The sequence below is a fragment of the Niallia sp. Sow4_A1 genome, assembly GCF_052116745.1.
In the GTDB taxonomy this organism is placed as follows: domain Bacteria; phylum Bacillota; class Bacilli; order Bacillales; family Cytobacillaceae; genus Niallia; species Niallia hominis.
In genome coordinates this window covers 1-57,671 of record NZ_JBQKKM010000035.1, presented here as the reverse complement: position 1 = coordinate 57,671, position 57,671 = coordinate 1, and the positions used below count along the sequence as shown (strand labels likewise).

Annotated in this window: 55 protein-coding genes, 3 pseudogenes and 2 riboswitches; of the genes and pseudogenes, 45 read left to right on the top strand and 13 right to left on the bottom strand. The window is 34.6% G+C overall.

The window, feature by feature from the left end; genetic code table 11:
• Positions 1–269: 269 nt before the first annotated feature.
• The 6 genes from ACTQ5K_RS17810 to ACTQ5K_RS17785 all read left to right on the top strand — a co-directional run bounded on the left by ACTQ5K_RS17810 (position 270) and on the right by ACTQ5K_RS17785 (position 6,418).
• On the top strand, positions 270–800 hold the full coding sequence (locus ACTQ5K_RS17810) for an HD domain-containing protein (protein ID WP_031536522.1): 531 nt from the start codon (positions 270–272) through the stop codon (positions 798–800).
• A gap of 94 nt (positions 801–894) precedes the next feature.
• Positions 895–3,078, top strand: a complete 2,184-nt coding sequence (locus ACTQ5K_RS17805; RefSeq protein WP_349204917.1) for an AAA domain-containing protein — start codon at positions 895–897, stop codon at positions 3,076–3,078.
• 440 nt (positions 3,079–3,518) lie between these two features.
• Positions 3,519–4,181: a peptidylprolyl isomerase gene (locus ACTQ5K_RS17800; protein WP_396953898.1), complete on the top strand. Its 663-nt coding sequence runs from the start codon at positions 3,519–3,521 to the stop codon at positions 4,179–4,181.
• An 83-nt stretch (positions 4,182–4,264) separates the two neighbouring features.
• The gene (locus ACTQ5K_RS17795) at positions 4,265–4,702 is read left to right on the top strand and encodes a peptidylprolyl isomerase (protein WP_031536519.1); all 438 of its coding nucleotides are present in this window, start codon (positions 4,265–4,267) and stop codon (positions 4,700–4,702) included.
• A gap of 96 nt (positions 4,703–4,798) precedes the next feature.
• On the top strand, positions 4,799–5,542 hold the full coding sequence (locus tag ACTQ5K_RS17790) for an SDR family NAD(P)-dependent oxidoreductase (RefSeq protein WP_349204918.1): 744 nt from the start codon (positions 4,799–4,801) through the stop codon (positions 5,540–5,542).
• 102 nt (positions 5,543–5,644) lie between these two features.
• Positions 5,645–6,418 (top strand): TerC family protein, encoded by a 774-nt coding sequence (locus ACTQ5K_RS17785; protein WP_235252701.1) that lies wholly within the window; start codon positions 5,645–5,647, stop codon positions 6,416–6,418.
• A 53-nt stretch (positions 6,419–6,471) separates the two neighbouring features.
• Here the strand turns inward: ACTQ5K_RS17785 and ACTQ5K_RS17780 are convergent, their stop codons facing one another.
• Positions 6,472–6,990 carry a ribonuclease H-like YkuK family protein gene (locus ACTQ5K_RS17780; RefSeq protein WP_031536516.1) on the bottom strand — a complete coding sequence of 173 codons (519 nt, stop codon included), beginning with the start codon at positions 6,988–6,990 and terminating at the stop codon, positions 6,472–6,474.
• Between the two features lie 316 nt (positions 6,991–7,306).
• On the opposite strand from ACTQ5K_RS17780, the gene ACTQ5K_RS17775 reads away from it, so the two are divergent.
• From ACTQ5K_RS17775 to lepB, 3 genes are all read left to right on the top strand, one after another.
• The gene (locus ACTQ5K_RS17775; protein WP_235252700.1) at positions 7,307–8,209 is read left to right on the top strand and encodes a DUF4349 domain-containing protein; all 903 of its coding nucleotides are present in this window, start codon (positions 7,307–7,309) and stop codon (positions 8,207–8,209) included.
• 136 nt (positions 8,210–8,345) lie between these two features.
• Positions 8,346–8,903 carry a GNAT family N-acetyltransferase gene (locus tag ACTQ5K_RS17770; RefSeq protein ID WP_031536514.1) on the top strand — a complete coding sequence of 186 codons (558 nt, stop codon included), beginning with the start codon at positions 8,346–8,348 and terminating at the stop codon, positions 8,901–8,903.
• Position 8,904: 1 nt separating this feature from the next.
• Complete coding sequence (lepB, locus tag ACTQ5K_RS17765) at positions 8,905–9,429, top strand: signal peptidase I (RefSeq protein WP_031536513.1); 525 nt, start codon at positions 8,905–8,907, stop codon at positions 9,427–9,429.
• Positions 9,430–9,483: 54 nt separating this feature from the next.
• Here lepB and ACTQ5K_RS17760 read toward each other — a convergent pair whose 3' ends face one another.
• A complete protein-coding gene (locus tag ACTQ5K_RS17760; protein ID WP_349204919.1) occupies positions 9,484–9,741 on the bottom strand; it encodes a DUF2533 family protein in 258 nt (85 codons plus the stop codon).
• A 587-nt stretch (positions 9,742–10,328) separates the two neighbouring features.
• On the opposite strand from ACTQ5K_RS17760, the gene ACTQ5K_RS17755 reads away from it, so the two are divergent.
• From ACTQ5K_RS17755 to chrA, 3 genes are all read left to right on the top strand, one after another.
• Positions 10,329–11,282 carry a tyrosine-type recombinase/integrase gene (locus ACTQ5K_RS17755; RefSeq protein WP_031536511.1) on the top strand — a complete coding sequence of 318 codons (954 nt, stop codon included), beginning with the start codon at positions 10,329–10,331 and terminating at the stop codon, positions 11,280–11,282.
• Between the two features lie 189 nt (positions 11,283–11,471).
• Complete coding sequence (locus ACTQ5K_RS17750; RefSeq protein ID WP_441994157.1) at positions 11,472–11,912, top strand: CoxG family protein; 441 nt, start codon at positions 11,472–11,474, stop codon at positions 11,910–11,912.
• 162 nt (positions 11,913–12,074) lie between these two features.
• Entirely contained in the window at positions 12,075–13,277 is a 1,203-nt protein-coding gene (gene chrA, locus ACTQ5K_RS17745; protein ID WP_031536509.1) for a chromate efflux transporter, read from the top strand.
• Positions 13,278–13,333: 56 nt separating this feature from the next.
• On the opposite strand, the gene ribH is transcribed toward chrA, so the two are convergent.
• From ribH to ribE, 3 genes and pseudogenes are all read right to left on the bottom strand, one after another.
• Positions 13,334–13,807 carry a 6,7-dimethyl-8-ribityllumazine synthase gene (gene ribH / locus ACTQ5K_RS17740; protein ID WP_441994156.1) on the bottom strand — a complete coding sequence of 158 codons (474 nt, stop codon included), beginning with the start codon at positions 13,805–13,807 and terminating at the stop codon, positions 13,334–13,336.
• A 30-nt stretch (positions 13,808–13,837) separates the two neighbouring features.
• Positions 13,838–14,428, bottom strand: a pseudogene (ribB, locus tag ACTQ5K_RS17735) (3,4-dihydroxy-2-butanone-4-phosphate synthase); the annotation flags it as partial.
• 32 nt (positions 14,429–14,460) lie between these two features.
• The gene (gene ribE / locus ACTQ5K_RS17730) at positions 14,461–15,114 is read right to left on the bottom strand and encodes a riboflavin synthase (protein WP_031536506.1); all 654 of its coding nucleotides are present in this window, start codon (positions 15,112–15,114) and stop codon (positions 14,461–14,463) included.
• A 419-nt stretch (positions 15,115–15,533) separates the two neighbouring features.
• A riboswitch (FMN riboswitch) is annotated at positions 15,534–15,732 on the bottom strand.
• Positions 15,733–15,912: 180 nt separating this feature from the next.
• On the opposite strand from ribE, the gene ACTQ5K_RS17725 reads away from it, so the two are divergent.
• The 13 genes from ACTQ5K_RS17725 to ACTQ5K_RS17665 all read left to right on the top strand — a co-directional run bounded on the left by ACTQ5K_RS17725 (position 15,913) and on the right by ACTQ5K_RS17665 (position 28,028).
• Positions 15,913–16,677, top strand: a complete 765-nt coding sequence (locus ACTQ5K_RS17725; protein ID WP_441994155.1) for an MBL fold metallo-hydrolase — start codon at positions 15,913–15,915, stop codon at positions 16,675–16,677.
• A gap of 163 nt (positions 16,678–16,840) precedes the next feature.
• Positions 16,841–17,281 (top strand): cell wall hydrolase, encoded by a 441-nt coding sequence (locus ACTQ5K_RS17720; protein ID WP_441994154.1) that lies wholly within the window; start codon positions 16,841–16,843, stop codon positions 17,279–17,281.
• Between the two features lie 208 nt (positions 17,282–17,489).
• Complete coding sequence (locus tag ACTQ5K_RS17715; protein WP_441994153.1) at positions 17,490–17,891, top strand: collagen-like protein; 402 nt, start codon at positions 17,490–17,492, stop codon at positions 17,889–17,891.
• Positions 17,892–18,127: 236 nt separating this feature from the next.
• Positions 18,128–18,982: a protein-glutamine gamma-glutamyltransferase gene (locus ACTQ5K_RS17710; RefSeq protein ID WP_441994152.1), complete on the top strand. Its 855-nt coding sequence runs from the start codon at positions 18,128–18,130 to the stop codon at positions 18,980–18,982.
• 131 nt (positions 18,983–19,113) lie between these two features.
• Positions 19,114–19,326: a YjcZ family sporulation protein gene (locus tag ACTQ5K_RS17705; protein WP_031539391.1), complete on the top strand. Its 213-nt coding sequence runs from the start codon at positions 19,114–19,116 to the stop codon at positions 19,324–19,326.
• A gap of 323 nt (positions 19,327–19,649) precedes the next feature.
• Positions 19,650–20,651, top strand: coding sequence for a MerR family transcriptional regulator (locus ACTQ5K_RS17700; RefSeq protein WP_441994151.1), 1,002 nt, complete (start codon positions 19,650–19,652; stop codon positions 20,649–20,651).
• Positions 20,652–20,884: 233 nt separating this feature from the next.
• The gene (locus ACTQ5K_RS17695; RefSeq protein WP_031539388.1) at positions 20,885–21,640 is read left to right on the top strand and encodes an exodeoxyribonuclease III; all 756 of its coding nucleotides are present in this window, start codon (positions 20,885–20,887) and stop codon (positions 21,638–21,640) included.
• Positions 21,641–21,820: 180 nt separating this feature from the next.
• On the top strand, positions 21,821–22,795 hold the full coding sequence (locus ACTQ5K_RS17690; RefSeq protein WP_235252417.1) for a ring-cleaving dioxygenase: 975 nt from the start codon (positions 21,821–21,823) through the stop codon (positions 22,793–22,795).
• Between the two features lie 73 nt (positions 22,796–22,868).
• Positions 22,869–23,669: a Cof-type HAD-IIB family hydrolase gene (locus tag ACTQ5K_RS17685; protein ID WP_031539386.1), complete on the top strand. Its 801-nt coding sequence runs from the start codon at positions 22,869–22,871 to the stop codon at positions 23,667–23,669.
• 98 nt (positions 23,670–23,767) lie between these two features.
• Positions 23,768–24,826, top strand: a complete 1,059-nt coding sequence (locus ACTQ5K_RS17680; protein WP_031539385.1) for an undecaprenyldiphospho-muramoylpentapeptide beta-N-acetylglucosaminyltransferase — start codon at positions 23,768–23,770, stop codon at positions 24,824–24,826.
• A gap of 148 nt (positions 24,827–24,974) precedes the next feature.
• Positions 24,975–26,309: a DEAD/DEAH box helicase gene (locus tag ACTQ5K_RS17675; RefSeq protein ID WP_031539384.1), complete on the top strand. Its 1,335-nt coding sequence runs from the start codon at positions 24,975–24,977 to the stop codon at positions 26,307–26,309.
• A 47-nt stretch (positions 26,310–26,356) separates the two neighbouring features.
• Positions 26,357–26,944 (top strand): hypothetical protein, encoded by a 588-nt coding sequence (locus ACTQ5K_RS17670; protein ID WP_031539383.1) that lies wholly within the window; start codon positions 26,357–26,359, stop codon positions 26,942–26,944.
• A 49-nt stretch (positions 26,945–26,993) separates the two neighbouring features.
• The gene (locus tag ACTQ5K_RS17665) at positions 26,994–28,028 is read left to right on the top strand and encodes an STAS domain-containing protein (protein WP_251628277.1); all 1,035 of its coding nucleotides are present in this window, start codon (positions 26,994–26,996) and stop codon (positions 28,026–28,028) included.
• A 307-nt stretch (positions 28,029–28,335) separates the two neighbouring features.
• On the opposite strand, the gene ACTQ5K_RS17660 is transcribed toward ACTQ5K_RS17665, so the two are convergent.
• From ACTQ5K_RS17660 to ACTQ5K_RS17645, 4 genes and pseudogenes are all read right to left on the bottom strand, one after another.
• Positions 28,336–28,977: an ABC-2 transporter permease gene (locus ACTQ5K_RS17660; RefSeq protein ID WP_031539382.1), complete on the bottom strand. Its 642-nt coding sequence runs from the start codon at positions 28,975–28,977 to the stop codon at positions 28,336–28,338.
• Positions 28,958–29,839 (bottom strand): ABC transporter ATP-binding protein, encoded by an 882-nt coding sequence (locus tag ACTQ5K_RS17655; RefSeq protein WP_031539381.1) that lies wholly within the window; start codon positions 29,837–29,839, stop codon positions 28,958–28,960. Before ACTQ5K_RS17655 ends, ACTQ5K_RS17660 begins: the two co-directional genes overlap by 20 nt.
• Positions 29,836–30,192: a GntR family transcriptional regulator gene (locus ACTQ5K_RS17650; RefSeq protein WP_031539380.1), complete on the bottom strand. Its 357-nt coding sequence runs from the start codon at positions 30,190–30,192 to the stop codon at positions 29,836–29,838. The genes ACTQ5K_RS17655 and ACTQ5K_RS17650 overlap by 4 nt, the downstream gene beginning before the upstream one ends.
• Positions 30,162–30,524, bottom strand: a pseudogene (locus ACTQ5K_RS17645) (transposase); the annotation flags it as partial. The pseudogene ACTQ5K_RS17645 and the gene ACTQ5K_RS17650, both read right to left, overlap by 31 nt.
• Before the next feature lie 748 nt (positions 30,525–31,272).
• Here ACTQ5K_RS17645 and ACTQ5K_RS17640 point away from each other — a divergent pair.
• From ACTQ5K_RS17640 to ACTQ5K_RS17615, 6 genes and pseudogenes are all read left to right on the top strand, one after another.
• A complete protein-coding gene (locus ACTQ5K_RS17640; protein WP_235252420.1) occupies positions 31,273–32,082 on the top strand; it encodes an Fpg/Nei family DNA glycosylase in 810 nt (269 codons plus the stop codon).
• Positions 32,083–32,199: 117 nt separating this feature from the next.
• Complete coding sequence (gene dacB / locus ACTQ5K_RS17635) at positions 32,200–33,690, top strand: D-alanyl-D-alanine carboxypeptidase/D-alanyl-D-alanine endopeptidase (protein WP_031539377.1); 1,491 nt, start codon at positions 32,200–32,202, stop codon at positions 33,688–33,690.
• 326 nt (positions 33,691–34,016) lie between these two features.
• A complete protein-coding gene (locus tag ACTQ5K_RS17630; RefSeq protein WP_235252422.1) occupies positions 34,017–34,202 on the top strand; it encodes a hypothetical protein in 186 nt (61 codons plus the stop codon).
• A 22-nt stretch (positions 34,203–34,224) separates the two neighbouring features.
• Entirely contained in the window at positions 34,225–34,362 is a 138-nt protein-coding gene (locus ACTQ5K_RS17625; protein ID WP_311297637.1) for a TraX family protein, read from the top strand.
• A gap of 359 nt (positions 34,363–34,721) precedes the next feature.
• Positions 34,722–34,985 carry a hypothetical protein gene (locus ACTQ5K_RS17620; protein ID WP_441994150.1) on the top strand — a complete coding sequence of 88 codons (264 nt, stop codon included), beginning with the start codon at positions 34,722–34,724 and terminating at the stop codon, positions 34,983–34,985.
• Between the two features lie 425 nt (positions 34,986–35,410).
• Positions 35,411–35,602: pseudogene (locus tag ACTQ5K_RS17615) on the top strand (diguanylate cyclase domain-containing protein); the annotation flags it as partial.
• 55 nt (positions 35,603–35,657) lie between these two features.
• Here the strand turns inward: ACTQ5K_RS17615 and ACTQ5K_RS17610 are convergent.
• Positions 35,658–36,602, bottom strand: a complete 945-nt coding sequence (locus tag ACTQ5K_RS17610; protein ID WP_031539934.1) for a nucleoside hydrolase — start codon at positions 36,600–36,602, stop codon at positions 35,658–35,660.
• Between the two features lie 283 nt (positions 36,603–36,885).
• On the bottom strand, positions 36,886–37,512 hold the full coding sequence (locus tag ACTQ5K_RS17605) for a ribonuclease H1 domain-containing protein (protein WP_031539932.1): 627 nt from the start codon (positions 37,510–37,512) through the stop codon (positions 36,886–36,888).
• Positions 37,513–37,671: 159 nt separating this feature from the next.
• On the opposite strand from ACTQ5K_RS17605, the gene ACTQ5K_RS17600 reads away from it, so the two are divergent.
• The 9 genes from ACTQ5K_RS17600 to ACTQ5K_RS17560 all read left to right on the top strand — a co-directional run bounded on the left by ACTQ5K_RS17600 (position 37,672) and on the right by ACTQ5K_RS17560 (position 51,808).
• Positions 37,672–39,432: a sensor histidine kinase gene (locus tag ACTQ5K_RS17600; RefSeq protein WP_031539931.1), complete on the top strand. Its 1,761-nt coding sequence runs from the start codon at positions 37,672–37,674 to the stop codon at positions 39,430–39,432.
• Positions 39,425–40,171, top strand: a complete 747-nt coding sequence (locus ACTQ5K_RS17595; RefSeq protein ID WP_031539929.1) for a LytR/AlgR family response regulator transcription factor — start codon at positions 39,425–39,427, stop codon at positions 40,169–40,171. The genes ACTQ5K_RS17600 and ACTQ5K_RS17595 overlap by 8 nt, the downstream gene beginning before the upstream one ends.
• Before the next feature lie 157 nt (positions 40,172–40,328).
• Positions 40,329–42,125 carry a carbon starvation protein CstA gene (cstA, locus tag ACTQ5K_RS17590; RefSeq protein WP_441994149.1) on the top strand — a complete coding sequence of 599 codons (1,797 nt, stop codon included), beginning with the start codon at positions 40,329–40,331 and terminating at the stop codon, positions 42,123–42,125.
• 303 nt (positions 42,126–42,428) lie between these two features.
• Positions 42,429–44,633, top strand: a complete 2,205-nt coding sequence (locus ACTQ5K_RS17585; protein WP_035416735.1) for a sensor domain-containing protein — start codon at positions 42,429–42,431, stop codon at positions 44,631–44,633.
• 120 nt (positions 44,634–44,753) lie between these two features.
• The gene (gene glsA / locus ACTQ5K_RS17580) at positions 44,754–45,683 is read left to right on the top strand and encodes a glutaminase A (protein ID WP_031539925.1); all 930 of its coding nucleotides are present in this window, start codon (positions 44,754–44,756) and stop codon (positions 45,681–45,683) included.
• Positions 45,684–45,815: 132 nt separating this feature from the next.
• Positions 45,816–46,634: an adenosylmethionine decarboxylase gene (gene speD, locus ACTQ5K_RS17575; protein WP_031539923.1), complete on the top strand. Its 819-nt coding sequence runs from the start codon at positions 45,816–45,818 to the stop codon at positions 46,632–46,634.
• Positions 46,635–46,822: 188 nt separating this feature from the next.
• Positions 46,823–47,992: a M20 family metallopeptidase gene (locus ACTQ5K_RS17570; protein ID WP_251628269.1), complete on the top strand. Its 1,170-nt coding sequence runs from the start codon at positions 46,823–46,825 to the stop codon at positions 47,990–47,992.
• 173 nt (positions 47,993–48,165) lie between these two features.
• Positions 48,166–50,139, top strand: coding sequence for a methyl-accepting chemotaxis protein (locus tag ACTQ5K_RS17565; protein WP_441994148.1), 1,974 nt, complete (start codon positions 48,166–48,168; stop codon positions 50,137–50,139).
• A gap of 220 nt (positions 50,140–50,359) precedes the next feature.
• Complete coding sequence (locus ACTQ5K_RS17560) at positions 50,360–51,808, top strand: alpha-amylase (protein ID WP_031537719.1); 1,449 nt, start codon at positions 50,360–50,362, stop codon at positions 51,806–51,808.
• A 107-nt stretch (positions 51,809–51,915) separates the two neighbouring features.
• Here ACTQ5K_RS17560 and ACTQ5K_RS17555 read toward each other — a convergent pair whose 3' ends face one another.
• Positions 51,916–52,557 carry a LysE family transporter gene (locus ACTQ5K_RS17555; protein WP_031537720.1) on the bottom strand — a complete coding sequence of 214 codons (642 nt, stop codon included), beginning with the start codon at positions 52,555–52,557 and terminating at the stop codon, positions 51,916–51,918.
• Positions 52,558–52,693: 136 nt separating this feature from the next.
• Between ACTQ5K_RS17555 and ACTQ5K_RS17550 the strand changes: the two genes are divergently transcribed.
• From ACTQ5K_RS17550 to ACTQ5K_RS17540, 3 genes are all read left to right on the top strand, one after another.
• Entirely contained in the window at positions 52,694–53,128 is a 435-nt protein-coding gene (locus tag ACTQ5K_RS17550; RefSeq protein ID WP_031537722.1) for a DUF1801 domain-containing protein, read from the top strand.
• Positions 53,129–53,288: 160 nt separating this feature from the next.
• Positions 53,289–54,032, top strand: a complete 744-nt coding sequence (gene map, locus ACTQ5K_RS17545; RefSeq protein WP_031537723.1) for a type I methionyl aminopeptidase — start codon at positions 53,289–53,291, stop codon at positions 54,030–54,032.
• A 274-nt stretch (positions 54,033–54,306) separates the two neighbouring features.
• Positions 54,307–54,486: riboswitch (Lysine riboswitch) on the top strand.
• 152 nt (positions 54,487–54,638) lie between these two features.
• Entirely contained in the window at positions 54,639–56,048 is a 1,410-nt protein-coding gene (locus tag ACTQ5K_RS17540; protein ID WP_441994147.1) for an amino acid permease, read from the top strand.
• A 102-nt stretch (positions 56,049–56,150) separates the two neighbouring features.
• Here ACTQ5K_RS17540 and ACTQ5K_RS17535 read toward each other — a convergent pair whose 3' ends face one another.
• Positions 56,151–56,654: a hypothetical protein gene (locus ACTQ5K_RS17535; protein ID WP_031537725.1), complete on the bottom strand. Its 504-nt coding sequence runs from the start codon at positions 56,652–56,654 to the stop codon at positions 56,151–56,153.
• Between the two features lie 102 nt (positions 56,655–56,756).
• On the opposite strand from ACTQ5K_RS17535, the gene ACTQ5K_RS17530 reads away from it, so the two are divergent.
• Positions 56,757–57,011: a hypothetical protein gene (locus ACTQ5K_RS17530; RefSeq protein WP_251628259.1), complete on the top strand. Its 255-nt coding sequence runs from the start codon at positions 56,757–56,759 to the stop codon at positions 57,009–57,011.
• A 121-nt stretch (positions 57,012–57,132) separates the two neighbouring features.
• Positions 57,133–57,546 (top strand): GNAT family N-acetyltransferase, encoded by a 414-nt coding sequence (locus ACTQ5K_RS17525; protein ID WP_031537730.1) that lies wholly within the window; start codon positions 57,133–57,135, stop codon positions 57,544–57,546.
• Positions 57,547–57,671: the final 125 nt, after the last annotated feature.

The window sequence follows — 57,671 nt, the reverse complement described above, 5'->3', positions numbered from 1 at the left end:
TATTTTTAATAGTGAAAATAAATTAATGCAACACTAGTGATATAATATAATAGGAAAAATACTTTTTTAAAGGTGCGAGGAAAGAATGAAACATTAACCCATTTTGGGTGTTTTTTTATAAATGCTAAACAATGGACGCTAGATGGAAAAGTAATAGCTTAAGCCCATGTGTCATCGTAGTGAAAAAGGTGAATAGGTTTAATTAATAGCAACAGACCTGCAAAAACATATTAAGTTATGGGTTCAAATAAAGAAAGGAAGTGTCGGAGATGAGAGATGTTAAACTTATCGATATTTATAACCACCATATTGCTCAAAAATATATTACACGTTCAGGTTTAGCTCATGCTCTGGCAGTTGCTTATCATGCTTTTGAAATGGCAAAAGAATCAAATGTCGATGTCGATAATGCAGCTAAAGCCGGATTTTTACATGACATGGGTCATTACACTTGGTATAAAGATGGGAAATGGGATTATAAATTATATAGACAAAATGACATTCATCCAATTAAAGGAGCAGAAAGAGCGCATAAATTATTAATTCGTTTAGGAGAAAATCCTGTAAAAGCGAAAGAAATCGCATTAGCTGTCCTTTTTCATACCGATAGTTTTATTCCAGGAGGCTCCGTCATACTCTCTCCTTTACAAAAAATCGTAAAATTGGCAGATGAAAAGGATGAAGAGCCTGGAGGACATCATCACTATCGCACGATAACAAAGGAAAGAGCATTGAAAAGCTTAGAACGATTAGATACAAAAATAGATGCATATATAGAAAAACAGAAGGATAACTGCTAAAAAGAAGGATAGAAATGGAGTACTCCATTTCTATCCTTCTTTTTTTATAAGTGTTATAATTATACAATCGATTTTTTATAAAGGAATTAGTGGAATGACAAATATTATTAAGACGATTAAAGAATGGCAGCAAGCACTTCAAATAGAAATAAATCATTTAAAAAAATTCGGCCAATCTAAAGTGGCTTTATATAATGGAATACGATTAAATACAGAGAATGATTTTACTTATTATTTTGAAAGTATCGGCAATTTAAAAGTTCCTATTGGCTCAAATGTAATCCTTCACTGGGGATCTCTTGCAGTAAAAGGGCGAGTATTATCGGCAGATGGAAAGAGCCTTCTTGTCATTTTGGAAAAGATGATTGGCGAGTATATAGCTGAAGCCTATTTGTCCCATGATCCTTGGGAGCTTCTAGAACAGCTACAAATTCGCTTTGATTCGATTAAAAAGAATAAACGAAAGCTTAGCAGAATTGTAAAATTGATGCGTCCAAATGATGCAACAAAGCATCCTACAGAAGAGCTGAAAAATCATGTCCATGAGCTTTCATTAAGGTGTAAATATAATCCTGTCTCCTTTGTATGGGGACCACCGGGAACTGGGAAAACCTATACGCTAGCAAGAGTAGCATTACAACGTTATTGGAAAGGAAAAAGAATTCTTGTTCTAGCGCAAAGTAATCAAGCAGTGGATGTACTACTAACAGAAATAACCACAACCATTAAAGAAAAAGACCGTTTTAAACTGGGAGATATCCTACGATACGGGGGAAATAGCAGTAATGGCAATCTGGAACAAGAGCAAATTACTTCTAGCTCTTTGCTAGATAAAAAAGATATGGATCTAGCAAAACAAAGGCAACAGTTTATCGAAGAAAAGCAAAAGCTTAAATCAGATCTTGCCAATGCATTTACAATTAGAGATTCTTCCCAGCTCTTAGAAATGGAAGAGAAACTGGCAAGTGTAATGGAAAAAATCCGCAAAAGAGAAGTACAGTTTGTACAAAAAGCGAAAATAGTCGGGACCACCTTAGCAAAGGCTGCGACAGACCCAGCTATTTATGAAGATGAGTATGATTTAGTTATCGTGGATGAAGCAAGCATGGCATATATCCCACAGGTGGCATTTTCCGCATCTCTTGCAAAGAGAATCATCATATGCGGTGACTTCAAGCAATTACCTCCAATTGCCTCGAGCCGCCATGCTATTGTAGACAGATGGTTAAAGGAAGATGTCTTCCATGCAACGGGAGTAGCTGATACAGTACATACTTCCTCCATGCATCCACAGCTTTTATTGTTAAATGAGCAAAGAAGAATGCATCCATCCATCTCTGAATTTACAAATAAATATATCTATCATTCATTAGTAGGAGATTATAAGAACGTCGAAAAAAAGAGGAAACCAATCGCTGCTCAATCGCCCTTTAAGGATAATGCCAGTGTGTTATTAGATTCTAGTCATTTTGGGTCCTATGCAACTTTTGAAAAAGCCTCTAAATCACGAATGAATTATATACATCTTTTACTTGCCTTACAAGTAATCCAAGAGTCTTTAAAGGAAAAAGAAGCAAGTATTGGCTATGTTACACCTTACAGGGCACAGGCGGAAATAATGGAAGCAATGGCAATCGAATTTTTCCCAGAAGCAATGGCTGATAAGCGTTTAATAGTAGCTACCGTTCATCGTTTTCAAGGGAGCGAAAGAGATGTTATTGTATTTGACAGTGTAGAAGCTCCTTCTTTTTCTCGTCCTGGAATGCTTTTAACTGGAAAAGAGAGTGAACGGCTTATCAATGTGGCAATTAGTAGAGCAAAAGGGAAATTTATTCATATTGCCAATAGAAGCTTTATCAAAACAATGATTGATCACCGCAAAACGATTCGTCAGCTTATCAATCACCAAGAACAAATTAATAAAGTTGTTACTAACCAACATATTGGCGAATGGATTAAGCAAAAGAATCCCAAACTTTATTGGACACATGGGCAAAGAATTGATTTATTAACAAAAGATTTGACTCGTTCACAAAAAGAGATATTCGTATCTATTCCCCATTCGAAGGAAACTTTAAATCAAGAATGGAAACATATTTTTTCTAAAGCGAAAATCGTTACTACACCTGAAATTCCCTTTCCTGTGGTAATTATCGATCATAAAGTTGTTTGGTTTGGCTTTCCGATAGAATTGGTCAATGGCAGTAAACCACCATCTTTAGCAATTCGCATCCATTCACCTTATCTAGCATCTTATCTTTTAAATTATTTTGCGTAAAAAGAGGCTGGGACATAAGCATTTCAACCAATAATAAACACGAATTTTTACGCGGCTAATCGCATGAATATTTGTGTTTATTATTTTGGAAAAAGGTTTAAAAACGAAGTGTAATGGAGCGGAGGACGCTCGACTCCTGCGGGAAATAGAGGAAAGGCTGAGACCCCGCAGCGTATGCGAGGAGACTCAGCTTCCTCCCCGCGGAAAGCGAGCGTCCGTAGCGCAATGGAACGACTTAGTTTTACACTTGACTATATTTAAAAACTTAGATCCATGAGAAAGTAGCTTTATTTAAGAGCAGAATTAGAGATTGTTCGTCTTTAAAAGTTAGTTATTTAGTTTTGTCCCAGCCCCTTTTTTTCCTAAATAGGTTATTTATTGTATAAAAAGAAAGATTTCGCTAAAATGGGAAGGTAACGGAGTAAAGGAGGAGTCTCATAGTGCTAACAAAACGGACTGGATCGATAATGATTGTATTTTGTGCTTCCTTGCTATTATTGCTGACAGGATGTGGAACACAGGAGGATACCGCACCAAAAAATGAAGAGAATAAAGCAAAAAGTAACACTATATCTCCAGAGGATTACCCAATTGTAACCATTACAATGGAGGATGATTCCAAAATTGTAGCAGAATTATATCCTGATAAAGCGCCTAATACAGTGAATAACTTTATTTCATTAATCAATAAAGGCTTTTATGATGGATTGATTTTCCATCGAGTAATTCCTGATTTTATGATCCAAGGTGGAGATCCAAATGGAAATGGAACAGGTGATCCAGGGTATTCCATCAAAGGAGAATTTTCAGAGAATGGCTTTGAGAACGATTTAAAGCATGAAAGAGGCGTCCTTAGTATGGCAAGATCTCAAATGCCAGACTCAGCAGGCTCTCAATTCTTTATTATGGTAGCAGATGCCCCCCATTTGGATGGCCAATATGCACCATTTGGTAAGGTAATAGAAGGAATGGATGTAGTTGATAAGATTGTAGCAGCAGATAGAGATGAGCTGGACAAACCTCTAAAAGAGATAAAAATGAAAAAAGTTACAGTTGATACAAAAGGAATTGATTACGAGGAACCTGAAAAAGTAAAAGAATGAATCAGGAAATAAACGTTTTATTTTCTTTCTTAAGCAAAAGATGATATGATAAAAGCTGATTTTGAATTAAGGAGATGGTAAACATGGCAACAAAAGGATACATATTAATGCAAAATGGCGAAAACATCGAATTTGAATTATATCCAAATGAAGCTCCTGGAACAGTAGCTAACTTTGTAGAACTTATTAATAAAGGGTTCTATAACGGTCTAACATTCCACCGCGTCATTCCTGGTTTCGTGAGCCAAGGTGGAGATCCAAACGGTAATGGAACAGGTGGTCCTGGTTACACTATTAAATGTGAAACTGTTGGAAATCCTCATAAACACGTAGAAGGCTCACTTTCTATGGCACATGCAGGTCGTGACACAGGCGGCAGCCAATTCTTTATCGTTCACGAGCCTCAGCCACATTTAAATGGTGTTCACACTGTATTTGGACAAGTTACTTCTGGTATGTCTACAGTTAAAGCGATGAAAAATGGCGATGTAATGGAAAAAGTAGAAATCACTGAACAATAAAAGCAAAAAAGGCAGGCTGAGAAATTAGCTTGCTTTTTTTATCGTTTTTTTATTAATATAGATACTTTTCATTTATATATAGGGAGGTAGATACTTTTGTTTAAAGATAAAGTTGTGATTGTTACAGGTGCTAGCAATGGAATCGGAAGTGCGATTGCAACAGCCTATATACAAGAAGGGGCATATGTTGTTCTAGCAGATATAGATGAATCTCAAGGAAATCAACTTCTTGAACAGCTTGATGCAAAAGAGAAAGCATTATTTATTAAAACAGATGTCCGAAACGAAGCGGAGATTATTCATTTGGTTCACATGACTAAAAATACATTTGGAAAAATTGATATTCTGATTAATAATGTAGGAAAAGGGATTTTTAAATCCTTCTACGAGTTATCAATCGAGGAATGGGATGATGTCCTAAATACGAATCTTAGAAGCGTATTTCTCTGTTCAAGAGAAGTGGCCAAAATCATGCGTGACCAAAAGAACGGTGGCTCCATTATTAATATGTCTTCTAGTAGAGCTTATATGTCTGAGCCAAATACAGAAAGCTATAGTGCAAGCAAAGGTGGCATTATGGCCATTACTCATGCATTAGCGAATAGCCTTGCAGAGGCACATATAAACGTAAATAGCATTTCACCAGGCTGGATTGAAACAAAAGACTATAATAATCTCCGTGAAATCGATCATGAACAACATTTATCAAAAAGAGTAGGGAAACCAGAGGATATAGCAAGAGCCTGTCTCTTTTTAACAAACCCACAAAACGACTTTATCACTGGTACGAATTTAATGGTAGATGGCGGTATGACAGTAAAAATGATTTATGAAGAATAAACATTTCTCTTTTAGTGCTTGTCTATTAATAGTTGCTATCTGAAAATGATAGGAGTATAATAGCTTCCATATGATTACATTTATTTAATGGAGGCTTTTTAAGTGGACGTTTTACACCAGATATTATCAACCTATGCTTCATTTTTCGACTGGAAGATGTGGGGAGAAGTATTAACAGATCCAGTATCTTGGGGCTTAATTGGATCGTTAGTTATTTTAGAAGGTTTATTATCAGCGGATAATGCGCTTGTTTTAGCGGTTATGGTTAAACATTTGCCACCAGACAAACAGAAAAAGGCATTAACGTATGGTTTATTTGGCGCATATTTTTTCCGATTCTTCTTTATTGGAATTGGCGTTTATTTAATCCACTTTACATGGATTAAAGTAGTTGGGGCTGCATACTTAGCTTGGATTGTAATTAAGCATTTCTGGATCGGTGATGGAGATGAGGATGCATCAGCTATGAAAAAGGATAGCTGGACAATAAGACTATTCGGTGTATTCTGGGCTACTGTTATTTCCGTAGAGTTAATGGATTTAGCTTTCTCTGTGGACAGTATACTAGCTTCCCTTGCTGTATCAAATGAAATCTGGATTCTCTTAATAGGTGGTATGCTTGGAATCTTAATGATGAGAACTGTTGCGAAATTATTCCTCGTTCTAATTGAAAAAGTACCTGAACTTGAGAATACTGCATTTGTCTTAATTGGGATTATCGCGGCAAAAATGTTTGCAAGTATTTTCGGCTTTGAATTAGATCACTATGTATTTTTTGCCATTCTGATTGCTGCGTTTATTATCACCTTTATCATTCATTTTATTAATAAAAATAAAAAGATATCCGAAGAGATTGCTACTACAAAAGAAAAATGATTATCGTAACCTGTTCTGATTTAGGACAGGTTTTTTTGCTGAGAAAGAGGAATTTACTTCGTATATTTATTAGCATAAGAGGAGGCAACAAAAGAATCTGGCTTTATTTTCGGTTCTATGCCAATTGACTCAATTCTTGCTACCATTTCATTTACAAAATCACGGGTCTTATTTCTTCGACCGGCTCCAATATCAATATGTCCTTCAATAGAGAAAGTGGCTCCTTGGTAGACAAATGGTAATACAACGTCTATTAACTGGTTTTTCTTATCCTCTGTAAAGAGACTAACAACTTCTTCTGTTAGCGTTGTCTCATAGGAAATCTTCTCATGCAATCGTAAAACCTTCCTGGGCAAAACTACTTTTCTAATGCAAGCCCATGCTCCCTTTCCTTTATTCATTATAACAATACCCGTAATAAAAGTAGTATGCTTTGCATGCACTTGTGAATCTGTGCCAATCATTAATTGATAATTTCCAGCAGGATTTCGAGACATAAAGGAAAGAATCCGTTGAAATACGATTTCAAACGTCATTTTCTTTTCTTGTAGGTTTTGAAAGGTAAGTTCCATATGCCTGTCTAACTCCACTAATATCCCTCCATATAAGCGTAATTTCCAACTCATTTTTATACCATTGTATGTTCAGCAAATGGAATTATCACTGAAAGTAAACTTGTATTATCATATACAGAGCATAGAGAATTGGTGTAAATGATTATCCCTATATTTATTAAATTAATCATTTAGCAAAGCCAATTTCCTTAGGAACCTAGGTCATTATTAAGATAGACCTTTCGCAATTTTTTGTAATCAAAATGTAATAAATTTGAAACTAATTCACTTAAAATCCGTCTAAAAGATTAACTGAACGTAGGAGGAAATATAAATGAAGAATTATCGTGTTATCACTCATGTATTTTTATTGATTTTATTCTTGTTAACAGCTTGCAGCAACGAAAATTCTGAACAAAAAAGTGCAATATCTGAAGATAGTTCTGAAAATGAGATCGCTACTTTAGACTCTAGTAAAGTGAAAGAGGAACAATTAGCGCAAACAAGTAATGAGAACAAGGATAGTGACATTACAAAAAATGCAGAAGATGATCGAATGGTTATTTACAATGCAAACCTTTCCCTACAAGTGAAGGATTACCATCAAGTAGAAGCAACGATTCAAAGTAAAGCAACCGAGCTTGGCGGTTATGTTGTCGGGTCATCTATTTACGATAGCGGGACCGAGTATATAAATGGCTCGATTACTGTGAAAATTCCACAGTCTCATTTCCAATCCTATATAAAGGAAGTAGAAAAGCACAGCATAAAGATTAAAGAGAAGAACGTGACAGGAAATGATGTTACAGAAGAATATGTTGATCTCGAGTCTAGATTAAAGGCAAAAGAGGCAGTGGAAAAACGACTATTAACCTTAATGGATCAAGCCGAAAAAACCGAAGATCTTCTAAAAATTTCAAATGACCTAGCAACCGTACAAGAAGAAAAGGAACAAATTTTAGGTAGAATGAACTATTTGCAAAATAATGTGGACTATTCAACTGTTACTATCCAATTGGAAGAGGAGTTAGTAAAGGTTGATGCTATTAAAAATAAGGAATCACTAAATACATGGCAAAAAGCAAAAAGTCAATTTGTTACTACGATTAACGGGATTATTTCGTTTTTATCTGGTGTAGCCGTATTTACTATTGGTTTGTCACCAATTATCATCCCAATTTTGATCGTACTAATTATTTGGATTTTTTATAGAAAAAAAAGAAAGCCTCAGGAATAGGGCGACTAGATTTTATGATATAATGATAGTAATAACTAGCTTGGATAAATATTCCAGTAGAAATTCAAAAATAATATTAGGCACTATTACTAGAGTATAAAAATATAATGGGTTCCCATGAATTCGGAGGGATAAAATGGGGATAATTGTAACAGAAAAAGAATACCTCATTCGACATGGTGAATGGATAGACGCAGAAGCAATATTAAAAATACAGCGTACCGTTATCGCTGAAGGAGATTACTTAATAACTTTAGCCGAAGAGTTTAATCATACCTTAGAAGAACAGCAGCATTGGATCAATAATATTTTACGTAACGAAAGAGAAACATTATTAGTTGCAGAAATAGACGGTGAATTGATTGGATTTCTTGTGTTTCAATCTCCAGAAAGAAAGAGATTGCATCATACGGGATCATTTAGTATCATGATAACCAATGAATATAGAAATAAAGGGATAGGGAAAAAACTATTAGAGGTACTACTCCAATGGGCAGAAAGAAACCCTGTTATCGAAAAAGTAAATTTAGGCGTTTTCTCAACAAACTATCAAGCAATTTCGTTGTACAAAAGGATGGGTTTTGTAGAAGAAGGTCGTAAGCTAAATGAATTTAAAATTGCCGAAAATGAATACGTAGACGACATTCTCATGTATAAATTAGTGAAAGGAAGACAACTAGGAAGGAGGAGCTAATATAAATAATACTGAATTTAAGAAAGAGCTAAAATCATGGATTATCGCTCTAGTATGTGCATTAGTTTTTGTCTTTTTATGCAGGAACTTTATATTTACTCCTGTTAAAGTAGTTGGTCAGTCTATGCAGCCTACATATGAAAATCAAGATCGAGTTATTGTCTCAAAAATAGGTCATATAAAGCATTTTGATACAATAGTTTTTCATTCTCCGATTGAGAAAGAAGATTACATTAAGAGAGTTATTGGCTTACCAGATGATACGATTGAAATCCAAGATGACACTCTTTATATAAATGGACAAAAATACGAGGAACCCTATTTAAAGCAAAATAAGAGCCAATTGCTTCCTAATCAAAGATTAACAGAAAATATCAAAATCAAAGTGCCTAAGGATCATATATTTGTACTAGGTGATAATCGGCAAAATAGTATGGATAGCAGGCAAATTGGATGTATTTCAAAAGATGCTGTTATTGGAAAGGCCATTTTTAGATTTCATCCATTCATGGAAAATTACGAATAAAGATACCAAAAAAGCGTTGGAAGATAGTTGAAATTCCTCTTAACGCTTTTTCTTTTACTTAGAACGATTAACAAAATCAATAACCATTTCTTTAGTCACTTTCTTTCTTGTTGGAACAACACCAAGTCTAGCTAACTCATTGATTTGTTCCGTCACTACATTTATTTTTCCAACAGAAAAAGTCACCCCAGCTTTACAAAGCAATAACGCTTCTTCGATGAAGGATTCGCGCAGTTGATCTAATTGTTTATAACGAATAACGCGAGAATTCACTTGTTTTACATGTTTAGTAATTTCTTTATGTACACTCATATTCTAGCTCCTTATATACTGTATATGATTATTTTAATATTTAATCGATTGAAAAGACAGAATTAATTTTGTTTACATAATATAATTATGATTAATTAATAGCTTTCGAGATCCAAACTATATGTAAAAGGAGGATAGATTAATGGAATTGACAGTATGAAAAACTAAAAACGCCTATTTTCACTATAAAAGTAGATAGCTAAGTATAGGAGAAAAAAGGATAATGCTAATTTTAACTATAAGGAATAAAGAAGGTGAAATCTCCCATAGATAATAATTCGTCAGAGGATTAGATTCAGCTATTTGATTTCATTTAATTCCAAGATAGGAATAAATAGCATCGAAAAATTTAATAGGCTAAGCAGAACAAATAGAAGCTTCATCCAATCACCTCTCATCATTATCCTTAATTCTCCCAATTTTAGTGATAAAATGATATTGGTTATTACATATTTACATACAAATAGATAATTCATTCTTTCGTAGGAGTTTTAACAACATAACCGCGCATAATATCTCTTATGTGCGGTTATTTAAGAAATATAGTATACTAAAATTACTACTTTATAAATTAGGTGGATATACATATGATTACAAAGGAAACATTATTTACGTGGTATGAAGAAGAGCTAACCCTTTTTCGGACTGAAATGGATAATAAAGATTACAGTATATTTACGATTGAAAATTATTTACGGGATATTTATTTCTTTTTAGAATTTATTACACGCAAAAAGGAGGAATATACGGATTTAAGTACGGTGAAGAAATTACAAATTACCCTATTTATGAATGAATTAAAAACGAAGCGTGCAAATTCTTCTAGTTCGAGAAATAGAAGATTAACGGCTATTCGATCTTTTTATAAATGTTTGGTAGATTATGAGCTTGTTCAAAAAAATCCAGCAATCGATTTGGAAAGCGCAAAAGAACAAAAGGGAAAACTGCCAAGTTACCTAGAAAAAAACGAATTAAAGTCCTTTTTTGAAATGGTCGGAAAGGTATCACAAAAACAGCATCAAAGACGAAATAAAGTAATTCTTGGCCTCATGGCGTTTGCAGGTCTTCGGGTGATGGAAATCCATTCTTTAAATCTGTCTTCTATTAATCAAAAAAGAGGTATTCACGTACTGGGAAAGGGAAATAAGTCTCGGTATATTCCGTTACCTAAAAGGCTAATGGAAGAATTACAATTATATATAGAAGAAAATAGGATTTATCCAATGAAAGGGCAGGAGGATGCGCTCTTTATTTCAAGACGAGGGAAGCGAATTTCTCGAAGAAGAATTCAAGAAATTACAGAACGGATTATCGATCAAATGGGAAAGGAATATCCAGAGTTAAAATGGAAGGAAAAAGGAATATCTAGTCACAAGTTAAGACATAGCTTCGCAACACATTTAGTGCGGGATGGTCGAGATATCCGAACTGTACAAGAGCTACTTGGACATACAAATTTAAACACAACCCAAAAATACACACATGTTTCCGATTCGCAAAAGGAAAAGGCAATGGATTTAGAGATTTCAGAATACATGTAGAGATACCATAATAATATTATGTAAACTTAAAATCATTCTAATTCATAATCTAACATTTGACAGAATATATATATAAATAGTCTATGATCTAAACATAATCCCTTTTCTTTGCAGTGAGGCCATATCCCATGTGCTTACATCAAGAGAAGGGATTAGTCTGTCAATGAAAGATAAGGGAAGTGTTTTTCGATGCCAAGTAAAAAGCATTCAATTATCGTCCACGCTAACGCAAAAAAGGTTTGGGATTTTGTTCGCTCCATGAATAACTGGGCTCCTTTAGTACCTGGCTACATCTACCATCAAATCATAAACGATACGGTTTCTACTTGGGAATTCAAAATGGATATGGGGCTTTTTAAGAAGAAAGTGGAAATGAAAGTAAAGATATTAGAATGGAAAGAACCATCAAAGGTTACTTTTGAATTAGTTGGGATTAATGAGCATTTTGAAGGCAATGGCTATTTTATGGTAGAGGTGAAGAATGCAAATTATACAAAAATGACGGGTTATTTAGAAATAAATTCTACAGGAACTTTTCCGAATGTAACGAATAATATCATGCAGCCTAAATTAGAGGAGATTGCAGAAGAATTGACGATAGCTGTGAGTAAAGCAATCGAAAGTTTATGATAATAACATTATGTTAACTAAACTGTTCAATGATGAAAAGAGAACATTCTATTTCATCATTGGACGTTTTATTAATTTTTTGTAAATTTTTCATTAATTAACTTGGTTAAAAAGATATCCTCCTATATGATAAAGATTACTAATTTTATTGGAGGTATCTCATTGGAAAAAGAAAAACAATGGAAGAAAAGTAAAACTTTTTTAGAAATTTTACTTATTTCCACAAAGTTAGGATTCACTTCATTTGGAGGGCCAGTTGCACATTTAGGTTATTTTCACAATGAATATGTACGACGAAGGAAATGGTTAGACGAAAAAAGCTATGCTGATTTAGTAGCTCTTTGTCAATTTCTACCTGGCCCAGCGAGCAGTCAGGTTGGAATAGGGATAGGAATTTTACGGGGAGGACTCCTCGGCGGGATCATTTCTTTTTTAGGCTTTACATTACCTTCTGTTATTGCTTTGATGATTTTTGCTAGTGTAATAGAGGTCTTAGATATAGAGAATGCAGGTTGGATACATGGTCTTAAAATAGTTGCAGTTGCGATTGTTGCCCATGCGATACTTGGTATGGCCAAGAATTTAACACCAGACCTAAAAAGAAAGACGATTGCACTCTTTGCATTAGTGCTTACACTCTTATGGCAAAGTGTCTTTTCCCAAGTAGGGGTAATTATATTTTCAGCTTTAATCGGCTATTTTCTATATAAACAGCAAACAATGCAGCAAGTTCAAGAAGAAGTTACTTTTCCAATTTCAAAAAGAGTAGCAAGTGTTTCTTTATTATTATTTTTTGCCCTTCTTTTCCTTTTACCAGTAATACGCGAGCTATTTACATACCCATGGATTGCCATGTTTGATAGTTTTTATCGATCTGGCTCTCTTGTATTCGGAGGAGGACATGTAGTTTTGCCTCTTTTAGAGCGTGAATTTGTCCCTGGTGGATGGTTAAGCGAAGAAGCATTTCTTGCAGGATACGGTGCAACACAGGCAGTTCCTGGTCCTTTGTTTACATTTGCTGCATATATTGGAACAGTTCTGAATGGATGGGGAGGGGGACTACTTGCGACATTCGCCATATTCCTGCCAGCCTTTTTATTAGTTGTTGGAACACTTCCATTCTGGAACTCCTTCAGAAAGAACACGAAAATTCAAGGTGCTTTAATGGGGGTAAATGCAGCAGTTGTTGGCATTCTAATCTCTGCATTTTATCACCCTATTTGGACTAGTAGTGTCTTACAGGCAAGCGATTTTGCTTTTGCAGCCATTTTATTTTCGATGTTAGTTTATTGGAAGCTTCCATCATGGATCATTGTTATTACAGGTGTAGTTGGTGGAATGCTACTTTCATATATCCCATTGTAATATTTGAAATAAAAACCTATAAGCGAGTGATTATCTCGCTTATAGGTTTTTATTTTTTAAGCTTTTGTTAACTGGCTATATAAATTACCCATTTCAATCGCGTTAACTGCAGCTTCCCAGCCCTTATTTCCAGCTTTCGTGCCTGCTCGTTCGATCGCTTGCTCAATATTTTCCGTAGTCAGAACACCAAAGATAACAGGGATTTCCGTACTTAACGAAACATTAGCCACACCCTTTGCGACTTCATTACTTACATAATCAAAATGAGGTGTAGCGCCACGAATAACAGTGCCAAGTGTAATGATGGCATCATATTTACCAGATGCAGCTAGCTTTTTGGCAGCTAAAGGTATTTCATATACACCAGGAACCCACATAACAGAAATTTCATTCTCGTTCACGCCATGACGATTTAATGCATCTTCGGCTCCAGATAAAAGTCTAGTTGTAATAAATTCATTAAAACGGGATACAACAATCCCTATTTTTAAGCCAGTTCCAATTAAATTTCCTTCAAATACTTGTTTCATTTTCTATTCCACCTTTTGTAATAAACTTTGTCTATATCGAATTAAATCCTGTATGGTAATCATTTTTAAATCAAATTTATCAGCAATCAGTTTTAAATTTTTCACTCTTGCCATTGTACCGTCTTCATTTAATATCTCTACAATCACTCCAACTGGATTAGCTCCTGCAAGCATCGCTAAATCAACAGCTGCTTCTGTGTGTCCATTGCGGTTTAGCACACCACCATCTTTGGCGATGAGAGGAAAGATGTGACCCGGTCTTGTAAAATCATCAGCAATTGCGCCTGCATCAACCATTTTGCTTATTGTATGGGCACGTTCAAATGCACTAATTCCTGTTGATGTCTCTCTATGGTCAATACTAATTGTAAATGCAGTGCTTCTCGGATCACTACTATTTGTCACCATCGGAGGGAGTTGAAGTTTATCTGCTAAAGCATGTTGGATGGGAACACAAATAAGACCACGACCCTCTTTTGCCATGAAATTGATCATTTCTGGTGTAACATGATCTGCCAATCCAATGAAATCTCCTTCATTTTCTCGATCTTCATCATCACAAACAATGATAACTTTACCTTTTTTTAAATCAATTAAAGCATTTTCAATGGAATCAAACATCGTTTTCATCCTTTCATAGTATAAATTCATGATTAAAAACCATTTTCTCTTAAAAAGGAAGCAGTTAGGTTTGATTCTTTTTTTACGACTGGATCTTTGTCTCTATTCATAAAGGAATAAAAATATTTGGCCAAAAGATCAAATTCAATATTAACAAGCTCACCTTTTCGTCTATTCCCAATCATACTGACTTTAGAAGTATGGGGGATGAGCGATACGAAAATAGAAGTAGGAGTCGTTTTAAAAATGGTTAAACTCGTTCCGTCAACGGTGATAGACCCTTTATCCATGGTTAGATGCACTTGATTCTCTGGAATTTGAATTTCTACCAATGTGCTATTTTCCACTTTTTGTGTGGAGATAATCGTACCTGTACAATCAACATGTCCAGACACAAAGTGCCCACCAAACCTTCCATCAGCAGCCATCGCTCGTTCTAAATTAACGCCTGTGCCACTACTTAGAAGTCTAAGAGTTGTATCATTATAAGTGTTTGGCATAACATCGACTGTGAATAAATTATAGTCAAAGGAAGTAACCGTTAAGCATACACCGTTAACGGCAATACTATCACCGATTTTCATATCCTCCATAATTTGTTCTGCTTGAATCACTATGGAAATCGTATGCCCTGTCTTTTTACTATGCTTCACAACACCTAATTCTTCGACTAGTCCAGTAAACAAGGGGAATTTCCTCCTTTCTACAACGTGTATTTTAAAGCTCTTAAATAGCTAATGGGGGTCAACCATTTTTAATGGATAGAACTAAATTCTAAAAGTCCCTGAAAAAAACATCATAAAACCCCGTATAAAAACTTATACGGGGCCAAGTACATACTTAAATAAACGTATTGTATGAGAGAAAAGCTGTCTTTTATCGATTGTTGTTTGTAACTAACACTGTCAATGGACATCATTCAAAATCCTTTTTGAAAAAAGGAAGAACGATTCTTAGCTTTCGTATAGTTAGCACATATTACGTCAACTAAAACACACCACTATACAGCATCACCAAATACAACAAAACAAATCCATAGAAAAACAGGAAAAAGAATTGTGAAAAATCTTTTCATTCTATAATTCATACCATATTGTTTACTGTTATTTGCCTTCTCCCATCCAGACTTTACTGTCGGCTTTGGTTTCTCACCAAATCCACCGTTTTATAAATTAGCTATATCATTCGAATAAAAAGTATTGCAATTAGCCAATAATCAATCTCATAAAACGGGTCACGGGCTTAGAGTTTTACGAACACTCATCACCGCCGGTTGGGAATTTCACCCGACCCCGAAGGCGATTACACGTATTGTGTAATCATAACTATTTAATTAACTGTATCGTACACCTTTTCCTATCAATTATCAATAATTTTATTTTAAGTACTCTTTTTACACTACAGGTTAAGGAATAACTCTACTATAAAAGAGGTGTTTCTTTTATTGATTTGGTCACACTAAAAGTAAAAAGTGGAGGCATGAAATGAAAATTGCAGAAAATGTATTTGGTTATCGAACAGCAATTGCTAATATAGCCTATATTGCAGGATTAGGACCGAAGAAAGAGGATTGGGTCCTTATCGATACAGGAATACCCTATTCAGCGTCGTTTATCCTAAAAAACACAAAACAACTTTTCAACGAGAAGAAACCACTAGCAATCATTTTAACCCATGCTCATTTTGATCATATTGGCGCATTACAGACCCTTGTTAATAAGTGGAATGTTCCAGTATATATTCATGAAAAAGAAATTCCCTATTTAGAAAGCAAGAAGAAATATCCGAAACCAACACCATTAAAGGAAAAAGGAATAATGTCATTTCTTTCTCCATTTTACCCAAGAGATGGGATTGATTTTCACTCCAAAATAAAACCAATATCAAGGGAAGATTCCTTGCCTTTTTTAACAGACTGGAAATGGATTCATACGCCAGGACATACAGAAGGTCATATATCCTTATTTCGAGAAAAAGATCGATTGCTTCTTGCAGGGGATGCGCTTATTACAGTAAAACAGGAATCGCTTTTTGCAGTCTTAACCCAGAAAAAAGAGATCCATGGTCCACCAGCGTACTTTACACCAGACGTAGAAACTAGCTTCACGTCTATAGAAAAGCTGCATGCACTTGAGCCACAAATTTTATATACTGGCCATGGAGGACCAATGTATGGAGAAGATATTAGGAAAGGAATTAGTCAACTTCTTTATCAGCATACTTACGAAAATGTATTAAAAGGAGAGTAGAAATGAAGTTTCATTCCTTCTACTTGAACATTTACAATAGAGAAAGGGATAAACAAACACTTATTCTTTTTTTATTTAAGAGCGGAAAAACTAAGCCTCAAAATTTCTTTCACAAGGTCATATATCTCATTTTTTTATCGTACAATAATTTGGAGGTGGAAAAATGGCAAGAATAGCTTATCGAGATTCCGATCTTGACTTAATGGCAAGAATGATGAGAGCTGAAGCTGAAGGCGAAGGAAACCAAGGAATGCTATATGTTGGAAATGTAATCGTAAATCGTGTTATAGGAAATTGTTTAGATTTTAAAGATGTAAGAACCGTTCAACAAGTCATTTTTCAAGTACAGGGGGGAAATTACTCTTTTGAAGCAGTACAAAAAGGAAATGTATTTTATCAAAGAGCAAGAGAATCGGAAAGAAGATTAGCACTTCAAAATGTAAAATACTGGAGAGAACATCCAGCAAGATTTGCTTTATGGTACTTTAATCCTAGCGGAGCTTGTCCTCCAACATGGTATGACCAACCTTTTACCGGGCAATTTAAACAACACTGTTTTTATGAACCAAAGGCAGGAACATGTGAAAGTGTATATATAGGATGAGAACTTATGAATAAGCTAAAAACATGCATGGCTTAATTTTGCATCTTTTTAGCTTTTTTTATTGGAATATATGACTAAACACATATTGGTAGTTGCAAAAAATTTTCTGTAGATTGGGCGGTCCTTAATACAGCGAATAAGCTTCACAAAATACAGGAAAACATACAATACTTTAGAGATTTATTAAATATAAGGTGGTTATGTTTGAATGTCTAATCATGAAGTTTATCCTGCTATAAACGCTAATCAACAATTAGAGAGACAATTTCTGAATTTCCTTATTCCATCTCCTCCAGGACCTGGATTTGGAGGAGCTCCAGCTTTTCCTGGTATTCCAGGACCTGGATTTCAGCCTTCCCAAGCTCCAACGGCTCCTCCTCCACCATTTACTCCTAAACAAGCCGTTGCTTCACCGTTTGCTATTGATCCAGGTGCAATTAGCTTATGTATGTTTCGTAATACCTTTATTTGGCTAAGTAATGGTCAAGGATTTTGGGTTTATCCTATTATAATAGGTCCTAGATCTGTCGCTGGCTTCAGATGGAATGGAAGATTTTGGGTTATATTTGGTATTGACACAAGAAGAATTGTTTCGTTTACATGTTTCTAAATAACATTTTTTAGGTGATGCTTGAAAGAAGTATCACCTTATTTTTATTTAGGATTTATTTTTCATTAAATAAAATAGAATGAATATAGCAAAAATTAATGGAAGAATTTACTTCATTTAAATCTAAAACTGCAATTTGCCACTCAATATGCAATTACCATTACATTTTTAAGAGGTAAAGAGAATACCTTAGATTTATACCCACCAGAAGAAAAAAAGTGTGAATGGAGGAGCAAATGATACAAATAGCAGGAACAACCTTTCAACCTCAAGATAATTGGCCATTGGAGCACATGGAAAAAGCTATCTTGCAGTATATGCATGATGATCATAACATCTTTTCTTATCCTTCTTTAGAGGAGTTGCAGTTCGAAATTAGAATGCGCAAAAATATCATTAATGGAGCAAAAGAAATGAATGAAACTGAGGCTCAGTTTACAATTTTCGAGCAAGCACGGTGCAATCCTGATTATTGGCAATTAACGATAGCTGGTGGGTTTTTGCTGAGATCAGATGTGCAACCATCTGATGCCATTATGGATATTTATAAGAACAGTTCGCTATATGCGTTTGAATGCGCAACTGCTTCTGTCATAGTTTATTACTATGCTACATTACAGACTATCGGTAAAAATTTATTCAATGCTTATTTTCAAAATCTTTATCTTTACAGTTGGCATGTGGATACTGACCTCGGTCTAGTTACGTTTCATTCAAGTAGTTTTTTACCTGGTGACATTGTTTACTTTGAAAATCCAGACTTTGATTTAACAACACCTTGGTTTAGAGGATTAAATGCTATTATGCTTGAAGATGGGAGATTTTTCGGGCATGGCTTTTCCATAAAGACGAATCAAGAAATCACTCAGGTACTTAATAAAAGGAGGATACCGGGAAGTAATCGTTCTGCTGTCCTGACAAGTTTGGTGACAAGACCATCATTTACCAAATTATCAAGATTAGCAAAAGGGCAAACGAGAAGTATTGCTTTCAAACCCCAACTACCCGTTGTGCATCATAATTACAGTTCCATATCCACTCAAAGATATCAGAAATATCTACTACATTTGGGATATCTGTTCAAAGGCTGATTCAGTTTTTCAATTCCGTAAATATCATGTTCATGAATGGGTACATACCCATTTTTTTATAGACGGGCTCCATTTTCATTTTTGAGAGTATCATGTAGTGATAACCTAACTATAAGAAAGGATGAATGAAAATGTATGCTAACGTAAATGCATCTCCAACTCAAGGTGCGAATGTTCCACCTCAGCCTAACACGTCGCCTGCTTTTTTTATGAATGCTCCATCTTTCCCTACCTACACAGCACCTGCTTACAGTTATTGTGGGCCAACATATCAAAAGAATGACTTTGTTTTAGTTGTCGTGTTGTTTATTTTATTAATCATTGTGGGAGCTTGTATTTGTTAATAATGTCTCCGTGTTATATTCACAATTTAAGCAGTTTTATCCCTAATAAATTCACATAAACAATATTAAATTTTTTTGAAACGAACTAGATAGACGATGCTAACAATCGCTAACATCGTCTTTATTTATGTAAATAAACAGGAAATTGACTATAAAAAAAGTTGACACTAAAGAATGAATAAATGTCATTTTAACGATTATACGTTTGGATATAAACGAGTATGCGCCTTCCTTAACAACGGAGGGCTTTTTTCTGTCTACAAGTAACTTCTTTTTAATGTCATCCGAACATGATATATTTAAGTCGTTATTGGAGTGTTCTTGTGAATGAATTACTACAAGGAATTTTGGGAAAATCTTTGAATAGTAGGGAAACAAGGAACATTTCAAAAATATTTATTGACTATCCCCTTGGGTGTCAGATTAAGCTTATTTTGAGAGGTGATAGTATGTTAATTAATGAAGCAAGTAAATTATCAAATTTGACTAAAAAAGCTATTGAATATTATATAGAACAAAAATTGATATGTCCTAAAATATTGGATAATGGTTACCGTGATTTTAATGAAAATGATCTAAATTGTTTAAGGAAAATTTATGTTTTACGAAAACTGGGGCTTAGCACATTAGAAATTAAGTTAGTCCTTGCCGATAAAACAAATAACACATTACAAAAGATATCCGTACAGAAAGAAATAGCTATACAGAGGGATCAAGAGAAAAAATCTCTTCTGGAACAACTAAGCTTTGATAAAGATTATTCTGATATAAGCAAGGAACTAAGAACATTAGAACAGCATGCAACTGTAACAGAAAAGATATTGGAGGCATTTCCGGACTACTATGGTCGATTTATTTGCATGCATTTTGCACGTTTTTTGAACGAGCCTATCACAACTTCTGTGCAGCAGTCGGCGTATGAAGAAATAATATCGTTTTTAGATAATGTGCCTACATTACCATTAACAAAGGACTTAAAATTGTTCTTATTAGAAAGTACAAAAGATGTAAAAACAGATAATATTCATGAATTGTTGGAAATAACAAAACAATCTTTTGAAAATCCTACTATATTTTTAACAGAAAACAAGGAAGCAATTGAGCGATACTTGGAGTACAAAAAATCCGAGCAATACAAGAATTCTCCCATTTATAAAATTCATCATATATTTAAGGAGTTTAATAAAGCTAGTGGTTATTATGAAGTATTTATTCCCGCAATGAAAAAATTAAGTAATTCTTACGCAGCATATTGTAAACAGATGGAATTAGCTAACGAAACATTATTGTTACACTATCCAGAATACAATCAATTAAATAACTAAGCGCTAATCTCCCTTTATGGTTAGAAGTTTGAATTGTTATGAAGAAAATAGAGTAGTTCCACTATTAGGTATTGGGTAGGGAAAGATGCATAGGACATTCCTACTTATTTAAATTATTTAGAGATAAGCTCGTAAATTTAACAGCCTTTTCTTCCAAGATATAATCCTTTAACGAACACCCATTTCATGATACTCTTATTAATTAGAAGATTGATATAGTTAGGAGTATTTTTATGAAATTAGTAACTTGGAATGTTAATGGAATTAGAGCCTGTGTTAAAAAAGGCTTTTTGGATTTTTTTCAGCAAATAGATGCAGATATCTTTTGTCTTCAAGAAACAAAGCTGCAAGAAGGACAAATAAAATTAGAATTAGAAGGCTACCATCAATTTTGGAATTATGCTGAAAGAAAGGGCTATTCAGGAACAGCTGTTTTTACTAAAGAAAAGCCTCTTTCTGTCCAATATGGCATTGGAGAAGACTTTGAAGAATTAGAGGGGAGAGCTATTACTTTAGAGTTCGAAAACTTTTTCCTATTGAATGTATATACACCAAATTCAAAGCGAGATTTAAGCAGATTATCCTATCGAGTAGAATGGGAAAAACAACTAAAGCAATATATTACATCACTAGAAGCAATGAAGCCGGTGATTTATTGTGGCGATTTAAATGTAGCTCACCAAGAAATCGACTTAAAAAACCCGAAGCCTAATATTGGGAATTCCGGCTTTACAACAGAGGAAAGAGGGGAAATGACTAGCTTACTACAATTAGGTTTTGTAGATAGTTTTAGATATTTATACCCTGAACGAACAGATGTGTACACATGGTGGAGCTATATGGCAAAGGTAAGAGAAAAAAATATTGGGTGGAGAATTGACTATTTTATCGTCTCCAATCAATTAATAGACAATATCACTGATGTAAATATCCATTGTGATGTATTGGGAAGCGATCATTGTCCCGTGCAACTTGATATACAAATATAATATAATGAAAGGGCATCATTTTCGCTAACATTCTAAAGAAGAAAAAAATTCTTAGAATGAAAAGCAGATGCCTTTTTTCGCTTTGAGTAAATTTCCTATATCGAAAACTATTTCTTGGTTACAAATGCTTAAGTATTGGATTTATATATCATCTATACATATTTTGAAGGAGGGACTTCTATGAATTTAAAAGGAATTCATCATGTTTCTGCTATGACAGCGAAAGCGAAAGAAAATTATGCCTTTTACACAAAGGTACTAGGATTACGTTTAATAAAGAAAACAGTCAATCAAGATAATCCTTCTGTCTATCATCTATTTTATGGAGACGAACAAGGAAATCCTGGAACAGAGCTCACGTTTTTTGAAATTCCCCATATGGCTCCTAACAGAGAAGGGGTAAGCAGCATTTCAGCAACCTCTTTGCGAGTGCCAAGTGATAAAGCGTTAGATTACTGGGTAAAACGTCTGGATGATTTTGGTGTCAACCATGGAGATATAACAGAAAGAGCTGGACGGCTGACATTGGAATTTAGAGACTTTGAGACACAACGATTTTTCCTTGTGTCAGATGAGCATGATCCCTTCGTTAAAGCAGGCAGTCCATGGGATAAAAGCTCAGTTCCAACTGAATTTGCAATCACAGGTCTTGGGCCAGTTCAATTAACGGTACGTCGTTCAGAGGCTACTGTTCGTGTATTAACCGATTTACTTGGCTTTCGCTTAAAAGATACCTATCCATCCACTTTCGAAAATCAGCCATCTATACAAGTATATGAGACAGGTGAGGGAGGTTCTGACGCGGAAATCCATCTAGAGGAACGAACCGATTTAAAAGTACAGCGACTAGGAAGAGGGGGCGTACATCATGTAGCCTTTCGTGCTGATAATGAGGATGAACTACACACTTGGATTGAAAAAATAAATGAAGCACGGTTCCAAAATTCAGGCTTCGTTGATCGATACTATTTTAAATCCCTTTATTTTAGAGAACCGAACGGAATCTTATTTGAGATTGCTACAGATGGACCTGGATTCGCTACAGATGAAGCTCTAGAACATTTGGGAGAATCACTTGCACTCCCACCATTTTTAGAGACTAAACGTGCAGACATAGAAGCTATATTAGAACCTTTAGATACAAGCAGTAAATAATCACAAAGAAAGGGAAAATATATGCTAAAATAAAGAAAGTATCATTGTTGGAATTGCTAGGGGGAAAAGAAAAATGAAATGTGTATCCATTGATTTAGATGGTACTTTATTAGATGACCATCATCAAATTTCAGAAGCAAATCGAAACGTTATCCAAAAATTAAAGGAGCATCATATTGATGTGATTTTAAATACAGGACGCCAATACGCAGATGTTATTAAAGTAGATGGCGTTAAAGAATTAGAGCTTCCGATTTTTTGCCTAAATGGCAGTATGATGTATGATGAAACAGGAAACCTGCTCTATGAAACACAAATTTCGCTTGAGTTATATCAAACCTTGCTCAAAGCATTACAAAGCCTAGAGGTTGGGGTGCTTGTCTATACGAATCAAGGTGGATTTCCAGGGACTTTGCCAATGCTTCGAGGGAAAGCTTGGGATGAGATTCAAGCACTTTTCGATCAACAAGATTATGAAGCGATTCTTCAATTAAAAGATGTTAAAATCTATAAATTAATCGCAGTTGTTGATGAAACACAATTGGATAAAATTGATAAAGTGAAAGAGGCTTTAAAAAAACATGATACAATTTCTTTCTCATCTTCTTTTCCAAATAACTGTGAAATCACGTCAAGTGAAGCACAAAAGGGAAAAGCGATTAGACGATATGAAAACTTGCGAAATCTTTCCTTTGATGAAGTTTATTCCTTTGGGGATGGCGGTAATGACGTAACCCAATTTGAAGTATCTACAAGATCTTTTGCGATGGAAAATGCTCCAGAAGAGATAAAAAAAAGAGCAAGCGATATTACAAAGAGCAACAACGAGAGTGGCGTAGCATATGCAATTGAAGAGATTCTGAAATTAGTGTAATCGTCATATACTAGATTAATGAAAAGCCAGATTCCTTATGGTAACATCTGGCTTTTTCGCTGCGAAAATGGATAAAAAGAATAGGAGTCTGATACATTTTGAAAAAAATTGTGTTTACTGGTGGGGGATCAGCTGGACATGTTACCCCTAATATTGCCATCATTAATGAGTTAAATAAACAAGATTGGGATATTTCCTATATCGGCAGCAAAGCAGGAATCGAAAAAGATTTAATTGAAAAGATTGATATTCCTTATCACTCGATTTCAAGTGGGAAGCTTCGAAGATATCTATCAAAAGAAAATGTCAAAGACATTTTTAAAGTATTAAAAGGCTGTTATGATGCAAGAAAAGTACTGAAAAAAATCAAACCAAATGTCGTATTTTCAAAGGGTGGATTTGTTTCCGTACCTGTTGTCATTGCAGCCCGTCAATTAAAGATACCTGTCATTCTTCATGAAAGTGATTTAACACCAGGATTAGCCAATAAATTATCTGTGCGATTTGCATCGAAAATCTTCACCTCTTTTGAAGAAACATTGCAATATCTTCCTACAGAAAAAAGTAAAGCGATAGGTTCTCCGATTCGAAAAGAAATACTCTCTGGTTCACAAGCGAAAGGGAAGCTATTTCTAGGCTTTACTAGTCAAAAACCGATTCTTACCGTTATGGGCGGGAGCCTCGGTGCAAAAAAAATAAATGAAGTCGTTCGTAATAATTTAGATACTCTATTGCAAACCTATCAAATCGTCCATCTATGTGGCAAAGGCAATCTTTCAGAAGAGCATGAAGGGATAAAAGGTTATAAGCAATTTGAGTATGTGTATGAGGAATTAGCTGATATCTTAGCAGCGACGGAGGTAGTCATTACAAGAGGCGGATCGAATTCTATCTTTGAATTTCTAGCATTACGGATACCCATGGTCATTATTCCGTTAACGAAACAGCAAAGTAGAGGCGATCAAATATTAAATGGAAAAGTCTTTACGGAAAATGGTTACTCCTATATGATAGAAGAAGAGTCGTTAACGAAAGACCATTTCCTTCATACCCTTAAAGAAATTCAACGCAACAGGGCGTTAATGATTGAAAAAATGCAACAGAACAAAAGCAAAAATGCGTTAGAGGAAATTATAAAAGAATTAAATCGTTATTAATATAAGCATATGTCAGGCTACAAGTAGAGTTTGCATGTTCAAATCTACCTGTAGCCTTTATTTATGGTCGCTTGATAATTTCTTCAGAAAAAGCCAAAATATATAAATGGGAATCGCTATATTAGCGCAAGGAAAGTAGGTAGAAACAATGCAATCATTTACAGATCTCGGATTGTCTTCATCAACCATCGAAAAACTTAAAAAACAAGGAATAAAACAGCCAACCCCCATTCAAGCAAAGGTCATTCCACCACTCCTAAAAGGAGGAGATTTAATTGCCCAAGCACAAACGGGGACAGGCAAAACATTTGCTTTTGTATTGCCGATATTAGAAAAATTGGATACTGATGCAAAACACATTCAAACACTAATCTTAACACCCACAAGAGAGCTAGCCATTCAAATAACCGATGAAATCATGAAAATGAAACAAGAGGCAATAAAGGTGCTAGCTGTATACGGCGGGCAGGATGTGGACAAGCAATTGAAAGTCTTACAAAAAGATGTATCAATAGTAGTCGCTACACCAGGCAGATTAATTGATCATATCAAACGCGGTACGGTTGATTTAAGTAAAATCTCTTATTTTGTATTAGATGAAGCAGATCAAATGCTTCACATTGGATTTTTAGATGAGATTAGCTATATCATGAGACATATACCTAAGTCGAGACAAACGATGTTATTTTCTGCAACTATTTCAAAGGAAGTAGAAAAGCTTGCGAAAAAATATACGAAAAATGCCGAATATTTTACAGTAGAAGCAAAACAAGGGCCTGCAAAGACGGTTAAGCAAGTAAGCATACATACAACTGATCGTGCAAAACAAGGAACGTTAATGACCTTAGTTAAGGAAGCGAATCCCTATATGGCCGTAATTTTTTGCAGAACAAAGCGTCGTGTGACCAAATTATATGAAGTATTGCTCGCAAATAAATTTAGCTGTGGCCAATTACATGGAGATTTGTCGCAAACAAAAAGAGAGCAAGTTATGAAAGCTTTTCGAGATGGAAAATTCCAATTATTAATTGCTACAGATGTTGCGGCAAGAGGATTGGATATTGATGGTATTACACATGTTTATAATTATGATATTCCACAGGATGCGGAGAGCTATGTGCATCGAATCGGCAGAACGGGTAGAGCAGGAACAGAAGGGTATGCAGTTACCTTTTATTCCTCTGATGATAGAGACCTATTAGACACTATTGAGGAACAATTGGCTATTAAAATAGAAAAAATACAACAGCCTAAAAAGACAGACAAAAATAAAAAAGAGCTGGAAACGAAACCTCAAGTAAAAAAGGACAAAAAGCAAGGTTCTCCTAAAAATAATAGAGAGACATCTCGTCCATCTAGATCTGATAGACAAAGTAATGATAACAAACGAAAACGTTTTTCAGAGAGCAATAAGAACTCAAGTACATTCCAATCACCTGCTAAAAAACGGACAAAACCAAAGAAGCGAGCAGGAAAAAGATAAATTTGTTAGCCAAAATAGGAATATAACATCGAAAGGAGCTCATTCCATTGTTAAAAGCGGAAATGAAAAATCATCTAGAAAAAGCACAAAAAGAAGGAAAAGTTGTTCTTTTTGAAGAAGAATTGAATTATGTTAGAAAAGAAGAACTACTTACAGAGGACAATATAGTTGTAGGAACCACCGCAGAGCGTTTTTCAGATCTATATATGGAGCTTGCGAATAAAGAAACGGACGAAGTCGTACAAGAAAATATCGATGCCATTTTCTTAAAGGAAGAAGTTCAATACTTTGAAAAAAATATAGATGTATATCTCTATGTGGAAACAAAGGCATTCGAGGTTATTGGAGTTGATTCTCTGTCATTAGAAGTAGATTCCGTCTTTAAAACTTATGAAGTATTATGTGGGTTAAAAGCTCCAAAAAAGAAGGAAAAAGAAATCCGTTCATTTATGGAAGAGCATTTAAGCGGAGATGAGACTAATTACCAACTAATGTTTAATGGAAATGACGGCATATGGGATGTTAATTTCTCTTTAGAAAAAGTCAACAGTTTTCACAAAAACATGGAAATTGGCGAAGCATTAAAACTAGCATATGCATTTTTATTTGCATTACAAGGAAGTTTAACTGCTTAAGGTGTAGAAAAAATAGAAATATAATCGTTTTTATAAGTGAGGGAGAGAAATGTCAGAAGAAGCGAATCAAATAGTTCAGATTAATTCTAGTGAATTTTCATGGAATAAGAAGGATGGTGTTTTCCATTTTGATGGAGCGCCAGCACTCTTGTTTTGGGATAATGCATTTAAAATTTTTTTAAGTACGATTATGGAAATCTCCGGACCGGATGCTTCCAATGCTGTCTTTGAAACGACGGGATTCCGCATGGGTCTCCTAGTAAATGACTATTATCAAAATCGTTTTACAATCGAGGAAGTTATCAAGAAATACAGTGAAATTTATTCCAGTGCCGGCTGGGGAAATGTTACAATTACCTCCTTTAATAAAGAAGCGAAAACTGTTAAAGTGCAGTTGAAAAACACATGGGAACATCGGATATTTCAATCTCTGAATCCTAACCAATCTGCTGTTTTATTACCTAGTCATTGGGCAGGTGTTTTCAGTGGTCTATTTCAAGAGAATATGTGGTATGAGTTAACAAAAACACAATCAAGTGGAGCGGATTATGATGAAATGAATATATTCGTATCATCTAATACACCACACCATAATGTCCATGAAATAGCGAGAGGAAAAGAAGCAAATTACATAAATGAATTAGAAGAAATGGTAGAGAAGCGCACGAAAGAATTGTCTACTTTAATTAGACATCTTTCGACACCAGTAATGCCTGTTATGCAAGGAATAATAGCAATTCCCCTAATTGGTAAATTTAATGATGAGCGTTTTGAAGATTTACTGCAAAAAGGATTAAAAGAATTCTCCGAGCGCCGTGCAAGCTTCCTGTTGCTTGATTTAACTGGAATTAGTGAATTTGATTCCTTTATCATTTTTCGACTTCAGGGCTTAGTGAAAGCAATCGAATTAATCGGAGGAGAATGTGTTCTCGTTGGTATTAATCCTTCATTAAGCATGCAAATAATTAATTCTGGTGTGGATATAAAACATATTCAAACATTTGCGACATTGGAGCAAGGCATCCAATATGCGATAGAAGCACTTGGTTATCGAATTGAGAAACAAGTGATGCATAAAGAGTAATCTATGGGTACCTTCAGTTAAATACGGGTTTACAACGCTAAGCCTGTTTTTAACAACGTTAAGAATACTTTAGTGCTCTTAAAGAATCTAAGGATACTATTTTCTCCAAATTAAAGTGGTATCCACCTCGTAAATTAATATGTTCCCACCTAACGGTAACAATTTCTCAAGTTTACTATTTTCTATGATTTCTATAAAACTTATAACCAAAATATATAAAGGGAAATAATACAAGAAGTATTACTATTGGTGTTGGTAAAATGGGCATACTCTCTTTCCTCCTTTTTTGATAATATTTCTTTAACAGTTATAATAAATCTTTTTTTGAATAAATCTTTATGGATACAATCAAAGAGATACAAAGAATAGCAATAACAGCCACAATCAGTATCAAACATTTAGCTAACATAGACATTGCAGATAGTTCAATAAAATCGAGTCTGATATCTACGTTTGATAGTGCCGGCAAGATAAATGGTGTTGCTACAATAACAATTGAGAAGAAATACTTTGTTCTTTCATAACCTAATTTATACTGTATGGGTGTATATACGCCAAATAATATTGTCGAAATCAGCAGAGCAGTAAGTGTGCTTAACAGGGTAAGATATTCAACTTTAGGCACGAACAGTGCTAATACGGTATATGCTACATAGCAGTAGGTAAAAATCAAAAGAAGAAAAGCATATCTTGCCTTTATGAGCATGCTGCGAGAATATGGCGTACCACAAAGTAACGCGGTAGCTTTAGGGTATTTCATTTCTGCAATCGATACATACTGATAGAGCATAAATTCTGTAAAAATCACTGAAATTAGAAAGGTGTTAAAACCTAAAAATTCAGGATTGCGAGCCATAATAAATAGTGGGAAAGCAATTACTACAAGCAACATAAATAGTAAGTATTTCTTGACAAGGAGAATATCCTTTTTAACGAGATGTAATAACATTATTTTTTGTCTCCTTTTCTATGTATCCAAGCATAATATCTTCAATTGTAGCTCTTTCAATCAGAATGTCGTGCATGTTTGTTTGAACCTTCGACAATTGATTGGTTATACCCGAAAAACCAAATTCTGTTTCTTGAATATTCAAGAACAAGTTTCTGGTTTCATCAGTCAAATCCTTTATATCGCCTTTTACCAAACGGTGAGTGTCAATCAGAATATCCTTTTCTTCTTCAAATAAAATCCTACCATTGTTGATGAGAATTAACATATCTGCAACTTTATCTAAATCAGAAGTGATATGCGTCGAAAAGAAAACCCCTTTACCTCCTTGTTTCATATAATCTTTCAAGATTTCCATAAGCTGACTTCGGATTAAGGGGTCTAATCCACTTGTAGGTTCATCCATTATCAGTAAGTCCGCCTGATGGGAAAGTGCTAAAGTCAATGAATATTTCATACGCATCCCCTTTGATAAGGTGGCAATCTTTTGGCGTGGGTTTAAGGAAAAGCGTTCCATAAAGGTTTTGTAATCTTGTTCACTCCATCTTGAATATGCAGGGGATATAATGCTTGTCATTTCTGCCATTGACAATTCATCATAAAAGCCTCCATCATCCAAAACAATCCCAATACGATCCTTTAATTCCTGTTCATATTTGTTCATATCCTTTCCAAAGAATTTAATAGTACCTGATGCTCTTGTTACAAGTCCAAGTATTGTCCGTATTGTAGTTGTTTTCCCTGCTCCATTGATACCAATAAACCCTGTAATGCAATCCTCCTCTAAAGTAAAACTAACATCAGAAAGAGAAAAATCTCCATAAGATTTATTTAGCCCTGTTACTTCTAAAATGCTACTCACTGTCCATCCTCCTCATATAGAATATTCATCATTTCATTTAACTCTTCTTTAGTAATTCTCAATGTCTTTGCGGTTTGAATTAACTCAAGCATTACTTGCTCAACAAGATGACGTTTAGAGTCTCGAATCAGCTCAAGATTGCCGGTAGAGACAAAAGTACCAATTCCCACTTGACTTGTAATAAACCTTTCTTCTTCTAATTCATCGTAAACGCGACGAATAGTAAGAACACTTACCTTCAAGTCATGGGCAAAATTTCGAATAGATGGGAGAGGATCACCCTCACCAATCTCTCCTTTGAAAATAGCATCTTTTATTTGGTCTTTGATTTGCTGGTGAATAACGCTCTTAATTTTTTGTTTCTAGGGATAATTTCATCAGTTGTTTTCTGTTTACGACAATAACGAATACAGCCATATATAAGGAGGGCTGCAACCTACTTGATCCACGTTTTGTAATACGAACCATAGTAGATTAAAATTTACCGGATTCAAACACCTCAGGATCCACTCCAGCTAATGGGACAAATTTTTGATTGGTTAAACCAATCTATCTCTCCAATTTCTGAAATAATCGTTTCAGCGATTTTTCACCGATACCAGGGATAGATTAGATTGATAATCTTATATTCTTCAATACAAAGAGCAACTATCTCTGCCTCCAACTCTGATAGATGCTCTTTATATTATAGAAGCATATAAAAATAAAGGGTGAAGATGCTGATGGCAGCCAATCATTAAATGGACCTATTGAAAGTAGAGGAGAATGGGTAACGATTGAAGTTATGAAAGTGCGTCTTAATTCTTGTGGATCGAGTGGATTATGAAGTAGCCGATCAGGATTTAAGTTACAGTATGGTCAGCATGTCAAGTATTCCCCATTGTAAAGTAGTGATTAAAAATGTTAAGCGAAGGACATAATTTTATTTCTACTCCACCCAATTATAGTGAGGATTTTAGGAAATTGAATAATTAAGACCAGGCTTTAACGGAGCAACGAAAAAAATCTGTAACCACCAAGTAGAAATGAACACTTTCTTACCAAAAATGCTGAATAAGACTGAACACTATTTTCCAGTAATGACGAGCACTTTATTTAGAAAGGAAGGCAGGATAGCCTAATTTGGCTGAGACAGATATCTTGGTGCATCTGGCTTCATGGCTCATCAACTTATCCGCAGAGGCTGCATGTAAAGTAACAATGTACAAGTTCTAATTTCCAGCAAAGTGTTAACTTCAATGCAACAAAAAGTGTTCAAAGTTAACTGACGATTACAAAAGCCCAATTTCTCAAATATAAATGTTGAGAAATTGGGCTTTAATATGAGAATTCCCTTAACGTTGTAAATCTGCAATTCTTGACTATGGCTTTTTTTATAATAGTTTCCATTCATCTGGAAAAAATAAAGAGGAAGCGATAAAGGAGAGGATACTATGCCTGAATTACCAGAAATGGAAAACTACAAAATCCTATTAAGTGAATTGATTGTCAACCGCCCGATTACTGCTATTGCCATAAATCGTGAAAAATCAATAAATATTCCGATTCCTGCCTTCTTAAATCAAATGCAAAATGCATCCATCATTCGAATCGAAAGACGTGCAAAACATTTACTTTTTCATTTATCCAATCAAAAAATCTTGTTGCTTCATTTAATGCTTGGTGGATGGATGTTTTACGGAAAAGAAGAAGAGAAGCCCAAACGAACGATTCAAATCCAATTTTCATTTGGAGAAAAACATCTATATTTTATCGGATTACGCTTAGGGTATCTTCATTTGCTTACCCTAGAAGAATGTAAAGAAAAACTGAAAGAGCTTGGACCTGAGCCATTTAATTCTACATTTACGGAGGAGCTCTTTATAAGAACTATAAACACGAAGAGAGGAAATTTAAAGCTTAAATTAGTTGATCAACATTTTATTGCTGGGATTGGCAATTGTTATTCAGATGAAATTTGTTATGAGGCACAGCTTTTGCCAACAAGAAAACTAGAAGACTTAAAGGAGCCTGAAATGAAAAATCTTTTTCGCTCCATAAAGAACACACTGACACTAGCAACCAATATAGGGGGATATATGGAACATCCACTCTATTTAGGTGATACTAAAACAGGGAGCTACAATGATATTTGCAAAGTATATGATAGAGAAGGAGAAGCATGTCCACGCTGCCAGAATAAAATAAAGAAAATTAAAATCTCTTCTAAAAAAAGTTTTTATTGTCCAGGATGTCAGTTTTAACTATTTTTCCGCATATATTAGGAGTAATTTTCAAAAAACTGGACAGACTATTCCTTTAGTCCACTTAACACCCAACTTATCCATGGTGGAAAGCATCATATAATAAGGAGTGAGAAAATGGCTTTTTTGAAAAAGGGAATATTACAAATTTTGATATTCTCCATTTTCCTATCTGGCAGCACACCAAATGCTTTTTCTCCAATGGCTTTAGCAGCAGAAACACATAAAAAAGCAACGATATCCACTGCACTTGAATCTCTCTTACAATCAGAACCTGATCTGAAAGGAAGTCTTGCAGGAATTAGCATACGCGATCAAGAATCTGGCAACATCCTTTATGAACATATGAGTGATTTACGATTAACACCAGCCTCCAATATGAAGTTATTGACATCCGCCGTTGCCTTAAAAGTATTGGGGGAGGACTATCAATTTATTACGGAAATCTATGGAGATGGTAGAGTGGTAAATGGGCATTTGAAAGGAAATTTGTACATAAAGGGGAATGGAGATACGAGTCTACTAGCAACTGATTTAGAAAAAATGGCAAAAGAACTGAAGCAAAAAGGAATCCGTTACATTGATGGTAACATCATTGGTGATGATTCTTGGTATGATGACACGCCATATTCCGTTGATTTAGCATGGAGTGATGCATCAACCTATTATGGAGCGCCGATTTCTGCTTTAACCTTATCACCAAATAAAGAATATGACGCTGGGACCGTATTACTGGAAATAAAGCCTGGAAAAAATATTGGCGAGCCTGTCGTAATCAACAGTATTCCTAGAACATCGGAAATAAAAATAAAAAATATGGTGAAAACAGGGGATAAAGAGTCTGAGACTAGCTTGAAAGTGGAGAGAAAACATAATAGTAAAGTGGTCACTGTTACTGGGAGACTACCTATTACTACTTCTCTAAAAAAAGAGTGGGTTTCAGTAGATAATCCTACGAAGTATACATTAGACGTATTCCAGCAAGCATTAAAGAAAGAAGGAATACAATGGAATGGGGCAGTCCAAAAAGGAAAAACTCCACAAATAGCCTCCCTTATTACCACGCATGCTTCGATTCCTCTCTCTGAATTACTCATTCCTTTTATGAAATTGAGTAATAATACGATTGCAGAAACATTAATCAAAGAAATGGGGGTTGTTAAGAAAGGAGAAGGAAATTTTGAAAAAGGATTAGCGGTTTTAAAAGAGGAATTAATTGCTTTTCAACTGGACCCAAACAAGATGCTTATTCGCGATGGATCTGGTATATCTCCTATAGACTATATTTCGGCTAATGATTTGAGTCTATTTTTATACGAAGTTCAAGCAGAACCTTGGTTTGCAACATTCAGTCAAGCATTACCTGTTTCAGGTATGGAGGAACGATTGGTAGGAGGTACGCTTAGAAATAGATTAAACGGAGAAAACACCAAAGGGAAGGTTATAGCAAAAACAGGAACCCTCACCTCTGTCAGCACAATATCTGGATATATGGAAAGTACAAACGGAAAAAAATACATCTTTTCCATCTTACTAAATCATCTCGTGGATGAAGAAAAAGGAAAAGAAATAGAAGATCGTATTATTGAGACATTGGCAGAATATTGATTTGTCACTCTAGACGATATTTTTGATTCTTTTTGTAAAAAGGATTAGAAATATCGTCTTTTTCCTATTTGACTTTAAGAGGAAAGTCTATCTCTAAGTATTTCATTTCTCCCTTCCAATTATTTAGATAAGTGCCATATTTATACTATAGTTTGAAGAATATCACACAGGGATATGAGTATTAATTGACATTTTATTCAGAATATTAATAATGATAATTGACATATTTTACCTCATATTATACTCTATCTGTATATTATATTATCATTCAAAATATAGGAATAACTATTAATCTTATAAAGCCTGATTAGGAATATAGAATTGAAGTGAAAAACCACCATAGTAGTACATTAAAGGTGCAATTAGTAAGGTACAACAAATGGGGCAATGTAAATTCTTGGACTGTGAAATCAGGTAATACATTAGTTGCTTTTTTATACCCTGTAGTAGCAAACGATAAATACTTTTTAGAATTTGACGCACCAAGTAGCTTTAGTGGATTTGTACAATAGCATTATAAAAGGATGTTTACGGATGTCTACGACTATATTGAAAATCATAGCCTTAATAGCTATGATAATAGATCATTATGGAGAATTTTTTCCGAACACTCCTGAATACTTAAGGTGGATAGGGAGAATATCTATACCAATATTTATTGTGTCTTTATAGGAATCCAGCACACCTCGAATAAAAAGTTGTTTTTCTTCCGTCTATATATGGCAGGAGTAATAATGGCTTGTATAAATTTAATGATAATTTTGAAATAGAATCGAAATGTTCTCTAGAGCATCTTTCATTTCTTATATTAATGAGGTGATTACGTGGACCATGTTGAGTACAAAGCATATTTGAAGCAGCAATATTCCCATGAGATTCGACCGTAACAATCAGTTAATGACGTTATCTCCGCATTTCAAAAAAAATTAGATATTGTCGAAACAGAATTATCAGAATCCGAAGCTATTTTCTTAAAAATGACAATGCTTAACTATATTAATGTACACAAAAACGACCCTATAAAATCTAACTTGGATAACTTAAATTTCATTTCGTATGAAGTAGTAAGAAATGAAAAAAGTGATCATTACTACAATCATATGGGGATTACATCTGATAATGAAAGAATACTTGTCATTATTGAATCCCAGTTAAATGCAATAACCTCCAATTGCGAAGAACTAAAAGTTGATATGATTATTGAACGTGGAATCGACACACCTCATGTTAATCAAGAAACATCTGAGTTTTTTGCATATCTAATGCTTTTTGATTCTCATAATGAGAATCATTGACTCCGACAGGAGACAAAAAGATATGATTTTACAGAAAAGTGAAAGAGTTACAGGAAAATTAATTCTCGATTTTAAGAGTCTATTCTATGGACTCTTTTTTTGGGGGATCTCCAAGAGCAAAATTAAAAATGAAGAATTTTAGGTTATATAATTGTTCTAGAAAAGGGCGTGATTGTGGAGAAATACATAGAATGATCAAACTTTTTTATAAAACCGAAACTTAAATCTGTTGGATAAGAATCAATTTTGATCAATCTTTTTTCAAAATTGATTCTTTTATTTATCGTAAAACGCTGGCTTGGGAGGTATTTTTGATTAAACTTTATTTTAAAGCAACAACAAGGAGTTAAAGTACTCAACTAATTATAAATAAAGACTCTTCTCAAGCAGTCAAAGTAGCAAATGAATGAAAGAGCAAACTCGCTGCAAAGCAAATAGAGCATAACTTCTCGAAAGTTGGTCCATACCTTACTGCAAGTATTGGAATTGCAACAATCATTCCCAAAGAAGAACTTTCTCCTTCCTTATTAGTTTTAAAAGCGGATGAAGGACTATATGAATCAAAAGAAAAAGGAAGAAACACCTATACAGCCATTGAGGTAGATATGGTTATATAGAAAAGACCAATTTCCCTCCTATTAACATAATGGAAGGGAAATTGGTCCTTTTTCATTAATCGTTTTTCGCAAGCTTTGCTAAACCTGTAATGTATTCGAAAAACGCATCCCGATTTGCATCATATACAACAGAAACAGGACGACCTTCTTCACTTAGTAAGGTTCTACCTTGGGAAGGAGCTTCTGTTAAAGCAATGGATTTCACTTCTTTCATTTTAACCAATTCTTTTTTTCCAATCGTTGCAGTGGTTAAAACATCCCATAAATAATAGGTAGAGTTTGTCTCCACATGCACAAGAGGGGGACAAGCAGCATAACATTGCCCAATGAAATCGACGCCTGAAAATCTTCTTAATGATGCCCAATTATTTCGTACGGAAAGAGTTAGTGGCACTTGATTTGTACTTTCTAATGCCACCATTTCAATCGTTAAATCGCTAGCCCATACTGTTGATACTGCCCACGGATCCCAGAAAGCATTCCATTCCGCAGTTCCATCATGCTCCGGCTCTTGCACATTGCCGACCTCTAAGAATGTTCCCCCCATCCAAACTAATTTTTCAATTTTTTCTTGAATATCTGGGGCAATTTCTAATGCTCTTGCCAAATCTGTTAACGGGCCAGTAAATAAAAGCGTCGTTTTATCCGGATTTTCTCTGACAGCTTTAATTAAATGTTCATGTGCAGGAAGAGCGCTTTCAGGTGCAGTTACTACGCCACTTTCATTTAAAATCGGCAGTGCATCTACATAAAAAGTATGCATTCTCCATTCTTTTGGAAAAGGATTCACTCCACGAGAATTGGATCTAGCAACTTCAATTGCTCCATTACCAAATCGATCAATAATCTTTCTACTTGCACTAATACCAGGCTCTAAATAGCCATCTGCCGGAATGACGGAGACACCAATTAATTCCACTTCATCCATTTGTAGTAGAAGGAAAAGGGAAACTAAATCATCAATTCCTGCATCATGGTTAAAATAAACTTTCTTTGACAAAGACATTCACTCCTATGTATTACAATCATTTATAAAGCTTATTCTATTATACTATCAGATTCATGCGAATAATTAGTAAAAAAATACTAAATATTTGTTTCTAGTCTCTTCTAAATTAACTTAGCTTAACTTATTTATATAGACAATTAAATTAATTGGAAAAATTTTACCCACAAAAAGAAAAAGAGCTTAGCATAATCTCCAAGTTCTTTTTCTTTATATACCTAGATGCGTATAGTTTCTATTATCGATTAATAGATTTGTTATTTACATAATCGTGAAGTTATTTTCGTCCAAAATCAGCCTTAATCTCTCCATATTTATTCGTATCCCATTTTAAAATCTTATTGGAATAGTTGTTTTCCTTCAACCACTTTTCTGCACGTTCGATTAATTGCCATAATTCTTCTGTTCGCTTGTCTCGCACTAAGGTAGTGTTTGCTTTTTTATTTCGAACCCAAGAAAGAGCGGTCATACTGTCGCTGTAGATGGTCGTATTTTTTTCTTGTTTTTGCAAAAGACTTAGCGCATGTACGATTCCTAAAAACTCACCAATATTATTTGTTCCAAATACTGGCCCATAGTGGAAGAGAACTTCTCCCGTTTTCGTATGGACTCCACGATATTCCATCAACCCAGGATTACCGCTACAAGCTGCATCTACAGATATGCTATTTTCATCAATTGCTTCTAAGGAAGTGTTAGCCTGTTTTTTAGAGGAAGAGCCTTTCGCCGCTTTTTGACCAAAACTCCCTCCTTGATTAAAGGCTTTTTCTGCTTCCTCAAGTGATTGGTAAGATTTAAAAGCTGCTCCTTTAAATCCTTTTGTCTGTTTTTCGCATTCAGCCCACGTACGATAAATCCCAGGTTTTCTTCCATTCCATACAACATAATATTTTTTCCCTGCCATTCATTATAACCAACCTTTCACGTCCTATTAAGTAATCATATCATATAATGAAATCGAAGCACAAAATAGGCATTTAGCCACAAACTTTTGAAAAGGCTTTCTATAATTCTTGTAATTTACTATAATGATGGGGAGTAAAATAGGAGGGTGGGGCATTCATTGTTACAGTTACTTCCACTAATGATTGAAAGAGTCGGTATTTTAGTTATCTTTGCCTTCTTATTATCAAGAATCAAGATTTTCCGTTCGATTATCCATAAGGAATCACAATGGCAGGATAAGCTCTATTTAATTCTTTTCTTTGGCTTGTTCGGGATTATTAGCAACTATACCGGGGTAGAAATTTTAAAAGGAAGCATAAGTACACATACATGGCAGCATGAACTAGATGTATCAAGCGCGATTGCAAATACGCGCATTATGGGTGTTGCGATTGGTGGCATGATTGGAGGTCCTTTAGTAGGTCTTGGAGTGGGATTAATAGCCGGTCTTCACCGCTTAACACTAGGCGGATTTACCGCGCTAGCCTGTGGATTATCAACGATCATGGCAGGGATAGTTACCGGTTTCCTCGGCAGGAAGTATTCTATCCAGCAAGACTCAGCCAGCAAGGCTGTTATTATCGGCATAGCGATGGAAATAATTCAAATGGCATTCATCCTTTTATTCGCATCACCATTAGCTCTTGCACTCGAACTAGTCAAAATCATTGCTTTTCCGATGATTGTCATCAATGGATTTGGGATGTTAATTTTCATTTATATCATACAAAATATTCTTTTAGAAGAGGAAAAAACGAAAGCAGCCCAAACCAATATCGCTTTAAATATTGCACAATCTACACTAGCGTACTTTAGGCAAGGCCTAAATCCTGAATCAAGTAAACAGGTTGCTAAAATTATGCTTAAAGCAACAAACGCAGATGCAGTATCCATTACAAATAGATCGATTGTATTAGCACATGAGGGTCTAGGAAGGGATCATCACATTCCCCTTGATAAAACCTCTACAAAACTTACAGAAAAAGTGTTAAGAGAAGGTAATATATTAGTAGCCAAAAATAAAGACGAAATTCAATGCAACAATCAAGATTGCCCTCTCTATGCTGCTATTTTATTACCCTTAAAAGCGAATAATAAAATAGTTGGTTCATTGAAGCTTTATTTTGCTAATCCCAAAAACATTCAATTAGTAGAATACACAATGGCGGAAGGCTTAAGTAAATTATTTTCTTTACAGCTGGAATTAGCAGAGGCAGAGCTTCAGCAAAGGCTACTAAAAGATGCGGAGATTAAAGCATTGCAATCACAGGTTCATCCCCATTTTCTTTTTAACAGCATGAATACTATATCAGCACTAATTCGCACAGATGGAGAGAAAGCTCGGGAAATGATTCGAAAATTGAGTATTTATTTTCGCAGTAATATACAAGGTTCCAAAAATATGTTAATTCCCTTAACACAGGAATTAGAACATGTGCATGCTTTTTTAGCATTAGAAGAAGCACGGTTTCCAGATAAGTTCATCTTGAAAGAGTCAGTTGATCCTGAATTAAAGAAGGTACTAATTCCCCCTTTTACCCTTCAGCCTTTAGTTGAAAATTCGATACGCCACGCTTTTTCAAAAGGAAATGTTGGAAATATTACGATATCTGCTCATAAAGAAAAGGATAGAATGGTGCTGATTGCAGAAGATGATGGTAAAGGGATGTGTGAGGATACGCTTTATATGATTGGGCAAAAAACAATAACATCTAGCACTGGCACAGGAACCGCGCTTTGGAATATACAAGAGAGAATGAAAAAAATTTATGGAGAAAAAGGGATGTTCAACATTGAAAGTGAGTGGAATAGAGGAACAAAGGTAATGATCAAAATACCATTTAACGAGCCAGCAATCTGGAGGGGAGCAGATGATTAAAGCATTAATTATAGAAGATGAACCATTGGCTAGAGATGAACTAAGCTATCTGTTAAAAAGAAGTAATAAGATGGAGATAGTAGGGGAATGCGATTGCCTTGAAACTGCCTTAGAGTATATTGACAATCTTGAAATCGATGTAATATTTTTAGATATTGAGCTTGGGGAAGAGAACGGGATGAACTTAGCCGAACGTTTAAACCTTAAGGAAAATGGAAATGCCCCTGAAATTGTTTTTGCTACCGCTTATGACGAATATGCTTTGCAGGCGTTTAATGTCAATGCACTTGATTATCTTCTAAAACCATTTGAAGAAGAGCGAATTAATCAAACGATTATAAAACTAGTAAATAAAAGAGAAAGAAAGAGGAATGAAGGGCAAGGAAATAAACTTACTAACTCTCCGATACATAAAAATAAGCTCGCGATTTCAACAAACGAAAAAATTAAAATCATCGATGTAGATTGTATTGTTTATATTAGTGCACAAAATGGAAAAACATTACTTGTTACCGATGAAGAGGAAATGATCGTTACATTTACCTTAAGTCAATTAGAACAAAAGCTAATAAACAGTCCAATTATGAGAGTCCATCGGTCTTATTTAATAAATAAAGAACGAATTTGTGAAATAGAACCATGGTTTAACTCTACTTATTTATTATGTATGAATAATGGGGAAAAGGTGCCATTGAGTAGAAATTATACGAAAGAGATTAAGCAGTTATTCGGTTTTTAACAAAGATGATTTTTTAGTCGAACCTAACAGATAAAATCATTGTATTTTATCTGTTATTTTTTGCATCTCATATATAAATCCCCGCATTCTGTCATGAAAATGACTTATCTTCCTTTTTCATTTTTTATAATAATAGCATTAAAGGAGGTAGATAAATATGAATGCGGTTACAATTGTAATAGCATCTGCGTGTATCTTGATGATTGCTTATCGTTTATATGGTACCTTTATGACTGTAAAGGTATTAAAGCTAAACGATAAAGAAAAAACTCCCGCTCATGAATTAAATGATGGAAAAGACTACGTACCTACAAATAAGTGGGTCACATTTGGTCATCATTTCGCAGCTATTGCTGCAGCAGGACCGCTCGTAGGACCTATTCTTGCTGCACAATTCGGCTATTTACCTGGGCTAATATGGTTATTGATAGGCGCTGTAATCGGTGGTGCTGTCCATGATGCAGTTGTGCTATTTGCTAGTATGAGAAAAAAAGGAAAATCTTTATCCGAGGTAGCAAAGGAAGAACTCGGACCTGTTGCTGGTTTTTGCACAGGGCTTGCTATGCTGTTTATTATTACCATCACTATGGCTGGTCTATCCATGGTAGTATTACACGCTCTGGAAAGAAATCCATGGGGCACATTCTCTGTGGGGATTACTATTCCTATTGCAATGGGCGTAGGAATATTTTATAAAAAGACAGGAAATCTGAAATTATGTACAACAATTGGATTTATTCTATTAATGATTGGTGTGTTTGTTGGCCCAATGATTCAAGAAACAGTAGTTGGAGATTGGCTAACCCTTGATACAAAAACACTTGCGATCATTCTTCCAATCTATGCATTTTTTGCAGCGGCACTTCCTGTGTGGCTACTCTTGGCACCTAGAGACTATTTAAGTAGCTTTATGAAAATAGGTGTGTTTATTGCCCTTATCATTGGTGTTTTTATTATTAATCCCGCCATTGAATTTCCAGCGTTTACGGAATTCGTACACGGAGGGGGACCAGTAATTGCAGGACCAGTATGGCCGTTTATTTCGATTACCATTGGCTGTGGCGCTATTTCTGGCTTCCATGCATTTGTCGGATCTGGAACTACCCCAAAAATGCTCGATAAATGGAGCGATATTAAAGTCGTAGGTTTTGGAGCCATGCTTGTTGAGTGTTTAGTTGGAATTATGGCACTGATTGCTGCAACCGCTTTACATCCTGGAGATTACTTCGCGATAAATTCAACTCCAGAGGTATTTCAGACACTAGGAATGAGTGTATCAAATTTACCAGAGTTAAGTCGTGAAATCGGGATTGATTTAGAAGGCCGAACTGGTGGAGCTGTTACATTGGCTGTTGGAATGTCCTATATATTCACGGAAATCTCTTGGTTTTCTCATCTTGCTTCTTATTTCTTTCAGTTTGTAATCATGTTTGAAGCAGTATTTATTTTGACTGCAATCGACGCTGGTACAAGAACGGCACGTTATTTGATTCAAGACTTTTTAGGCGAGTTTTACAAACCACTAAAGAGGGTCGATTGGTTGCCTGGCTCCATTTTTGCCAGTGCGCTAGCATGTGTGATGTGGGGATATCTATTATTCTCAGGTGATATCAGCTCTGTCTGGGCACTATTTGGGGTATCCAATCAGCTAATGGCAACAATCGGACTTATTATTGGCGCAACCGTGATTTTAAAAATGGCTGATAAAAGAAGATATATGCTCACTTGCCTTATCCCGATGGCTTATTTATTTGTAACAGTAAATTACGCAGGATATTGGATGGTGAAAAATGTTTATTTAAACCCAGAGGCAGTTGGCTATAATGTGTTAAATGCAGTGCTTTCCATTATTATGCTAATCTTAGGCATTATTATCATTATAACAGCAACAAAGAAATGGTTTGACACTTGGAATACTCCGCGTGTACAAGTAGAAACTCCGAACCTTCATTAAATTTCATTATGCAATGGGTTATAAAGTAGGATGTATGTATATGTTCTTACTTTATAACCTTTCTTCGTTATTATTACAATTAAATTCCACATTCACTACCATCAAAAAAAAATCCTTCGGAAAAGAATTTTTCAACTTATAAACAAATTATAATAAGTGTATTCTAATTGTACATGCAAGGACAAAGGTATTAATGAGGTTTTAATCACTGAATATCGGGTATCAATATAATGTTTTGCCAAAATACTTATTTCGGTACATATCACATGATTAGCATCTATGACAAGAGTAAGGAGTTCTTATATGGATTATAAACACAGTGAATTAAAATGGATTATCGCAATTGGCGTTTTTGTTTTATTCTCTGTGATACTTAATGTCTTTGTTACAAGTATCAATAGAGTCATTTTTATTCTGTTACAACTTATCATTACTGCTGGGTTACTTTATGTTTTTTATCAATTAATAAAAAAAATCACCTATGTTCTAGGAGAATATGCACAAACCAATAAAAAATTGCAATCGATTTTCGAAACATTAGATATTGCCATTTGGTTTCATGATTTAAAAACCAATACATTAATGATTACTGCTGGAATTGAAACCATTTACGGATATTCCGTTGAGGATTTTTACAAAAACCATAATCTATGGAAAGAAGTCATTCATCCCGATGATAAAAAAGTTTTAGAGGAGCGAGCAGAGCTTCTTACGAAACAGGATGTCGTTGTTAGCAATTACCGGATCATTAAACCAAATGGAAAAATTCGTTGGATTAAAGATAGAGGGATTGCCGTTTTTGAAAAAGCTACTGGAGAAATGAAGGAATTTACTAGTGTATTGATAGATATAACCGATAATAAAGAAAATGAAGATAAATTTACGAAGCTAGTCGATATGTCTCCAGATATCATCGCGGTAGTTATGGACTATAAATTACATTATATAAATAAAGCCGGTATAAAAATATTTGAAAGTGACCACAGCCCATTAGTCGGTCTTTCTGTTAATGATCTTTTTCCAGAAGAGACTTTTCACTATATCGTTCAAGAATTTAATAAAGGAATAGAACAAAAGAGACAAGTGATCGAAATGGAAATTGATTTCATGAAAGGAAATGGGGAAAAGCTATTACTAGAAATCCATTGTATGCGCATCCTGTTCGGAGGACAGGATGCTGTATTAATACTAGGAAGAGATATTACGTCACGAAAGCAAACAGAATTAAAAATAAAACAATTGGCATTCACCGATGTATTAACAGAATTACCAAATCGAAATAGTTGTATAAGCTTTTTAAACGACCGCTTATTAAACTGTGATGAAGTTCAAACAATGTCTGTATTATTTCTAGATTTGGATCAATTTAAACGGATTAATGACACAAAAGGGCATGGTACTGGTGATATTATATTAAAAAAAGTAGCCCATAGGTTAAAATCTGCTATAAAAGAGAATGATTTTGTAGCACGTTTAGGTGGAGATGAATTTTTAATCTTATTAGAGAATAAAACAAAATGGGAGACATCGGAAGTAGCAAAAAAAATCATTAGTCAATTTTCTGTTCCATTTATTGTGAAGCAAGATGAATTCTTCGTAACACCTAGCATTGGCATCAGCATGTTTCCTGAGGATGGCAAAGACCAAGAATCATTAATAAAAAATGCGGATGCAGCTATGTATGTTGCCAAAGATTATGGAAAAAACAATTATCAATTTTACTCTTCCTCTAATGCAGAAAAAGGGGCAAGAAAAATGGAATTGGAGATGGCTCTTCAAAAGGCAATTGCTAATAATGAATTAGAACTATATTATCAGCCACAAATAAATAATACTACAGGAAACATATATGGAGTGGAAGCACTTTTACGCTGGAAACACCCTGCATATGGCTATTTATCTCCCGATGAATTTATTCCCATTGCAGAAGAAACGAATTTAATGCTATCTATAGGGGAATGGGTATTGACACATGCATTTATGCAAAAGAAAAAATGGGATCTAGCGGGCAAAAAAGATATAAAGCTCGCAATCAATATTTCTGCACGCCAATTTCAATACAGCGACTTCTTTCCTTTTCTTCAAAAAGAGGTGAAAAGACTTCAAATAAACACAGCGAAAATAGAGTTAGAAATAACAGAAAGTATCATGCAGAATATAGAAAAAGCAACAATTGAACTAAATAGTATAAAACGACTTGGCTTTCAAATATCCATTGATGATTTTGGAAAAGGCTATTCGTCATTAAGTTATTTGAGATCACTACCGATTGATACAATTAAAATCGATAAAAGCTTTATCGATGATATCAGTCATCCAAAGCATAAGGGATCGTTAGCAAAAGTAATTATTGATATGGGGCATAATATGAATTTTATCGTCATCGCAGAGGGTGTTGAAACAAAAGAACAAGTGGACTTTCTTCAGAAGCATGAATGCGAAATTGTCCAAGGTTATTACTATAGTAAACCATTGACTTCAGATGAACTGGAGAAATTATATCTTTAGTAGTTATGAAATAAGCACTATTTTTCTTCTTGCGCTTCTAACGTTATACTTAAATTAAGATAAACTTATTTAAGTTGATCAAAGAAGCTTAAAAAATCTTTTGCAAAGTTGGTGATCAAATTGCCTTGTCAATCAAATGAAGAATTAGAAAGCATTCTTTTGGAAGCAAAGCAGTATACAAGAGAAGGGAAAGTAGCCGATTATATCCCCGCTCTAAGTAAAGCAAATCCAGATGATTTATCTGTGGCAATCTATCATCCTGATGGTACTTGTTATTCTGCTGGATGTATTCAAGAAAAAATCACGTTACAAAGTATCTCTAAAGTAATTACATTAGCTCTAGCTTTAATGGAATCAGGGGAAGAATACGTTTTTAGCAAAGTAGGATATGAGCCTACGGGTGATCCGTTTAATTCCATCGTTAAACTAGAAATGAGCAATCCATCTAAACCATTAAACCCAATGATAAATGCTGGTGCACTGGCAGTTACTCATATGATTAAGGGGAATTCGGTTGAAGAGCGGTTTCGAAAAATAATTGATTTTGTAAAAAGGCTATCTGGAAATGAGGAAATTAGCTATTCAGCTGAGGTTGCAAAATCAGAATTTGAAACATCTCATTTAAATAGAGCACTATGTTTTTTTATGAAACAACATGGCATTATTAATGAAGATGTAGAAGAATTATTGGACTTATATACAAAACAATGCTCTATAGAAGTGAATTGCTTAGATTTAGCAAGAATTGGGATTGTCTTTGCTTTAAATGGCAAGGAACCAATTACAAATAAGCAATTAATGCCTGCACATGTTGCACGCATTTGCAAAACTTTCATGGTAACATGCGGAATGTATAATGCTTCTGGAGAATTTGCCGTACGGGTTGGAATTCCTGCAAAAAGTGGGGTAGCCGGCGGGATATTAGGTGCGGTACCAAATCGCTTTGGAATTGGCATTTCCGGACCTGCCCTCGATGACAAAGGAAATAGTGTTGCCGGATTAAAACTATTAGAAATACTTGCAAGCAAATATGAATTAAGTATGTTTTAAAGGAAAATTAAATCGCTAATCTTTTGTTATTTCCGATAGAAAGGAATACAAGAGATTAGCGATTTTTTGGTTAATCTACCATCTGTTCGGGTAACATAATTATACTTACATGTTAGAAAAAGGGGGATAAACATGAGTTTAACACCTCAGCAGCGCATAGAGCTACATGGATTTAATAATTTAACAAAGTCTTTAAGCTTTAATATGTATGATATATGCTATACACGGACTAGGAGTGAACGTGAAGCCTATTTACAATATATTGACGAACAATATAATGCAGATCGTTTAACGAAGATATTAAAAAATGTTTCAGATATCATTGGAGCCCATGTGTTGAATGTAGCCAAGCAAGATTATGAACCACAAGGGGCAAGCGTTACATTACTCGTCTCAGAAGGACCAGTATCTGAAGCACCAAAGGAAGTATTTGAAGAATCGCCAGGACCACTACCAGGAGGATTTCCAGGCTCTGTTGTGATGCATCTCGACAAAAGTCATATTACGGTTCATACATATCCTGAATATCATCCAGATGAAGGAATCAGTACCTTTCGCGCCGATATCGATGTCTCTACTTGTGGAGAAATCTCTCCCTTAAAGGCATTAAATTATTTAATCTACTCTTTCGATACAGATATTATGATTATGGATTACCGTGTTAGAGGGTTTACCCGCGATATTCATGGCCATAAATTATTTATCGACCATGACATAAATTCCATCCAAAACTATATACCTGATGATGTTAAAGCACAATTTGATATGATTGATGTCAATATATATCAAGAGAATATCTTTCATACAAAATGTAAGCTAAAACAATTTGATTTAAATAATTATTTATTTGGCTATAAAGAAGAGGAACTTAAACTAGAAGATCGCATTTTTATTACAGAAAAGCTAACGCAAGAAATGAATGAAATATTTTATGGGAAAAATATTAAGTGAATGTAGACTGGCTAAAACTCTTTAATCAAGAGATTAGCCAGTTTTTTTATCGTCATTAGCGGCGAAAAAAAAACTCTATTTTTATGCATAAATATACTCTGATTATTATTTTTACGCATTTTTTACTAGCTTTTTTATAGAAAATTGGTAAACTAGTAATGTATAAAAGAGAGAAAGGTGCGAAAATAATGAAACAAATCATCATAGATGCAATGAACGAAAATGAAGCTAAATTTAAAGATATAAGTATATATATCGGCGACAATCCTGAACTAGGACATGAAGAATTTAAAGCTTGCAAAATATTGACAGATACATTAAAAGAGCATGACTTCCATGTCGAAATTGGGATATGCGATTTACCTACTGCATTTAAAGCCACATACGATAGCGGAAAAGAAGGACCCACTATCGGTTATATGGCAGAATACGACGCATTGCCAGAATTAGGTCACGCTTGTGGACATAATTTAATAGCTGTAATGGGGATTGCAGCAGGAATTGGTCTTAGTAAGGTTTTAGAAGAAACAGGGGGAAAGGTTATTGTTTATGGTACACCTGCTGAAGAAACAAAAGGCGGAAAAGTGACTATGGCTGAAGCCGGTATTTTTGAAGAATTGGATGTAGCTATGATGGTTCATCCTTTAGATAACTATATGAAGAGTGGCGACTCGCTTGCAATGGATGCCATTCAATTTGAGTTCTTTGGAAAATCTGCCCACGCTGCTGCAAGTCCGCATCTAGGAATTAATGCACTAGATGCAGTATTACATACTTTTAATAGTATTAATGCATTAAGACAGCACATAAAACCAGATGCACGAATTCACGGTGTAATCACAGAGGGTGGAAAAGCTGCAAATATCGTCCCTGATTATGCAGTGGCTCAATTCTATGTAAGAGCAGGAAAAAGAGAAGATGTAAATATATTAGTTGAAAAAGTGAAAAAATGCGCTGAAGGAGCAGCACTCCAAACAGGTGCTACCGTGAAATCTAGCTTTTATGAATTTTCCTATGATGACATGATTACAAATAAAACGTTATCTGATGTCTTTACTAAGCAACTAGTTTCTTTAGGAGTAGAAGAAATTGAAATTCACGAACAAAGAGATGGTTCTGGATCGCTAGATATGGGAAATGTAAGCCAAGTAGTACCAGCCATTCACCCGTATGTGAAAATTTGTAACGAATCCTATGCATGTCATACACATGAGTTTAGAGAAGCAGCTATGTCGGAGCAAGGAAGAGATGCAATGTTATTAGGTGCAAAATCGATGGCACTAACTGGTTTAGAAATCTTAACGAATAAAGAGTTATTAGCAGCAATCAAAAAAGAGTTTGCTAAAAATAAACAATAAGGAAGAAGAAACTCCCCTTATCTTTTTACATCACTATCTGTAGAAAATAAGGGTTTTTTTTTGTTCAATTAAGGCGTAATTATGACAATTTTACCTCTTTTGCAATAGACTGAAGTGTTTCATTTATAATGAATAAGTCCTATATTTATTCATAAAGGGGTTATAAAAAGAATATGAAAAAAATATTACAGAACAGCATGACAGTTAAAAAGAGATTATACGCAAGCTTTTTCATTTTATTAATTATTCCTACCATTTTTATTGGTGTATTCTCTTATGTCAATTCTAAGAAACAATTAGAACAAGAAATGATGGCCAATGCGTTCCAACAGATTCAGCAGCTAAACGGAAATATTACAACCGAATTATCAACTAAAATTGAGCAAGTAAACAAGCTTCGAAAGGAATGGGGGGAACCAAATAAGTCTGTATCAGATGATGTTGTTATCAATATGCTAGAAAAATACTACTATTTCTATGATGATATTGACAGTATATTTTTTGCTACGAAACAAGGACAATATATACAGCAGCCAGCAGACAAGGTAACAGAAAATTATGATCCAACTGCAAGTGAATGGTTTATTGCAGCAGAGGAGAATCCAGATGATATATATATATCAGATCCCTATATATCTGCTAGTACCAACGAAATGGTCGTTACGATTGCTGGCATAACCGAAGATCGAAAGAAGGTTATCGGTTTGAAGATTAAGCTGAGTGCCATACAAATTTTTGTGAATAATATCACAATAGGAAAGGAAGGTTATGCTTTTCTATTGGATGATAAATTTGCTTACATGGCTCATCCAACAGAAAAAATTGGCGAAGTTGGGACAGAAAACTATATTGAAAGGATGAAATTAGAAAAAACAGGTGCTTTTTCCTACAGCCTTGATAATAAAGAGAAAAAGCTAACCTATCTCACCAATAATCTAACTGGTTGGAAGATTGCTGGATCTATGTATGTAGAAGAAGTTTCGGATGCTTCCTTTCCAATACTAAGAGCATCATTCTTTGCAATTATTGGTTTTATTATTATAGGTTCTATTCTTATTTATAGAAATATACAGTCCATTATTAAGCCTTTAAATCAAATAAAAGAAAAAGCAGCTCTTGTTGGAAAAGGAGATTTAACACAGGAATTAGTAGTGAAAAGGAGAGATGAAATTGGGCATTTGACAATATCCTTCCAGAAAATGCAAGAAAACTTAAAACGATTAATCAAACATTTAGAAAAAAGCATTACACAGGTTGCTGCATCTAGTGATAACCTTACCGCGAGCTCCTCTTCTTCGACAAAGATAGTAGAAGATTTAGTATCTGTCATACAAGAAATAGCTTCAGGTGCCGAGCATCAAAAGCAAGAAGTCGAAACAAGCACTAAAAAAATAAAAAATATTACAGAGAAAACAGGATTAATACGCGAGAATTCTCTCTATATGTCCAAATTGGGCAATAGCACTTTAGAGAAAGCAAAAGAAGGGGAAGTTGCTATTAATCAGGCAGAATCTCAAATGCAATTAATTGTTGATTCTGTAATAAAATCAGATAAACAAATAGAAACATTACATAAACGTTCCAAGGAAGTCGAATCTATTATTCAATTAATAAGTACTATTGCCAACCAAACGAATCTTTTAGCATTAAATGCCGCGATTGAAGCAGCTAGAGCAGGAGAAAATGGCAAAGGTTTTTCTGTAGTGGCAGAAGAAATTAGAAAATTGGCAGAGACAACCCAAAAATCAGCGGGGGAAATCGAATATTTAGTGAAAGAAATACAGACAGATACCCATTCAACCGTAGATATGATGACACTTGTCCACAAGCAAGTTGATGGTGGTCTTTCTGTCATCTCTTCAGTTAAAAAGAAATTTCATGCTATCTCTTCTAGTATGAATGAAACTGCACCGATTATTGATGAAGTAACACTTTCTTCTGAAGAAGTATATAAGCATATTAAAACGCTTGTCGAAACATTTGAATCCTTATATGAATTTAGTAAACAAAACGCAGCATTATCCGAAGAACTATCTGCATCCACAGAAGAGCAACTAGCATCATTTGAAGAAGTCCATGCTACTGCTAAGACTCTCGCAAAGACTGCTGATCATTTAAAATCGTTCATTGGTCAATTCCATTATTAATACTCTTTTGGTTTATAGGTTTTTACTAAAAATGATGAAAATGAATACGGAAAGCCATCATACAATAAGTAACAGTGTTGTTTAGATATCCCCCAATAACCTACTTATTTATAAATAGGCTTGAAAATCCATCATTCTGGGTAGAATTACTTCATAAGAAAGCTTAACTAATTATTCTAAAAAAGATAAGCTATATTTTATGGAGTAGGAGAATAGATAAATGGAAAATAAAACAATGATGCAGTTTTTTGAATGGCATTTAGTTGCTGATGGACAACATTGGAATCGTTTGAAAGAGCAAGCAGGAAAATTAAAAGAAGTAGGTATTGACTCTATCTGGATTCCCCCAGTTACAAAAGCGGCTTCCAAAGATGACAATGGATATGGCGTTTATGATGTCTATGATTTAGGAGAATTTGATCAAAAGGGTACCATCCGGACCAAATATGGCACAAAACAGGAATTACATGATGCAATAGAAGCGTGTCATAATGTTGGCATACAAGTTTATGTCGATGTTGTCATGAATCATAAGGCAGCAGCAGATGAAAAAGAAACGATTAAGGCTATTGAAGTGAATCCTGAAAATAGAGAAGAAGAAATATCTGAACCCCATGAAATAGAAGCATGGACGAAATTTACCTTTCCAGGAAGAGGGGATACTTACTCCCCTTTCAAGTGGAACTTTCAGCATTTTAATGGAACAGATTATGATAACAAAGCTAAAAAAGCTGGAGTCTTTAGGATTATCGGCGAAAATAAAATGTGGAATACAAATGTTGATGATGAATTCGGGAATTATGACTATCTAATGTTCGCCAATATCGATTATAATAATGAACTCGTCCAAAATGAAATGATTTCATGGGGAAAATGGCTTTACAAGACACTTAATTGTGATGGCTACCGATTAGATGCAATCAAACATATTAATCATTCCTTTATTAAAAAATTTGCCCATTCCATATTAGAAGAAAAAGAAGATTTCTATTTCGTAGGAGAATTTTGGAAAGCAGATATTAACGAATGTCAGGAATTTTTGCAGCAAACAGACTATACAATCGATTTATTTGATGTTCCTCTTCACTATAAATTGCATACTGCTTCTATGGAGGGCAGTAATTTTGATCTTTCTACAATCTTTGAAGGAACGTTAGTGGAAGATAATCCGCTTAATTGCGTTACCTTTGTCGATAACCATGATACCCAACCAGGTGAATCGCTTGAATCTTGGGTAGAGGATTGGTTTAAGCAGATAGCATATAGCCTAATATTGCTTCGAAAAGATGGCTATCCAACGATTTTCTATGGTGATTACTTTGGAATTGGCGGAGAACTTCCAATGGAAGGAAAAAAGGCTGCAATTGATCCATTACTGTATGTACGAAAGAAAAAAGCATATGGTAATCAAGATGATTATTTTGATGATCCCAATGTAATTGGCTGGGTACGCCATGGTGAGACGGAAATAGAAAGATCCGGATGCGCTGTCGTCATTTCTAATAAAGAAGAAGGCAGCAAAAAAATGTTTGTTGGCGAAACACGAAGTGGGGAAGAGTGGATAGATTTTACGAATACAAGAAAAGATCGAGTGAAAATAGGGAAAGATGGTTTTGGTAATTTCCCTGTAAATGCCCAAAGTGTTTCTGTTTGGGGATTAGCTGATTAAACAAAATCAAACAAATGTCAAAAAAGACGCTGTAACACAAAGCGTCTTTTTTGCATAAAATTAATCAATAAAAAATCGCTCTAAATAAAATGGTTACTAGATTGTTTCTAGGAAGAAAAGAATAATTTTACAATCCCTTGATAACCAAAATATGCGCCAAATAAAACTAAAGATAGTCCAGAAATAACGGAAATTCCTCTTAATGTTCCAAGTGTAAGAAACCGCCTAAAGCCATTTGTTAAGGCTGCAACAATTATATCCCATATTGTAAGACCTAGAAAAATCATACTACTATAAACCAACAAGGAACTAGTCCCATTTTCTTGGGCGGTTTTAGCTAAAACAGATCCATATATTCCTAACCAAAAGAGAATAGATAAAGGACTAGTAATAGACATAATAAATCCTGTTAGAAAACATTTAAACAGGGAATCTTTGCCCCTAAGGGAATCAAGCTTGAGATTCTGAGCTCCAATAATGCTTTCAAACCCTGTATAAATTAATACAAATCCGCCAAAAAGCCAAAGGAATATTTGCACGATGGCTATCTCAAGAAAATGAACCATTCCGATATATACCATTATCATAAAAATACCATCGGCAAGCATGGAACCAAACCCTACAATCCAGGCATGCCAAAAACCATTTTTTATTCCTTTATCAATTCTCGCAGAATTTACTGGTCCAATTGGTGCAGCTAATGTAAAGCCTAACAAGATATAGCTTAGTAAAATGGTTACACTGAACATCCGAGTCTCTACACATCCTTTCTTGTACATGCTATGAAGACTAGTAAGAGGATATGTGAATTAATTTAAAAAGATAAAAAACTAATCATTCAAATTTTGAAACTAGCTTTATAATAGAAAGAAAAGGAGACTTTTCATGTATAAATTAAAAACAAAGGAAACAGATCAAGATGTTGTTGAATATATAGAATCATCCTTAACAAGTAATACAAAAAAAGAGGATGCCTATAAACTAATCGACATTTTTTCTGATATTACTGGATTACCACCGAAAATGTGGGGGACGAGTATTATTGGTTTTGGTACGTATCACTACAAGTATGCAACAGGTCATGAGGGAGATGCACCTATCGTTGGCTTCGCTCCTAAAAAAGCAAGAATCAGCCTCTATTTAACGACAGAGGAAGAAACAAGAGCCTTTTATTTAGAGCGAATCGGCAAACACAAGGCTGGAGTTGGCTGTGTATATATTAATAAGCTTGCTGATATTAACGAGGAGACCCTAAAGGAATTTATCGAAAAATCGGTCGAAATAATTCGTGAAAAACATTCTATACACAAGGAGAAATAAACAAAGAATGAGAGCAGAAATTTAGGAATTTAAGAATGGGATTTCAAATAATTAGTAACTTCTAATAGGTAAATTCCTTTTACTTACTGCCAATATTAGCATATAATAATAGACGCGAAAAGGATTCGAGAACTGATATAGATGAACAAGGAGAATTAAAATGATTGTAAAGAATGAACAAGACATTAATGGTCTGAAAGAAATTGGTAAAATTGTAAGTATCATCAGAGAGGAATTAATAAAAATAACAGTGCCAGGAGTGACAACAAAAGAACTAGATGATTTAGCAGGTAAGCTATTTGCTGAACATGGTGCAGTTTCAGCCCCTCAAGATATGTACGATTTTCCAGGATATACTTGTATTTCTGTGAATGATGAAGTGGCACATGGCATTCCCGGAGATCGAGTAATTCAAGAAGGAGATTTAGTTAATATCGATGTATCTGCAAGTAAAAATGGTTACTTTGCTGATACAGGTAAATCATTCGTTGTCGGGAATGGCGATCCTAAACTAATCAAACTTTGTGAAGTGGCACAAGAAGCATTTGAAGAAGGACTTAAATGCTTTAAGCCTGGAGCAAAGAAGAATCGTATCGGAAAATTTGTTTACAACACAGCAAAAAAGCACGGATTTACGGTAATTAAAAATTTAACAGGTCATGGGATAGGAACTTCCCTGCACGAAAAACCAGATCATATCCTTAATTATTTCGACTCATGGGATACGGACCTGCTTCGAGATGGAATGGTTATCGCATTTGAACCATTTATATCTACTGGTTCAGAAGAAGTTTATGAAAAAAATGATGGCTGGACATTCTCTACTAAAGAAAAAAGCTTTGTTGCACAATACGAGCATACAGTTATTATAACAAAAGAGAAACCGATTATTACAACCTTATAAGCTTTTACAACCAAGCTCTGTTCATTCAACAGAGCTTGGTTTCTATTTCATCTCATTATTTTCATGCAATCCTTAACTCCTTCTTTACATATCCTCTCCTGTGTTAAACGTAATTTTTGGTAATATACCTTCAAAGAATTACAACCTAATAAGCATTTACGATAATTGCGAATTTACCGATAGTTCCCTCTATTTGTTTTTCCATTGACATCAATAAATATATCGAATAACCTAGTACATATCTTTTTTATATTTAAAAATCCTTATCAGCTCAAGATGAGGTAGAGGTTGCGATTTTTATTAGTAAAAAGAGGAAGAGCAAAGAGAGCTCATTGATTGCTTTTGAAAGGAAAAGTCGCCGAAGCACTATTATTCTCTAATAATAGTAGCTGGGACTGCATACGAATAGGTGCAGGACTGTCATAGGATCTTACTATGGTGAACTATCTTTATATCTGAAGGTTTTTCTACCTTCACACCATTTAGAGGTGTGTTTTTTTATGCCTTGGAAATAATAAAAATACATTTTGTTGTATAAGAATTTAAGGTGTTAAAGTAAATCTCCTATGTCATACGTTTAGCAAATACTTCTTAAAGGAGAAAAACATGAATTCAAAAGGAACATTAGGATTAGGGATATTAATATCCTTAGTTGTAGGTAATATGGTAGGATCAGGAATTTTTATGCTTCCTCGATCATTATCGGAAGTAGCAAGCCCTGCTGGGGTTATCTTAGCTTGGCTATTAACAGGATTCGGAGTGCTGGTAACTGCCTTAGTGTTTGGGAATTTAGCCATTCGTAAGCCTAATTTAACGGGCGGTCCACAAATTTATGCGAAAGAATTATTTAAACCAGATTCAAAAAAATCTACTCTTTCTGGCTTTATGTCTACATGGGGATATTGGATAGGTAATCTAACTGGAAATGTTGCCATTATCACTACTTTTGCTGGTTATTTATCAACGTTTTTCCCGATTTTAACAAGTCAAGCCGTTTTATTGAATATAGGTTCTTTTACTCTTTATGTAGGAAATACGTTTACATTCGTTGTCTGTACAATTTTATTATGGGGAACACATTACATTATTTTAAACGGATTGGAAAACGCAGGTAAATTAAATGTTATTGCAACAGCTTCAAAGGTTATTGGTTTTATGCTATTTATCATCATCGCGTTATTTGCATTTGAATCAAGCAATATCCTACCCTTTGCAGAACCAAAAATAAATGAAGTAGATAAGTCAGTTGGATTGTTTGGACAAATCAATAGTGCTGCAATGACAACATTATGGGCATTTATCGGTGTAGAATCAGCAGTTGTTTTTGCTTCTAGAGCAAAGAGGCAATCCGATGTAAAAAAAGCAACCATCTTTGGTCTATTAATTGCTTTAGCTATCTATATTGGAATCAGCACCCTTGTAATGGGCATTCTTACACAGGATCAATTGGTCGCTTCACAAAAGCCTTTAATTGATGCAATAGAAGCTGTTCTTGGTCCCATCGCAGGAAAAGTGCTCGCAGGTATAGGGTTAATTAGTTTGTTCGGATCAACAATTGGTTGGATTATGTTAAGTGCAGAAGTGCCTTATGCAGCTGCTAAACAAGGAATTTTCATTCCAGCTTTCTTAAAAGAAAATAATAAGAGTATTCCAACATTTTCCTTAATCGTAACAAATATCTTAGGGCAATTATTCATTTTCTCGACTGTGTCAAAAAGCATATCACAAGCATTTGATTTTATTATTTATATTGCAACACTAAGCTATCTGGTTCCTTATTTAATTTCAACCATCTTCCAATTGAAATTAGTTATAACTGGTGAAACATATAATTCACTGAAGGAAAGAAGATGGGATTTTGTTATTGGATTCCTTGCGACAATCTACTCCGTTTGGGTAATTATCGCAGGAACTGCAGATATTAAAACATTTAGTTTCGGTGTTTTATTACTATTAAGCGGAATTCTTTTCTATAATCAACTAAATAAAAAAGAAACAAAGAAGAAATCTGTCTAATATTTCAATAAGTTCTATTTAAGAATGGGATATAAGTATTCCACCTAGTAATAAAAACGAACAGTTATACAAATTTCGTATAATTGTTCGTTTTTTGTTTTTCTAAATAGATTCACTTACAGTGCTGTCATCCCACTCTACTTCATGCTCCTTTGAAAGCTTATCTAATTCAGTCATATATTGACGTATAAGTGTGCGAGCTTCCTCCAGCATGGCATTCGCTTCTTCAACAAGCCTAATATCTTGCGTTTCTAACGCTGTAAGTATTTTTACAAACGCATTAAACTGAATATCAGCGCCCTTTATATATATTTCATGTATTTCTCTTACCTCGTCTGTTTCCACCTTTACCCTATTTAATTCTTTAATAAATTCATTATAATTGGGAATCACTGTTGTTTGGATTGTATCATACATTGTCCAATCATCCGTATAATTGAGTCCAGACACAGAATCATACGCAGCCACGGCCTTAGCCTCTAATTCAAAGGCTGTTGTCATATCTTCATTTACATATTGAAGCAAATCCTCTTTAACTGGATCAGTAGAGCAAGCTGTAATCAGAAATAAAAAGGGAATTAAGATAATTTTAATAACTTTTTTCACTCCTTCACCTCCTTCTCCTTACTGTATGAAGGAGTGGAAGTCCACTATGAAAAGAAAATCGAAAAGGGAAGAGCCTAAAATTACAATTGGGGACCGGTTTATATGATTGATACATTATTTAAGCAAATTCTTTTCTTACTCATACCATTTGCTTATTTAAGCTGGTTTGCATGGTGGAGTAAATCATGGATTGTTTTTCTTCCTATATTAGTAAACCTTCCCTCTGTCATTACTGAACAATTTCCTTTGACAGAGGAATGGAAGGCAATTATTTCATCTATTTTCCTATTTATAATGATGTTAGCTTTTTTAATTTGGCAAATCTGGTTATTGAAAAGAGAAAATAAGCCAACCTAATGGCAGTTAAAGCATATCCGAAAAAAAGATATGCTTTTTTAAAAAAAACAATTGAATATTAATTCATATTATTGTATAAATATTATTATGAAGATACGGATATTAAAGGGGAAAAAAAAGCATGGATTATTTTATTACGGAAGAGCTGCCACCATTTTCACAGTTTGCCTTATTACATGAGGACAGTGGCTTATTAAAAAGTAAAAAAGGAAACTATACAAGAGAACAATTATATGAAGCAGCTAAAAATAGCTGGTACTCCATTTCCATCTACCACAATCAAAAACTTATTGCTTTCGGTCGTATGATTTCAGATGGAGTTTACCAATCATTAATCTGTGATGTCATGGTTCATCCTGAAGAACAGGGAAAAGGACTAGGAAAGCAAATCATTGAAAAGCTCGTCTATAAATGTCAGCAATCAGGTATTCAATCGATTCAATTATTCTCAGCGAAAGGGAAGCATCCCTTTTATAAAAAATTAGGGTTTGTAGAAAGAGAACAAGACGCTCCTGGCATGTCTCTCCTCTTTTAGAGGTTGGGACAAATCTAAATAACTAATCTTTAAAAACGAACAATCTCTAATTTAGCTCTTAAATAACTGTCTCTTATACACATCTCCGAGCCCACGAGACAGGTAACAACATGGCGTATGCCGTC

Coding starts and splice junctions, on each gene's coding strand:
- ACTQ5K_RS17810 (WP_031536522.1), top strand. CDS start 270: ATGAGAGATGTTAAACTTATCGATATTTATAACCACCATATTGCTCAA.
- ACTQ5K_RS17805 (WP_349204917.1), top strand. CDS start 895: ATGACAAATATTATTAAGACGATTAAAGAATGGCAGCAAGCACTTCAA.
- ACTQ5K_RS17795 (WP_031536519.1), top strand. CDS start 4,265: ATGGCAACAAAAGGATACATATTAATGCAAAATGGCGAAAACATCGAA.
- ACTQ5K_RS17780 (WP_031536516.1), bottom strand. CDS start 6,990: ATGGAACTTACCTTTCAAAACCTACAAGAAAAGAAAATGACGTTTGAA.
- ACTQ5K_RS17775 (WP_235252700.1), top strand. CDS start 7,307: ATGAAGAATTATCGTGTTATCACTCATGTATTTTTATTGATTTTATTC.
- ACTQ5K_RS17770 (WP_031536514.1), top strand. CDS start 8,346: ATGGGGATAATTGTAACAGAAAAAGAATACCTCATTCGACATGGTGAA.
- ACTQ5K_RS17760 (WP_349204919.1), bottom strand. CDS start 9,741: ATGAGTGTACATAAAGAAATTACTAAACATGTAAAACAAGTGAATTCT.
- ACTQ5K_RS17755 (WP_031536511.1), top strand. CDS start 10,329: ATGATTACAAAGGAAACATTATTTACGTGGTATGAAGAAGAGCTAACC.
- ACTQ5K_RS17750 (WP_441994157.1), top strand. CDS start 11,472: ATGCCAAGTAAAAAGCATTCAATTATCGTCCACGCTAACGCAAAAAAG.
- ribH (WP_441994156.1), bottom strand. CDS start 13,807: ATGAAACAAGTATTTGAAGGAAATTTAATTGGAACTGGCTTAAAAATA.
- ACTQ5K_RS17725 (WP_441994155.1), top strand. CDS start 15,913: ATGAAAATTGCAGAAAATGTATTTGGTTATCGAACAGCAATTGCTAAT.
- ACTQ5K_RS17720 (WP_441994154.1), top strand. CDS start 16,841: ATGGCAAGAATAGCTTATCGAGATTCCGATCTTGACTTAATGGCAAGA.
- ACTQ5K_RS17715 (WP_441994153.1), top strand. CDS start 17,490: ATGTCTAATCATGAAGTTTATCCTGCTATAAACGCTAATCAACAATTA.
- ACTQ5K_RS17710 (WP_441994152.1), top strand. CDS start 18,128: ATGATACAAATAGCAGGAACAACCTTTCAACCTCAAGATAATTGGCCA.
- ACTQ5K_RS17705 (WP_031539391.1), top strand. CDS start 19,114: ATGTATGCTAACGTAAATGCATCTCCAACTCAAGGTGCGAATGTTCCA.
- ACTQ5K_RS17695 (WP_031539388.1), top strand. CDS start 20,885: ATGAAATTAGTAACTTGGAATGTTAATGGAATTAGAGCCTGTGTTAAA.
- ACTQ5K_RS17690 (WP_235252417.1), top strand. CDS start 21,821: ATGAATTTAAAAGGAATTCATCATGTTTCTGCTATGACAGCGAAAGCG.
- ACTQ5K_RS17685 (WP_031539386.1), top strand. CDS start 22,869: ATGAAATGTGTATCCATTGATTTAGATGGTACTTTATTAGATGACCAT.
- ACTQ5K_RS17675 (WP_031539384.1), top strand. CDS start 24,975: ATGCAATCATTTACAGATCTCGGATTGTCTTCATCAACCATCGAAAAA.
- ACTQ5K_RS17665 (WP_251628277.1), top strand. CDS start 26,994: ATGTCAGAAGAAGCGAATCAAATAGTTCAGATTAATTCTAGTGAATTT.
- ACTQ5K_RS17660 (WP_031539382.1), bottom strand. CDS start 28,977: ATGTTATTACATCTCGTTAAAAAGGATATTCTCCTTGTCAAGAAATAC.
- ACTQ5K_RS17640 (WP_235252420.1), top strand. CDS start 31,273: ATGCCTGAATTACCAGAAATGGAAAACTACAAAATCCTATTAAGTGAA.
- dacB (WP_031539377.1), top strand. CDS start 32,200: ATGGCTTTTTTGAAAAAGGGAATATTACAAATTTTGATATTCTCCATT.
- ACTQ5K_RS17625 (WP_311297637.1), top strand. CDS start 34,225: ATGTCTACGACTATATTGAAAATCATAGCCTTAATAGCTATGATAATA.
- ACTQ5K_RS17605 (WP_031539932.1), bottom strand. CDS start 37,512: ATGGCAGGGAAAAAATATTATGTTGTATGGAATGGAAGAAAACCTGGG.
- ACTQ5K_RS17595 (WP_031539929.1), top strand. CDS start 39,425: ATGATTAAAGCATTAATTATAGAAGATGAACCATTGGCTAGAGATGAA.
- cstA (WP_441994149.1), top strand. CDS start 40,329: ATGAATGCGGTTACAATTGTAATAGCATCTGCGTGTATCTTGATGATT.
- ACTQ5K_RS17585 (WP_035416735.1), top strand. CDS start 42,429: ATGGATTATAAACACAGTGAATTAAAATGGATTATCGCAATTGGCGTT.
- speD (WP_031539923.1), top strand. CDS start 45,816: ATGAGTTTAACACCTCAGCAGCGCATAGAGCTACATGGATTTAATAAT.
- ACTQ5K_RS17570 (WP_251628269.1), top strand. CDS start 46,823: ATGAAACAAATCATCATAGATGCAATGAACGAAAATGAAGCTAAATTT.
- ACTQ5K_RS17565 (WP_441994148.1), top strand. CDS start 48,166: ATGAAAAAAATATTACAGAACAGCATGACAGTTAAAAAGAGATTATAC.
- ACTQ5K_RS17560 (WP_031537719.1), top strand. CDS start 50,360: ATGGAAAATAAAACAATGATGCAGTTTTTTGAATGGCATTTAGTTGCT.
- ACTQ5K_RS17555 (WP_031537720.1), bottom strand. CDS start 52,557: ATGTTCAGTGTAACCATTTTACTAAGCTATATCTTGTTAGGCTTTACA.
- ACTQ5K_RS17550 (WP_031537722.1), top strand. CDS start 52,694: ATGTATAAATTAAAAACAAAGGAAACAGATCAAGATGTTGTTGAATAT.
- map (WP_031537723.1), top strand. CDS start 53,289: ATGATTGTAAAGAATGAACAAGACATTAATGGTCTGAAAGAAATTGGT.
- ACTQ5K_RS17540 (WP_441994147.1), top strand. CDS start 54,639: ATGAATTCAAAAGGAACATTAGGATTAGGGATATTAATATCCTTAGTT.
- ACTQ5K_RS17530 (WP_251628259.1), top strand. CDS start 56,757: ATGATTGATACATTATTTAAGCAAATTCTTTTCTTACTCATACCATTT.
- ACTQ5K_RS17525 (WP_031537730.1), top strand. CDS start 57,133: ATGGATTATTTTATTACGGAAGAGCTGCCACCATTTTCACAGTTTGCC.